The organism is Halomonas sp. A11-A (genome assembly GCF_003182195.1).
Taxonomy (GTDB): domain Bacteria; phylum Pseudomonadota; class Gammaproteobacteria; order Pseudomonadales; family Halomonadaceae; genus Halomonas; species Halomonas alkalicola.
Genome location: NZ_QGTM01000017.1, coordinates 1 through 57,054, shown reverse-complemented (window position 1 = coordinate 57,054; position 57,054 = coordinate 1). Strand labels below are relative to the sequence as shown.

50 protein-coding genes and 1 pseudogene (1 of these 51 only partly in view) are annotated in these 57,054 nt (G+C 66.3%); 41 read left to right on the top strand and 10 right to left on the bottom strand.

Annotated elements, in window-relative coordinates; translation table 11 throughout:
- The 5 genes from glp to DER72_RS11310 form a co-directional block, all read left to right on the top strand.
- Positions 1-172: the 3' end of a gephyrin-like molybdotransferase Glp gene (gene glp / locus DER72_RS11330; RefSeq protein ID WP_110070097.1), read on the top strand. It extends 1,133 nt beyond the left edge of the window; the window shows 172 of its 1,305 coding nt (coding positions 1,134-1,305); its start codon lies beyond the left edge, outside the window; the stop codon is at positions 170-172.
- Between the two features lie 10 nt (positions 173-182).
- Positions 183-1,028 (top strand): cyclic pyranopterin monophosphate synthase MoaC, encoded by an 846-nt coding sequence (moaC, locus tag DER72_RS11325; protein ID WP_110070096.1) that lies wholly within the window; start codon positions 183-185, stop codon positions 1,026-1,028.
- A gap of 18 nt (positions 1,029-1,046) precedes the next feature.
- Complete coding sequence (gene moaE / locus DER72_RS11320) at positions 1,047-1,496, top strand: molybdopterin synthase catalytic subunit MoaE (RefSeq protein WP_110070107.1); 450 nt, start codon at positions 1,047-1,049, stop codon at positions 1,494-1,496.
- Between the two features lie 36 nt (positions 1,497-1,532).
- On the top strand, positions 1,533-2,525 hold the full coding sequence (gene moaA / locus DER72_RS11315) for a GTP 3',8-cyclase MoaA (RefSeq protein ID WP_110070106.1): 993 nt from the start codon (positions 1,533-1,535) through the stop codon (positions 2,523-2,525).
- A 201-nt stretch (positions 2,526-2,726) separates the two neighbouring features.
- Positions 2,727-3,017 (top strand): hypothetical protein, encoded by a 291-nt coding sequence (locus tag DER72_RS11310; protein ID WP_110070095.1) that lies wholly within the window; start codon positions 2,727-2,729, stop codon positions 3,015-3,017.
- A gap of 86 nt (positions 3,018-3,103) precedes the next feature.
- Here the strand turns inward: DER72_RS11310 and DER72_RS11305 are convergent, their stop codons facing one another.
- Entirely contained in the window at positions 3,104-4,729 is a 1,626-nt protein-coding gene (locus DER72_RS11305; RefSeq protein ID WP_110070105.1) for a ribonuclease J, read from the bottom strand.
- Positions 4,730-5,189: 460 nt separating this feature from the next.
- On the opposite strand from DER72_RS11305, the gene purU reads away from it, so the two are divergent.
- Both purU and DER72_RS11295 read left to right on the top strand, forming a co-directional pair.
- Complete coding sequence (purU, locus tag DER72_RS11300) at positions 5,190-6,044, top strand: formyltetrahydrofolate deformylase (RefSeq protein ID WP_110070094.1); 855 nt, start codon at positions 5,190-5,192, stop codon at positions 6,042-6,044.
- A gap of 33 nt (positions 6,045-6,077) precedes the next feature.
- Positions 6,078-6,749 (top strand): energy-coupling factor ABC transporter permease, encoded by a 672-nt coding sequence (locus DER72_RS11295; protein WP_110070093.1) that lies wholly within the window; start codon positions 6,078-6,080, stop codon positions 6,747-6,749.
- Between the two features lie 9 nt (positions 6,750-6,758).
- On the opposite strand, the gene dinB is transcribed toward DER72_RS11295, so the two are convergent.
- Together dinB and lexA are read right to left on the bottom strand one after the other, a co-directional pair.
- Entirely contained in the window at positions 6,759-7,805 is a 1,047-nt protein-coding gene (dinB, locus tag DER72_RS11290; RefSeq protein ID WP_110070092.1) for a DNA polymerase IV, read from the bottom strand.
- Positions 7,806-7,825: 20 nt separating this feature from the next.
- On the bottom strand, positions 7,826-8,473 hold the full coding sequence (gene lexA / locus DER72_RS11285; protein ID WP_110070091.1) for a transcriptional repressor LexA: 648 nt from the start codon (positions 8,471-8,473) through the stop codon (positions 7,826-7,828).
- Between the two features lie 244 nt (positions 8,474-8,717).
- On the opposite strand from lexA, the gene DER72_RS11280 reads away from it, so the two are divergent.
- The 3 genes from DER72_RS11280 to DER72_RS11270 all read left to right on the top strand — a co-directional run bounded on the left by DER72_RS11280 (position 8,718) and on the right by DER72_RS11270 (position 11,159).
- The gene (locus tag DER72_RS11280) at positions 8,718-9,383 is read left to right on the top strand and encodes a TetR/AcrR family transcriptional regulator (RefSeq protein WP_110070090.1); all 666 of its coding nucleotides are present in this window, start codon (positions 8,718-8,720) and stop codon (positions 9,381-9,383) included.
- 144 nt (positions 9,384-9,527) lie between these two features.
- The gene (gene nagZ, locus DER72_RS11275; RefSeq protein WP_110070089.1) at positions 9,528-10,535 is read left to right on the top strand and encodes a beta-N-acetylhexosaminidase; all 1,008 of its coding nucleotides are present in this window, start codon (positions 9,528-9,530) and stop codon (positions 10,533-10,535) included.
- A 45-nt stretch (positions 10,536-10,580) separates the two neighbouring features.
- Positions 10,581-11,159, top strand: a complete 579-nt coding sequence (locus DER72_RS11270; RefSeq protein WP_110070088.1) for a hypoxanthine-guanine phosphoribosyltransferase — start codon at positions 10,581-10,583, stop codon at positions 11,157-11,159.
- 3 nt (positions 11,160-11,162) lie between these two features.
- Here DER72_RS11270 and DER72_RS11265 read toward each other — a convergent pair whose 3' ends face one another.
- From DER72_RS11265 to pilB, 3 genes are read right to left on the bottom strand one after another with little or no spacing between them, the layout of a single operon-like run.
- Positions 11,163-12,017 carry an A24 family peptidase gene (locus DER72_RS11265; protein ID WP_110070087.1) on the bottom strand — a complete coding sequence of 285 codons (855 nt, stop codon included), beginning with the start codon at positions 12,015-12,017 and terminating at the stop codon, positions 11,163-11,165.
- On the bottom strand, positions 12,017-13,252 hold the full coding sequence (locus tag DER72_RS11260) for a type II secretion system F family protein (protein ID WP_110070086.1): 1,236 nt from the start codon (positions 13,250-13,252) through the stop codon (positions 12,017-12,019). Before DER72_RS11260 ends, DER72_RS11265 begins: the two co-directional genes overlap by 1 nt.
- A 52-nt stretch (positions 13,253-13,304) precedes the next feature.
- On the bottom strand, positions 13,305-15,107 hold the full coding sequence (gene pilB, locus DER72_RS11255; RefSeq protein ID WP_110070085.1) for a type IV-A pilus assembly ATPase PilB: 1,803 nt from the start codon (positions 15,105-15,107) through the stop codon (positions 13,305-13,307).
- Between the two features lie 404 nt (positions 15,108-15,511).
- Between pilB and DER72_RS16610 the strand changes: the two genes are divergently transcribed.
- The 4 genes from DER72_RS16610 to DER72_RS11235 all read left to right on the top strand — a co-directional run bounded on the left by DER72_RS16610 (position 15,512) and on the right by DER72_RS11235 (position 18,311).
- The gene (locus DER72_RS16610) at positions 15,512-15,931 is read left to right on the top strand and encodes a prepilin-type N-terminal cleavage/methylation domain-containing protein (protein ID WP_110070084.1); all 420 of its coding nucleotides are present in this window, start codon (positions 15,512-15,514) and stop codon (positions 15,929-15,931) included.
- Between the two features lie 496 nt (positions 15,932-16,427).
- Positions 16,428-17,624 carry an IS4 family transposase gene (locus tag DER72_RS11245; RefSeq protein ID WP_110070083.1) on the top strand — a complete coding sequence of 399 codons (1,197 nt, stop codon included), beginning with the start codon at positions 16,428-16,430 and terminating at the stop codon, positions 17,622-17,624.
- A gap of 215 nt (positions 17,625-17,839) precedes the next feature.
- Positions 17,840-18,061 carry a TraY domain-containing protein gene (locus tag DER72_RS11240; protein WP_110070082.1) on the top strand — a complete coding sequence of 74 codons (222 nt, stop codon included), beginning with the start codon at positions 17,840-17,842 and terminating at the stop codon, positions 18,059-18,061.
- Positions 18,045-18,311 carry a type II toxin-antitoxin system RelE/ParE family toxin gene (locus tag DER72_RS11235; RefSeq protein WP_110070081.1) on the top strand — a complete coding sequence of 89 codons (267 nt, stop codon included), beginning with the start codon at positions 18,045-18,047 and terminating at the stop codon, positions 18,309-18,311. Before DER72_RS11240 ends, DER72_RS11235 begins: the two co-directional genes overlap by 17 nt.
- Positions 18,312-18,368: 57 nt before the next feature.
- On the opposite strand, the gene DER72_RS11230 is transcribed toward DER72_RS11235, so the two are convergent.
- The 4 genes from DER72_RS11230 to DER72_RS16190 all read right to left on the bottom strand — a co-directional run bounded on the left by DER72_RS11230 (position 18,369) and on the right by DER72_RS16190 (position 20,278).
- Complete coding sequence (locus DER72_RS11230) at positions 18,369-19,076, bottom strand: transposase (RefSeq protein ID WP_110070080.1); 708 nt, start codon at positions 19,074-19,076, stop codon at positions 18,369-18,371.
- 138 nt (positions 19,077-19,214) lie between these two features.
- Positions 19,215-19,625, bottom strand: coding sequence for a DUF86 domain-containing protein (locus DER72_RS11225; protein ID WP_110070079.1), 411 nt, complete (start codon positions 19,623-19,625; stop codon positions 19,215-19,217).
- Positions 19,615-20,040 carry a nucleotidyltransferase domain-containing protein gene (locus DER72_RS11220; RefSeq protein WP_110070078.1) on the bottom strand — a complete coding sequence of 142 codons (426 nt, stop codon included), beginning with the start codon at positions 20,038-20,040 and terminating at the stop codon, positions 19,615-19,617. The genes DER72_RS11225 and DER72_RS11220 overlap by 11 nt, the downstream gene beginning before the upstream one ends.
- A 94-nt stretch (positions 20,041-20,134) precedes the next feature.
- On the bottom strand, positions 20,135-20,278 hold the full coding sequence (locus DER72_RS16190) for a hypothetical protein (RefSeq protein ID WP_181395662.1): 144 nt from the start codon (positions 20,276-20,278) through the stop codon (positions 20,135-20,137).
- A 355-nt stretch (positions 20,279-20,633) separates the two neighbouring features.
- On the opposite strand from DER72_RS16190, the gene DER72_RS11215 reads away from it, so the two are divergent.
- The 27 genes and pseudogenes from DER72_RS11215 to DER72_RS11090 all read left to right on the top strand — a co-directional run.
- Positions 20,634-22,076 carry an MBL fold metallo-hydrolase RNA specificity domain-containing protein gene (locus DER72_RS11215; protein ID WP_110070077.1) on the top strand — a complete coding sequence of 481 codons (1,443 nt, stop codon included), beginning with the start codon at positions 20,634-20,636 and terminating at the stop codon, positions 22,074-22,076.
- A gap of 11 nt (positions 22,077-22,087) precedes the next feature.
- A complete protein-coding gene (locus DER72_RS11210) occupies positions 22,088-22,447 on the top strand; it encodes a low molecular weight protein-tyrosine-phosphatase (protein ID WP_181395661.1) in 360 nt (119 codons plus the stop codon).
- A 258-nt stretch (positions 22,448-22,705) separates the two neighbouring features.
- Positions 22,706-22,948: pseudogene (locus DER72_RS11205) on the top strand (Txe/YoeB family addiction module toxin); the annotation flags it as partial.
- A 136-nt stretch (positions 22,949-23,084) separates the two neighbouring features.
- A complete protein-coding gene (locus tag DER72_RS11200; RefSeq protein WP_110070076.1) occupies positions 23,085-25,571 on the top strand; it encodes a Lon protease family protein in 2,487 nt (828 codons plus the stop codon).
- Positions 25,564-26,319 (top strand): universal stress protein, encoded by a 756-nt coding sequence (locus DER72_RS11195; RefSeq protein WP_181395660.1) that lies wholly within the window; start codon positions 25,564-25,566, stop codon positions 26,317-26,319. Before DER72_RS11200 ends, DER72_RS11195 begins: the two co-directional genes overlap by 8 nt.
- Before the next feature lie 443 nt (positions 26,320-26,762).
- Entirely contained in the window at positions 26,763-27,242 is a 480-nt protein-coding gene (locus tag DER72_RS11190; protein WP_110070074.1) for a DUF1289 domain-containing protein, read from the top strand.
- On the top strand, positions 27,233-27,877 hold the full coding sequence (locus DER72_RS11185) for a tRNA-(ms[2]io[6]A)-hydroxylase (RefSeq protein WP_110070073.1): 645 nt from the start codon (positions 27,233-27,235) through the stop codon (positions 27,875-27,877). Before DER72_RS11190 ends, DER72_RS11185 begins: the two co-directional genes overlap by 10 nt.
- A 30-nt stretch (positions 27,878-27,907) precedes the next feature.
- On the top strand, positions 27,908-31,828 hold the full coding sequence (locus DER72_RS11180; protein WP_375153273.1) for an AAA family ATPase: 3,921 nt from the start codon (positions 27,908-27,910) through the stop codon (positions 31,826-31,828).
- Between the two features lie 135 nt (positions 31,829-31,963).
- Entirely contained in the window at positions 31,964-33,745 is a 1,782-nt protein-coding gene (locus tag DER72_RS11175) for a type I secretion system permease/ATPase (protein ID WP_110070071.1), read from the top strand.
- Positions 33,745-35,133, top strand: a complete 1,389-nt coding sequence (locus tag DER72_RS11170) for an HlyD family type I secretion periplasmic adaptor subunit (protein ID WP_110070070.1) — start codon at positions 33,745-33,747, stop codon at positions 35,131-35,133. Before DER72_RS11175 ends, DER72_RS11170 begins: the two co-directional genes overlap by 1 nt.
- Complete coding sequence (locus DER72_RS11165; RefSeq protein WP_309064165.1) at positions 35,133-36,584, top strand: TolC family outer membrane protein; 1,452 nt, start codon at positions 35,133-35,135, stop codon at positions 36,582-36,584. Before DER72_RS11170 ends, DER72_RS11165 begins: the two co-directional genes overlap by 1 nt.
- A 57-nt stretch (positions 36,585-36,641) precedes the next feature.
- Positions 36,642-37,973, top strand: a complete 1,332-nt coding sequence (locus DER72_RS11160; RefSeq protein WP_110070068.1) for an undecaprenyl-phosphate glucose phosphotransferase — start codon at positions 36,642-36,644, stop codon at positions 37,971-37,973.
- A gap of 106 nt (positions 37,974-38,079) precedes the next feature.
- A complete protein-coding gene (locus tag DER72_RS11155) occupies positions 38,080-39,531 on the top strand; it encodes a mannose-1-phosphate guanylyltransferase/mannose-6-phosphate isomerase (RefSeq protein ID WP_110070067.1) in 1,452 nt (483 codons plus the stop codon).
- Positions 39,528-40,706 carry a glycosyltransferase gene (locus tag DER72_RS11150; protein WP_110070066.1) on the top strand — a complete coding sequence of 393 codons (1,179 nt, stop codon included), beginning with the start codon at positions 39,528-39,530 and terminating at the stop codon, positions 40,704-40,706. Before DER72_RS11155 ends, DER72_RS11150 begins: the two co-directional genes overlap by 4 nt.
- A gap of 4 nt (positions 40,707-40,710) precedes the next feature.
- Complete coding sequence (locus tag DER72_RS11145) at positions 40,711-41,883, top strand: glycosyltransferase family 1 protein (RefSeq protein WP_110070065.1); 1,173 nt, start codon at positions 40,711-40,713, stop codon at positions 41,881-41,883.
- 17 nt (positions 41,884-41,900) lie between these two features.
- Complete coding sequence (locus DER72_RS11140) at positions 41,901-42,716, top strand: ABC transporter permease (RefSeq protein WP_258306280.1); 816 nt, start codon at positions 41,901-41,903, stop codon at positions 42,714-42,716.
- A 10-nt stretch (positions 42,717-42,726) separates the two neighbouring features.
- Complete coding sequence (locus DER72_RS11135) at positions 42,727-43,950, top strand: ABC transporter ATP-binding protein (RefSeq protein ID WP_110070064.1); 1,224 nt, start codon at positions 42,727-42,729, stop codon at positions 43,948-43,950.
- Complete coding sequence (locus DER72_RS11130; RefSeq protein ID WP_181395659.1) at positions 43,947-45,374, top strand: bifunctional 2-polyprenyl-6-hydroxyphenol methylase/3-demethylubiquinol 3-O-methyltransferase UbiG; 1,428 nt, start codon at positions 43,947-43,949, stop codon at positions 45,372-45,374. The genes DER72_RS11135 and DER72_RS11130 overlap by 4 nt, the downstream gene beginning before the upstream one ends.
- Positions 45,371-46,411, top strand: a complete 1,041-nt coding sequence (locus DER72_RS11125; protein WP_110070062.1) for a glycosyltransferase family 4 protein — start codon at positions 45,371-45,373, stop codon at positions 46,409-46,411. The genes DER72_RS11130 and DER72_RS11125 overlap by 4 nt, the downstream gene beginning before the upstream one ends.
- Positions 46,408-48,918: a glycosyltransferase gene (locus DER72_RS11120; RefSeq protein WP_110070061.1), complete on the top strand. Its 2,511-nt coding sequence runs from the start codon at positions 46,408-46,410 to the stop codon at positions 48,916-48,918. Before DER72_RS11125 ends, DER72_RS11120 begins: the two co-directional genes overlap by 4 nt.
- Positions 48,919-49,240: 322 nt before the next feature.
- Positions 49,241-51,865, top strand: a complete 2,625-nt coding sequence (locus DER72_RS11115; RefSeq protein WP_110070060.1) for a DUF4214 domain-containing protein — start codon at positions 49,241-49,243, stop codon at positions 51,863-51,865.
- A gap of 110 nt (positions 51,866-51,975) precedes the next feature.
- Positions 51,976-53,643 (top strand): tetratricopeptide repeat protein, encoded by a 1,668-nt coding sequence (locus DER72_RS11110; protein WP_146209055.1) that lies wholly within the window; start codon positions 51,976-51,978, stop codon positions 53,641-53,643.
- On the top strand, positions 53,609-54,388 hold the full coding sequence (locus tag DER72_RS11105) for a serine hydrolase (protein WP_309064166.1): 780 nt from the start codon (positions 53,609-53,611) through the stop codon (positions 54,386-54,388). The genes DER72_RS11110 and DER72_RS11105 overlap by 35 nt, the downstream gene beginning before the upstream one ends.
- Positions 54,389-54,400: 12 nt before the next feature.
- The gene (locus DER72_RS11100; protein WP_110070057.1) at positions 54,401-55,168 is read left to right on the top strand and encodes a SapC family protein; all 768 of its coding nucleotides are present in this window, start codon (positions 54,401-54,403) and stop codon (positions 55,166-55,168) included.
- A 140-nt stretch (positions 55,169-55,308) separates the two neighbouring features.
- Positions 55,309-55,515: a hypothetical protein gene (locus DER72_RS16040; RefSeq protein WP_146209053.1), complete on the top strand. Its 207-nt coding sequence runs from the start codon at positions 55,309-55,311 to the stop codon at positions 55,513-55,515.
- A 42-nt stretch (positions 55,516-55,557) separates the two neighbouring features.
- Complete coding sequence (locus tag DER72_RS11095) at positions 55,558-56,634, top strand: transposase (RefSeq protein ID WP_110070056.1); 1,077 nt, start codon at positions 55,558-55,560, stop codon at positions 56,632-56,634.
- Between the two features lie 83 nt (positions 56,635-56,717).
- On the top strand, positions 56,718-57,054 hold a 337-nt coding region (locus tag DER72_RS11090; protein WP_146209052.1), incomplete at its 3' end, for an Rpn family recombination-promoting nuclease/putative transposase.

Below are 57,054 nucleotides of genomic sequence, written 5' to 3'. Positions count from 1 at the left end.
CTACCGCTGCGACGCCGACGGGCGGCTGCGGGTCGCCGTCACCGGCGCCCAGGGCTCCGGCATCCTCTCCTCCATGGTCCAGGCCAACTGCTTGATCGAGATCGCCGCCGAGCGCGCCGCCGTGGCCGCCGGCGAGGCGGTGACCATCCAACCCCTGTTCCGTTTTCCGTGAGGCATCGACCATGTCACTGACCCATCTCAACGCCCGCGGCGAGGCCCATATGGTCGACGTCGCCGACAAGCCGGAGAGCCGCCGGGAGGCCACCGCCTCCGGCCGTATCCGCATGCTGCCCGAGACCCTGGCGCTGCTCGCCGAGGGCGGCCTGCCCAAGGGCGACGTGCTGGCCACCGCGCGCATCGCCGGCATCCAGGCCGCCAAGCGCACCCACGAGCTGATCCCGCTCTGCCATGCCCTGGCGCTGTCGAAGGTGGCCATCGACTTCACCCTCAACGAGGCCGAGAGCTGCGTGGAGGTCTCCGCCACCTGCCGGCTCAACGGCCGCACCGGGGTAGAGATGGAGGCCCTCACCGCCGTCTCGGTGGCCTGCCTGACCCTCTACGACATGTGCAAGGCGGTGGACAAGGGCATGGAGATCGATGCCATCCGCCTCGACACCAAGACCGGCGGCAAGTCCGGCGACTATCGCCGTGGGCAGGCCCTGGGCGAGGGGGCGGGAGAGGGCGCCGTGGTCACCGGCGCCGAGGGCCCCATCGTCACCGGTGAGGGGCACAGCGGCCAGGTGGCGCTGGGCAGCCGCTGCGATATCGCCGCCCCCTGCATCCGCGTCAAGTGCCTGGCGGAGCTGCGCGAGCGTCTCGGCGTGGGCGAGATTGCCGTGCCGCTCACCGACCTGCCGCGGGCCGATGTCGCCGGCCTCAAGGCGGCCCTCACATCGCTGGATGCGCGCTTTGCAGGCCTCAATGAGGGGCGGGTGCTCTGCGCGGTTAACCAAGTGATGGCCGGCGACGATACCCCCCTCACCGATGAGGACGAGGTGGCCTTCTTCCCCCCCGTCACCGGAGGCTGAACGATGAACCCAGCCCAGATGATTCGTGTGCAGGAGGCTCCCTTCGATGCGGGGGCCGAACAGCACGCGCTGCTTGCCGGGCGCACCGATATCGGAGCGGTGGTCTGCTTCACCGGCCTGGTGCGCGACTTCAATGAACGCCCGCAGGTCACCGCCCTGACCCTCGAGCACTACCCCGGCATGACCGAGGCGGCCCTCGCGGCCATCGTCGACGAGGCGCGGGGCCGCTGGCCGCTGGGCGGGGTGCGGGTGATCCACCGGATTGGACGCCTGGCCCCCGGAGACCCTATCGTGTTGGTGGCGGTGGCCAGCGCCCATCGACGGGCGGCCTTCGAGGCCTGTGATTTCATCATGGACTACCTCAAGACCCGCGCCCCCTTCTGGAAGAAGGAGCACGCCAGCGACGGCGACTACTGGGTCTCGGAGCGTCACTCCGACCACGAGGATGCCGGCCGCTGGACGACCTGATTCGCGCGACACGCACGAGGGACGACAATGACAACGCTGCCCCAGGCACTGATCGACGACTTCGGCAGGCGCGTACGCTACGTGCGCCTCTCGGTCACCGACCGCTGCGATTTTCGCTGCGTCTACTGCATGAGCGAGGAGATGACCTTCCTGCCTCGCGCCCAGGTGCTGACCCTGGAGGAGCTCGCCCTGGTGGCCCGGGCCTTCGTGGAGCTCGGGGTGGAGAAGGTGCGCCTCACCGGCGGCGAGCCCCTGGTGCGGCGCGACATCGACCAGCTGGTCGCGCAGATCGGCACGCTGCCGGGGCTCAGGGACTTCGCCATGACCACCAATGGCGCGAGCCTGCCGAAGCTCGCCGGGCGGCTGCGCGAGGCGGGCCTGACCCGGCTCAATATCAGCCTGGACTCCCTGGACCCCGAGCGCTTCCGGGCCCTGACCCGCACCGGCGACCTCGCCCGGGTTATCGAGGGTATTCGCGCCGCGCGAGAGGCCGGCTTCTCGCGCATCAAGCTCAATGCGGTGATCCTCAAGGGGCGCAACGACGACGAGGTGATCGACCTGGTCGCCTTCGCCCGCGATGAAGGGCTCGATATCAGCTTTATCGAGGAGATGCCCCTGGGCGATGTCTCCGACCATCGCCGCGACGAGACCTACTGCTCCAGCGACGAGGTCCAGGCGCTGATCGAGACCCGCTACCCGCTGACCCCCACCACCGAGAGCAGCCTCGGCCCCTCGCGCTATTTCCGTATGGCCGACAGCGATACCCGGGTGGGCTTCATCTCCCCCCACAGCCACAATTTCTGCGCCACCTGCAACCGCGTTCGGGTCACCGTGGAGGGGCGGCTGCTGCTCTGTCTCGGCAATGAGCACTCGGTGGACCTGCGCCGTGTGCTGCGCGCCCACCCCGGCAATATCGACGCCCTCAAGCGGGCCATCGTGGCGGCCATGCCCCTCAAGCCCGAGCGCCACCACTTCACCACCGACGGCGACGTCCAGGTGGTGCGCTTCATGAACATGACCGGCGGCTGACGCCTCCTGCCTGGCCGCCTTTGCGGCCTTTTTTCGCCGGCCTCTGGCCGACCAGGGCGGGCATTTATTGCCCGCTTTTCTCGATGTGGGCGTGTGGCTTTCCTTGCCAATTCACCCATCATGCATATACTTTTCCTCTACACACACGCACAACATACACGCACAACCCGTCTCGTTTTATTCCGGTTCAGGAGGGGACCCATGTCCAGTGAATCCCTGGAGCGCATCGCTCGCAACAAGAACGTCGCTCGCGCCGCCGCTCGTCAGCTCAGCATGGAGCAGCTGCACAAGCTCTCCGAGGTGATCGTCGAGGTGATCGAGCAGAAGAAGGATGAGGAGCGCCGGCGCCAGGAGGAGGAACTCCAGAAGGAGCGCAAGCGCTCCGAGATCCTCGAGGCCATCAGCGAGGCGGGCCTCTCCGTCGACGACCTGGTGCTCGAGCCGCCGCGTCGCAAGCGTGGCCGTCCGCCGAAGAACGCCACCAAGGCGTGAGTAGGGCCTGACAGCCAGAGGAAAGAAAGCCGCTCAATGAGCGGCTTTCTTTTTCCCTTTCGGCAACTCAGTGCCTGGCGTGTTGACTACCCCAGCTCGTTGGCGGAGGGCGCCTCCACGGCCAGTATCTGCAGGTGAATCTCCGGCAGGCGGCGCAGGTGATCCGCGAACCAGCCCATCAGGCGCGGCTGCAGCGCCAGGCGCAGCTCCGCCAGGGTATCCCCCGCCAGTGTCTCCAGGGTCTCGTCCAGCCAGTCGGTGAAGGCCTCCTCGTCGATGGGGCTGGCCTGGCTGGCGTCCAGCATCAGCCGGCCGATGCGCGTCCAGCCCCCCTCGCCGGTGGCGGCCACCGACAGCGCGAGATAGAGGCTGCCGTGGCGCGGGCCCTGGTTCGGGCCGGCCAGGCCGGGCAGCGGGGCCACGGCGTTCTGGCTGACGATGCAGGGGGGCTGGGGGTGGCGGGAGACCAGGGAGAGCCCCTCGGCGTCCAGGCGGATCAGATCGCCGTTGAGGGGGGTCAGCGGGGCCTGGATACCCAGCGTCTCGGCCAGCTCCCGGTGGGCCTGCTGATGGCGAGGCTCGCCATGCACCGGCAGCAGGTGGCGCGGTTTCACCCAGCCGTAGAAGGTGCGCAGCTCCTCCTGGGCGGGGTGGCCCGAGGCGTGCAGCTCCGGGTGGCTGAATTCGTCGAGCAGGGTCACCCCCAGCCGCTTGAGGCCGCTCTTGAGCCGCTCGATCAGGAGCTCGTTGCCGGGAATCGCCTTGGCCGAGAAGATCACGCTGTCTCCCGTGCCGAGCTCCATGGCGTGGTGGCGGCCGCGGGCCAGGCGGCTGAGCGCCGCCCGGGGCTCGCCCTGGCTGCCGGTGGCGATCACCAGCACCTCGTTGGGGGGCAGGTAGCCGAGGTCCGAGACGGGCACCAGGGGCGGGAAGTCGTCCAGGTAGCCGAGGCCCCGGGCCACCGCCACCATGCGCTCCATGGAGCGCCCCATCAGGCTCACCCGGCGACCGTTGCGCTGGGCGGCGCGGCCGATGGCCAGCACCCGCGCCAGGTTGCTGGCGAAGCAGGAGACTACCACGCGCCCCTCGCAGCGGGCGATGGTGTGCTCGAGTGCCCGTGCTACCTCGCCCTCGCTGCGCGAGTGACCCGGTATGGGGGCATTGGTGGAGTCGCCCACCACCAGGTCCACCGGCGCGATGGCGCGGAAGGCGCTCGCCGACATCGGCCGGCCGATCAGCGGCTCGGGGTCGAGCTTCCAGTCGCCGGTATGCAGCAAGCGGTGCTCGCCGGCGGCCAGCAGCAGGGCGCAGCTCTCGGGGATCGAGTGGGTCAGCGGCAGGTAGCGTAGGGTGAAGGGGCCGGTCTCCAGCGCCTCGCCGGGCTCGATCACCCGGATGGCGTCGGTGGCCAGGCCCCGCTCGATGAACTTCGCCCGCAAGAGACCGGCGGCCAGGGGCGTGGCGTGGATGGGGCAGCCCCACTTCGGCCACAGCCAGGCGGCAGCGCCGATATGGTCCTCGTGGCCGTGGGTGATGATCAGCGCCTGGGGGCGGATGCCGAGGGCGCTAAGGGTATCGAGGTTGGGCACCTGCAGCGGGCTGTCGGGGAGGTCCTGGCGGATCATCATGCCGCAGTCCACCGCGATCCACTCGTCCTCGGGGCCCCTCTCTCCCGTCCCCCGCTCTCCAAACCCATAGAGACTCAGGTTCATGCCGATCTCGCCACAGCCGCCCAGCGGCAGGAAGTGCAGGGGAGGGCGGCGGCGGGGGCGAATCTGGACTCTGGGCTGTGGCATCGGCAGGCGCGGGCTCGGAAAGTGTTACATCACTATACGGGAAGGCCCAGGGCAGCCACAACGACGCGCAGGGCCAGTCAGGGTGGCGATTCTTCGGGGCTGATCCGGCGACGTGTCACTTCGGGGGCGCCATGAACCCTTCCCTGGGGGCTACCTAGACCATCCCTGGTCCACGGACCCCTTGTGACCCGTCCCCGGCGCCCCTCTTGCGCCTCTGACGTTGTCCCTTAATGCGCAATCAGTCGCCCCACGTGTTCCCTTGATGTGCCTCGATGGCGGTTGGATGCCGGAACCTGCTGTTTTCGCTACAATGCCGCACCCCGATTCCAGCCCAAGCCCAAAGCCAAGCCCCCAACGCCAAACCAAGAGGCACGCCATGTCACACTACTACCGCCTGGTGGTCTCCTGCCCCGACCGCGTGGGCATCGTCTCCCGGGTCTCCGGGTTCATCGCCGGCCACGGCGGCTCCATCACCGAGGCGAGCCAGCACTCGGATCTCGAGACCGGGCGCTTCTTCATGCGCTACGAGATCCTGGCCGACTCCATCGGCATGCCCCCCGAGGCGCTGCGCGAGGCCTTCGCCCCCATCGCCGCCGAGTTCGACATGACCTGGGCGCTCACCGACACCCGCAACCGCTCCCGAGTGGTGCTGATGGTCTCGAAGGAGTCCCACTGCCTGGTGGACCTGCTCTACCGCTGGACCGCCGGCGAGCTCGACTGCGACATCGCCGCGGTGATCTCCAACCACGAGACCATGCGCGGCCTGGTGGAGTGGCATGAAATTCCCTACCACCACGTGCCGGTGCAGCCCGATCAGAAGCAGGCCGCCTTCGACGAGGTGGTGCGCCTGGTGGATGACGTGCGCGCCGACTGCGTGGTGCTGGCCCGCTACATGCAGATCCTGCCGCCGTCGATCTGTGAACGCTACGCCGGCCGGGTGATCAATATCCACCACAGCTTCCTGCCCTCCTTCGCCGGCGCCAAGCCCTACCACCAGGCCTACGAGCGCGGCGTGAAGCTGATCGGCGCCACCTGCCACTACGTCACCGAGGAGCTCGATGCCGGCCCCATCATCGAGCAGGACATCCACCGCGTCAGCCACTGCCACACCCCTGGCGACCTGGTGCGCTTCGGCCGCGACGTGGAGAAGGCGGTGCTGGCCCGCGGGCTGCGCTGGCACCTAGAGGATCGCGTGCTGATCCATGGCAACAAGACCATCGTCTTCGCCTGATCGGGCGAGACGCGGGTCGACGAGAGGCGCTCCATGTCCTTCTCCCAAGCGGTGCTCGCCCCCTGGCTGCTGGTGCTCTGCGCGCTGGTGTCGCTCGCGCTCTACGGGCTGGCGCTGGCCCAGCGCCCCTGGCGGGCGCTCTTCGCCGACACCGCCCTGCAGCACCGCTGGCTCGCCGCCAGCGTGGCGGTGCTGCTGATGTGGCAGCTGCGCGCCCAGGCGGTGGAGTGGCTCTCCCTGCACCTGATGTTCACCGCGCTGTTCACTCTGGTCTTCAAGGCCCCGCTGGCGCTGGTCACGATCCTGATCGTCAACCTCGCGGCGGTGGTCACCGGGCGCGTCGACTGGCCGCTGCTCGGCGTCAACCTGCTGGTCACCGGCGTGATGCCGACGCTGGTCACGGTGCTGATCTGGCGCCTGGTAGACCGCCGCCTGCCCGACAACCTGATGGTCTTCCTGTTTGTCTGCGGCTTCTTCGGCGCCGCGCTCTCCACGCTGGCCGCGGGGCTCGTCGCCGTGGGGCTGATGATGCTCGGTGCCGATGACGCCCACGCCCTCTACCAGGCCATGGAGTACGCCCGCTTCCTGCCGCTGTTGATGCCCTCCGAGGCCTTCATCACCGGCATGCTGATGGCGATCCTGCTGGTCTACCACCCGAGCTGGGTCGCCACCTTCAACGACCATCGCTATATCGATACGAAGTAGCGCTCGGCGCTATAGCGCCAGCACCAGCTGGCGCCGCTCGGCCTCCGGCTGCAGGCGGGCGCCGACGCCGAGCAGGCGCACGGGGCGGCGGCGGCGCTCCCAGGCCTGCTCCAGCAGGCCCTGGTAGCTGGTGGGGGAGGGGGCCAGGCCGCGGCTCTCCAGGGTGGTCAGGCCGAAGTCGTCGAAGCGCACCTTCACCATCAGCCCGGCCAGCGGCGGGTGGCCGTGGCGGGCCAGGCGCTCCTCCAGGCGCTCGCAGAGCGGGGCCAGGGCCTCGCGGCAGCTGGTGAGGTCGGGCAGGTCCCGGGCGAAGGTGGTCTCCACGCTGATCGACTTGCGCTCTCGCTCCAGGCGCACCGGACGCTCGTCGATGCCCCGCGCGAGCTCGAAGAGCCGCTTGCCGAACTTGCCGAAGGTCTCCAGCAGACGCTCCAGCGGCACCTGGCGCAGCGCCGCGCAGGTGGTGATGCCCATGGCCTCCAGGCGCGCCTCGGTGGCGGGGCCCACTCCGTGGAGCTTCTTCACCGGCAGGGCGGCAAGGAAGGCCTCCAGGCGCTCCGGGGTGATCACCGTCAGGCCGTCGGGCTTCTCCCAGTCGCTGGCGATCTTGGCCAGGAACTTGTTGGGGGCCACCCCCACCGAGAGGGTGATGCCGGTGCGCGCCAGGCACTCCTGCTTGAGCCAGCGGGCCATCCAGGTGGCGCTGCCGGAGAAGCGCTCCACCGCGCTGACGTCGAGGAAGGCCTCGTCCAGGGAGAGGGGCTCCACCAGGGGGGTAAGCTCGTGGAAGATCGCCTGTATCTGCTGCGACACCTCGCGGTACCTGTCGAAGTTGCCGGGCAGCAGGGTGAGCTGGGGGCAGAGGCGCAGCGCCCGGGCGGTGGGCATCGCCGAGTGGATGCCGAAGGCCCGGGCGGGGTAGTTGCAGGTGGCAATCACCCCGCGCCGTTCGGGGCTGCCGCCGATGGCCAGCGGCACCTCGGCCAAGGCGGGGTTGTCGCGCATCTCCACCGCCGCGAAGAAGCAGTCGCAGTCGGCGTGGAGGATCTTTCTCACGGCACGGGCTCGGGAAATGCCTAGCCCAGCGCCTGGCCGCTGCCGCCGCGAATGACGCCGACGCCGATGCCCTCGATCTCCAGCGCCTGATGGCGCAGGTCCACCTCGATGGGGGCGAACTCGGGATTCTCGGCGCTCAGGGTGACCACGTGGCCGCGGCGGGCGAAGCGCTTCACCGTCACCTCCTCCTCCAGGCGCGCCACCACGATCTGGCCGTCGCGGACCCGCTCGGTGCGGTGCACGGCGAGCAGGTCGCCCTCCAGGATGCCGACATCCTTCATGGAGAGGCCGCGCACCCGCAGCAGGTAGTCCGCCCGGGGCGTGAAGTACTCCGGGGGCAGGGGGCAGTAGCGGTCGATATGTTCGGCGGCTAGTATCGGGCTGCCCGCGGCCACCTCGCCGATGATCGGCAGTCCCTGCGGGGCATCGCCCTCGGTGGCGGGCTCCTGCTCCTGGGCGGGCAGGCGGATGCCCCGGGAGGTGCCGGCGATCATGCGGATGGCGCCCTTCTTCTCGAGGGCGCGCAGGTGCTCCTCGGCGGCGTTGGGCGAGCGGAAGCCCAGGGCCCGGGCGATCTCGGCCCGGGTGGGGGGATAGCCGAGCTCCTGGATGGTCTTGATGATGAAGTCATAGACGTTCTGCTGGCGCTGGGTGAGGGGGCGTGCCATGCGACCTCCGAAGCGGAAAGCGGCGACTGGGTGGATGCGTCAGTGATCAAGTATACAGCATGTTGTTCCATCCAGTAATTCGGATGGTGCGCGCGTCCGGTGCTGTCGATAGAACAGTCGATAGGACAGTCGATAGAACATACTGTTTAAAACGGCTCTGCCCTGGGAGCATTGAGCCAGATCCCGCGGCTGGCGTACAATGCAGCTACGTTTGAAACAGCCGTTTATTACCGGGACTCCTTCGATGGCCCAGACCGACACCGTCACCCGCATCCTCGATACCGCCGAGGTGCTGTTCGCCGAACGCGGCTTTGCCGAGACCTCGCTGCGCACCATCACCAGCAAGGCCAGGGTCAACCTGGCCGCGGTGAACTACCACTTCGGCTCCAAGAAGTCGCTGATCCAGGCGGTGTTCTCCCGCTACCTCGACCCCTTCACCGAGCGCTTCCACCGCGCCCTGGACGAGCTCCAGGCGCGCTACGGCGACGAGGTGATCCCTCTCGAGGAGCTGCTCGAGACCATGGCGCGCAGCGTGCTGGAGGTGCCCGCCGAGCGCAACAGCCTCAAGGTCTTCATGCGCCTTCTGGGGCTTGCCTACAGCCAGGCCCAGGGCCATCTGCGCCGCTACATCCAGGAGGAGTACGGCAGCGTCTTCACCCGCTTCACCGAGCTGGTGCGCCAGGCCACCCCCGAGCTGCCCGACGCCGAACGCTTCTGGCGCCTGCACTTCGTGCTCGGCACCGTGATCTTCACCCTTTCCGGCCTTGACGCCCTGCGCGATATCGCCGAGAAGGATTATGGGGAGCACGTCACCGTGCGCGACCTGATCCGCCGCCTGCGTCCGGTGGTGGTGGCCGCCATGCAGGCCCCGCTGCCGGCGCCCCAGGCAGCCCAGGCAGCCCAGGCCTGAGCGGCCGGCCATCTCGCCGGAGCCGCCCCGAGAGGCTGGCGGCGTTGGCGTATCTGTCACTGCCGCGCGCTTTGCCCTAGAATCTGGCCCCTTTCAGCTCTATCTGCGAAGAATCTCTGTTTGCAACAAGCCAAGGAAGCGAACATGACCCAGCTCGGTCCGGTGATGCTTGACCTGGAAGGCACCTCCCTCACCGCCCAGGAGCGCCGACTGCTGGCGCGCCCCGAGGTGGGCGGGGTGATCCTCTTCGCCCGCAATACCGAATCGGCCGAGCAGGTCTGCAAGCTCTCCCGCGCGATCCGCGCGGTGCGCCCGGAGCTTCTGCTGGCCATCGACCAGGAGGGCGGCCGCGTGCAGCGGCTGCGCCAGGGGGTCACCCGGCTGCCGGCCATGGCGCGCCTGGGGGCGGGCTTTTACGAGCGTCCCGAGGTGACCCGGCGGCTCTGCCAGGACGCCGGCTGGCTGCTGGGCATGGAGATGGCCGCCTGCGGGCTGGACCTCAGCTTCGCCCCGGTGCTCGACGTCGACGACGGCACCTCGTTGGTGATCGGCGACCGCAGCTTCTCCGCCGACCCCGAGGTCGTCGCGGCCCTGGCTGGCGCCTTCGTCGATGGCCTCCACGAGGCCGGCATGGTCGCCGTGGGCAAGCACTTCCCCGGCCACGGCGGCGTGGCGGCGGACTCCCACCATGAGCTGCCCGTGGACCCGCGCCCGCTCGAGGCCCTGCGCGAGCGCGATCTCGTGCCCTTTTCTCGTCTCGCCGGCCGCCTCGACGGCGTGATGCCGGCGCACGTGGTCTACTCCGCCTTCGACCCGCGCCCCGCCGGCTTCTCGCCCGCCTGGCTCGGCATGCTGCGCCAGAGCCTCGGCTTCAAGGGCGTGATCTTCTCCGACGACCTGAGCATGGCCGGCGCCGCCAGCGCCGGCAGCCCCGCCGAGCGGGCGCTGGCCGCCCTGGATGCCGGCTGCGACATGCTGCTGGTCTGCAACGACCGCGTCGCGGCGCTGGAGGTGATCGAGGCCTGCCGCGAGCGCCCGGGGGCCAGCCGCCTCACCCGGCTGCGCTACGCCCGCGCTCGCCCGGCGCTTGCAAGCCTCACCGCGCTCTCCCGCTGGCGCCGAGTCCACGCCCACCTCGAGGCCCTGGCCTGAGTTCAAGTTTCCACTTCCGATACCCTTCGACCACGAGCCACCGAAATGCCCAAACTCGATGCCGATTTTCACCCGTCCCTCGCCGACATGCGCGAGGTGATGGACAACGCCGACTGCCTGATCACCCAGGAGGCCGTGGAGCGCGCCCTGGACCGCATGGCAGCCGAGATCACCCGCGACCTGGGCGAGAAGCTGCCGGTCTTCTACTGCGTGATGAACGGCGGCCTGATCACCACCGGCCACCTGTTGCCGCGCCTCGGCTTCCCGCTGGAGGTGGACTACCTGCACGCCACCCGCTACCGCGGCGGCACCCGCGGCGGCGAGCTGTTCTGGCGAGTCTCCCCGGAGGTGCCCATGGCCGGCCGCCACGTGGTGATCGTCGACGATATCCTCGACGAGGGCGCCACCCTCGCCGCCATCCTCGACTACTGCCGCGAGGCCGGCGCCGCCAGCATCTCCACCGCGGTGCTGGTCGACAAGCGGCACGACCGCAAGGCGGTGCCTGGCCTCAAGGCCGACTACTGCAGCCTCGAGGTCGCCGACCGCTACGTCTTCGGTTTCGGCATGGACTACAAGGGCTACTGGCGCAACGCCCCCGGCATCTTCGCCCCCAAGGGGATGTAGGGGTCAGAGCAGGAAGAACCTTCCATAGGCCGCCATCAGCGGCTCCCCGCCCAGCAGCGCGATCCAGCCGGCCAGCGCCAGGTAGGGGCCGAAGGGCATGGGGGCGCCGCGCAGCCGCGGCACCGCCAGCTGCACCAGGATGCCGATGATGGCGCCGATCCCCGCAGAGAGGATCAGCAGCAGTGGCAGGGCTTGCCAGCCCATCCAGGCGCCCAGCGCCGCCAGCAGCTTGAAGTCGCCGTAGCCCATGCCCTCCTTGCCGGTGATCAGCTTGAACGCCCAGTAGAAGCTCCACAGCACGAGATACCCCGCCATGGCGCCGATCACCGCGCTTTCCAGCATCAGCGGCTGGAACAGCAGCTGGTAGGCGAGCCCCGCCCACAGCAGCGGCAGGGTGAGGATGTCCGGCAGGAGCTGGGTACGCAGGTCGATCACCGCCATGGCGAGCAGTGCCAGGCAGGCCCCCAGCACGAAGAGCCCCTGCCAGCTCGGCCCGAACAGCGCCACCACCGCAAGCGCGAGCGCCCCGCCGGCCAGCTCCACCAGAGGGTACTGGGGGCTGATGGCCGCGTCGCAGTTCGCGCAGCGCCCGCGGCGCTTGAGCCAGCCCACCACGGGCAGGTTGTCGTGCCAGGCGATGGGGGTCTCGCAGCTCGGGCACATCGAGCGCGGCGTGGCCAGGTTGAATTCCGGCTGCGTCTCACTCGGGAGCTCCAGCGCCTCGCGGGCCTCGGCCCGCCAGCCCAGCATCAGCATCACCGGCAGGCGGGTGATCACCACATTGAGGAAGCTGCCCAGGCACAGGCCGATGAAGGCAGCGAGGGGGTAGAGCAGGGAAGGGGGCAGATCCAGCACCATCAAATCACCGACCCCAGTTCGAAGATCGGCAGGTACATCGAGATGACGAGCCCGCCGACGAGCACGCCCAGCACCACGATGATGAAGGGCTCCAACAGGGAGGTGAGGGTGTCGACCATGTTGTCGACCTCCTCCTCGTAGTAGTCCGCCACCCGGTTGAGCATGGCGTCCAGCGAGCCCGCCTCCTCGCCGATGCCGACCATCTGCACCGCCAGCGGCGGGAAGCGCTCGGTCATGCGCATGGCAAAGTTGAGCTGCTGGCCGGTGGCCACGTCCTCGCGAACCTGCACCACCGCGCGCTCGTAGACCTTGTTGCCGGTGGCGCCGGCGGCGGTGTCCAGCGCCTCCACCAGCGGCACCCCGGCGCCGAAGGTGGTGGCGAGGGTGCGCGAGTAGCGCGCCACCGCGGACTTGTCGAGGATCTGGCCGATCACCGGGATCTTCAGCGACCAGGCATGCATGCGATAGGCGAAACTCTCCGACTTCTTCACGCCGGTGCGGATCAGGAAGATCAAGGCGGCCGCGCCCAGCAGCCCCCACCACCAGTACTGCTGGGCGAACTCGGAGAGGGCGATGGTCATGCGGGTCATGGCGGGCAGCTCCGCGCCGAAGCCATGGAACAGGCTCTCGAACTGCGGCACCACCTTGATCAAGAGCAGGGCGGTGACCCCGATGCCCACCGTGATCACCGCCGCGGGGTACCAGAGCGCCTTCTTCACCCGCCCCTTGAGCGACTCCACCTTCTCCTTGTAGGTAGCGACCCGCTCCAGCATGCGATCCAGGGAGCCCGACTGCTCGCCGGCCTCCACCAGGTTGCAGAACAGGCGGTCGAAGTGCTTGGGGTGGCGCTTTAGGGCATCGGAAAACGAGGCCCCGGCGGCCACGTCGTTCATCACCTCCTGCACCAGGGCGCTCATGGCCGGCTTCTTGATGCTCTCTGCCACCACCTGGAAGGTCTGCAGCACCGGCACCCCGGCGCGGATCATGGTGGCCATCTGGCGGGCGAAGAGCATGATATCCCGGGGCTTGATGCGGCCCATGCCGCCGCCGAAGCCGCCCTTGCGCTTGATGCTCTTGACGATGATGTTCTGGCCCTGGAGGATGCGTTCCACCTCCAGCTTCTGGGTGGCGATGATCTCGCCCCCCACCTTGCGCCCGCCTGGCCCCTTGCCGCTCCAGTTCCAGCGATAGAGCTTGATCTCCTTCGCGGGGCTCAATTTCCTTGCTGTGGCCATGGTAGTTTCCCCTTCTTCCCTGTGGTGGTGGTCGGCTCTTGCGGCCGACTCGCTAGTCTTTGGTCACCCGGTTGATCTCGGCCAGGCTGGTGACGCCCTGCATCGCCTTCATCAGGCCGCTTCTGCGCAGGTCCGGGTAGCCCTCCTGGCGGGCCAGGTCGCTGAACTCCATGGAGTTGCCGTTCTTCATGATCAGCTGGCTCATGGCGTGGCTGATCGGCACCACCTCGTAGATGCCCATCCGGCCCTTGAAGCCCTTGGTGCAGTGCTTGCAGCCCACCGGCTCGAAGAAGGTGGCCTGGTGGATCTCTGCCTCCGTGAAGCCCTGGGCGGCCAGTGCCTCGCGGGGAATGTCCGCCGGCTGCTTGCAGTGCTTGCACAGCTTGCGCGCCAGGCGCTGGGCGATGATCAGGCTCACCGAGCTTGCGATATTGAACGGCGCCAGGCCCATGTTGGCCAGGCGGGTGAGGGTCTCGGCGGCGGAGTTGGTATGCACCGTGGAGAGCACCAGGTGGCCGGTCTGGGAGGCCTTCACCGCGATCTCGGCGGTCTCCAGGTCGCGGATCTCGCCCACCATCACCACGTCGGGGTCCTGGCGCAGGAAGGCGCGCAGGGCGCTGGCGAAGTCCAGGCCGATCTTGGGCAGCACGTTGACCTGATTGACCCCGGGCACCTTGATCTCCACCGGGTCCTCGGCGGTGCAGATATTGCGCTCCACCTCGTTGAGCAGGTTGATGCCGGTGTAGAGGGTCACCGTCTTGCCGCTGCCGGTGGGCCCGGTGACGAGTATCATGCCCTGGGGCTGGTTAAGCACCGTCTCGTACATGGTGCGCTGCTCCGGCGTGAAGCCGAGCTGCTCGATGCCGAGCTGGGCCGAGGCGGGGTCGAGGATCCGCAACACCACCTTCTCGCCATACACCGTGGGCAGCGAGTTGACGCGAAAGTCGATGGAGCGGGTCTTGGAGAGCCGGAGCTTGATGGCGCCGTCCTGGGGCAGGCGGCGCTCCGAGATATCGAGCCGCGACATCACCTTGAGGCGTGCGGCGATGCGGGTGCGCATGGCGAAGGGCGGGTGGGCCACGTCGTGCAGCATGCCATCGATGCGAAAGCGCACCCGGTAGCTGGTCTCATAGGGCTCGAAGTGGATGTCGGAGGCGCCGCGGTGGATGGCGTCGAGCAGGATCTTGTTGACGAACTTGATGATCGGCGCGTCTTCCCGGGCCGACTGCACATCGGCCTGGATATCCACCTCGCCGCTGCCATCCTCTTCGCCGGCGAAGCCCAGCTCGCCGATGGCGTCGTCCACCCCCTTGAGCGAATCGAGCATGCTCTTCTCGCTATTGGCGAGATAGCTCTCCAGTACCGGGCCGAGTTGGTCCACCGGGGCCAGGATCCCCTCCGGGGTCAGGCCGGTGGCGAACTGCAGCTCGTCGAGCTGGGCAAGCGTCGAGGGGTAGGGCACCGCCACGGTGAGCCGGTGGCCGCGCTGCACCAGCGGCAGCACCTTGAGCTTGCGCAAGATCTTCTCGGGGAAGGCATCGGCGCGGGGTAATGTCTCGGGGCGGATGGCGTCGAGGTCCATGATCGGCAGGCCATACTCCCAGGCCGCCGAGAGGGTGGCCTGGCGGGCGGAGACCAGCCCGGTGTCGATAACGTGCTCCAGCAGCGAGAGCTCACCCTCGCGAGCTTCTTCTTCTGCGCGCACCGCGGCGGCGGCGCTGATGCGCCCGTCTGCCACCAGCCGCCGCGCCAGGCCGCGCAGTCCCGCGGTGGCATCAAGGCGGGTGCTCTCCAGGGCCGTGCCCTGTGAAGAGCCCGGGAGCGGGGCGCTCGGCGGGGTGCGGTAGTCGTTCATGGGCGCTCGCTTGGCTTGCGTGGGCGGGGCGGCTTCATCTGGCCATTCTAGCCGCCCTCACCCCCGGCCGCCCAGCGTCGTACCACGCGGATTCAACCTTTTGGGGGATGCTTGTCCTACCGCTGACGGAGATTTCCTCGGCGGAGGCGATTTTCCTTGCAAGGTTGCAAAGCGTAACTTAATGTAAGTATAGGGTCGCGCCGGGCAGGGCGAGGCCCGTAGAGAGATGAAACGATTGGAACCGGTAAGCCAATGGTTAGTTATCTCTGGTGGGAGCCCGGTTCACCGGGCGATCAGCGGAGGTCAACGAGGCCAGAACACTTACCACCACAACCCCGCACGGGCGGCAAGAAGAAGGCATAGGCCAGACGGGCCACGGCGGACGCATCAAAAGGGGCAGGACCATGAAGAAGCAAGGGTTTAAAAAATACGTAAAGCGCGGCCAGGGCGGTTTTACCCTGATCGAGCTGATGATCGTGGTGGCGATTGTGGGGATCTTGGCGGCGATTGCGGTTCCGCAATACACTCAATATCGAGTCCGCGCAGAACATGCATCTAATTTATCCGAAATGAGTGCGGCAAAACAGGAGGTAGCAATTAACATTCAGGAAGGGAAGGACGCATGTGATGGCGTCGGGTTCTCATGCAGTGAGGCTGAGTCGTCTTTGACAAATGGCGACGGCGCTTCTCAAGCTGTTCTAACTTGGAATGCCGGTCCAGAATCCATTACTTGGACTGCTAACGAGCCTGGCGATAACGAGCCTGGCGATAACGAGCCTGGCGATAACGAGCCTGGCGATAACGAGCCTGACGAGCCTGACTAATAGGGGACAGACCCCCATTTCCCACCTAGCCCGGATATTGCACCGGAAATGAAAAAAGCGGCTGAAAATCAGAAATAGGGGACAGACCCTCATTTCTCACCTCATAAGGACTAATCGGGGACAGACCCCCATTTCTCACCTAGCCTGAACCACCCAGCGGTCGGCAGAGATGCCGGCCGCTGGTGTTTTCAGTTCCTTTTCAGGTAATCGCAGGTAATCGGGGGCAGACCCTGAGGAATCCCCAGGAAATAATCGGGGGTAATCGGGGACAGACCCCAATTTCCCCAGCATAAAGCAGCGGTCGGCAGAGATGCCGGCCGCTGTTTTTCTCCCCCCGGCTCGGCTAATCGGCGGCTAATCGGTAAGGCTAATCGGGGACAGACCCTGAGGAATCCCCAGGAAATAATTAAGAAAATCAGAATAATATGATTGAAAAGGCCTGCATGGGTCGGCATGTTGTAAGTCGCCAAACACACAACGATGCCGAAGGAGACCCATGCAGGCCCCTCGATTCTTGCATACTCTGCTGACGTCATCACTCACCGTGGTCCACGCCAAACGCCGGCAAGCGCTGCTTGACGTCGTCGGCGCACTGTTGGCCGAGCGTCGTCTCGGTGTGACGGCCTTGGGGCGTGCCTTGCCGGGACCGGCAGCCCCCAAGCATGCCATCAAGCGCGTCGATCGGTTGCTGGGAAATCATCACCTACATCAGGAACGGCCACTGTTCTACTGGCTCGTGGCCACCCTACTGATCGGCCACACCACGCGCCCGCTGATTCTGGTGGACTGGTCGCCGATCGATGACCGTGGACGGCGGTTCCTCCTGCGCGCCGCGGTTCCCTTTGCCGGACGTTCACTGCCGATTTTCGAAAAGGTCCACCACAAGGATGGCTGCCAGCACTGTGAAGCGTACTTGCTCGCAGCCTTGGCCGAGATTCTGCCCGACAATGCGACGCCGATCCTGGTCACCGATGCGGGCTTTCGTAATCCCTGGTTCGAGGCGGTTGAGGCGCGTGGCTGGTACTACGTCGGCCGGGTGCGTAGCCCGGTTCGCTGCCAGCTGCCAGGGCATGAGTGGCAGCCTGTGGTAGACCTGTTTCCACAAGCGACATCGGTACCGCGGGCGCTGGGTTCCGTGCAAATTGCTGAGAGCAATCCATTGACCACCCGCATGGTGCTCTATCATCGGCCGCCAAAGGGGCGCAAACATCGCAATAAGCGGGGTCAGGTCTCCCGCGACGCCCGCAGTCGGGCGATGGCCCAGCGCCAGAAGGAACCTTGGGTGCTGGTCAGCAACCTGCCGGAGCGCTCAACGTTGGCAGACAAGCTGGTCGCTATCTACCGGCAGCGCATGCAGATTGAAGAAGGCTTCCGTGACATCAAGAGCCCCTTGTTTGGACTGGGCTTCGGTATGCACCAGTCTCGCCAGGGCAAGCGCATCGAGATCCTGCTGCTGATCGCGATGCTGGCCAATGTCGTCGTGATGGCTGCCGGCCTGCATGTCCGCAACAGCGGTCAACAGCAACGCTACCAGAGCAACAGTATCCGGCACCGGAGTGTGCTCTCCGCGTGGCGGCTGGGCTTGGAATGGCTGCGGCGTCACCGTGCCAATGCTGCCCCATGGCCCTCATGGGAAATGCTCAAGGCAACCCTTCGTGAGGAGATCAGGAAGCAGGCCTTATGCAGCGACTAGCCGAAGTTCGTGGGGATCCGTCAGGGACAGACCCCCATTTCCCACCTAGCCTGAAGCAGTACCTCCAGCGGTCGGCAGAGATGCCGGCCGCTGGTGTTTTCGGCTAATCGGGGACAGACCCCATTTCCCACCGGCCGCTGGCGATTCCTGCCAGCGCTGGCGATTCCTGCCAGGCTGCGATACATTAATCACATGTATCACAAGAGGCGAGCACCATGCCTATCAGTCTCCGCCTGGATCCTGACATCGAGGCACGCCTGGCCCATCTGGCCCGGGCGACAGGGCGCTCCAAGACGTTTTACCTGCGTAAACTGATCGCCGAGCATCTCGACGAGCTCGAGGACGCCTATCTGGCCGAGCATGCGCTTGAGCAGCTTCGCCAGGGCCGGGATCGCGTCATGACCTCCGAGGAGTTCTGGCGTGACCTGGAAGATTGAGTATCTGGCCTCGGCAGCCAAGAGTTTCAAGAAGATCGATCCACAACAACGCCGGCGCATTCGTGCCTATCTTGAAGAGCGGGTAGTGTCTTTGGATCATCCGCGCCAGCTGGGCAAACCCTTGAGAGGCGAGTTGACGGAGTTCTGGCGCTATCGCGTGGGAGATTACCGCATCATCTGCCAGATTCAGGATGACAGGCTGGTGGTGCTTGTCGTCCGGGCGTCTCATCGCAAGGATGTCTATGAGTGAACCACCCAGCGGCCGGCAGCGATGCCGGCCGCTGGTGTTGTGGGTTCCCTTTTCCTTTTATTCGACATCCTCAGGCGGGCGCCTGGGTTTGCGGCCCGGGGTGCCGCGCACGGTGCGGCGGCCCAGCAACTCGGCGACCTGCTGCTGGAAGCGGGGCGTGCCGAGCACCAGCCCGCTGTGGGTGACCTGGCGGATCTCGTCGACCAGGCCATTCGCCAGGTGGTGGCGAAACAGCTCGCGGTAGGCTCCGTGGCGGTCGGCGGCGCCGGCGCCCAGTTCCATGACCGCCCCATGGGGCGTGACGATGGGATCGACCTGCCCCTGGGCGTTGGCGGCATAGCTCGACCAGCGGTACTCCCCGGGATGCGCCACCATGCCGGCCCGCACCGGGTTGAGCTCGATGTAGGCGTGGCAGGCCAGCAGGTAGCGAGATTCCCCCACCAGGCAGGAGCGGAAGCGCCCCTCGAAGAGTGTGCCGGTGCGCTGATAGCGGCGATTGAAGCGCTGCACATAGACCTGGCCGATGCGCTTCATCATGGCGCTGATCGCCTGCGGATCCACCCGTGGCGTGGCCAGCAGATGCACATGGTTGGTCATCAGCACGTAGGCATGGATGTCGACGCTGCAGGCGCGGCTGACTTCCTCGAGCAGTTGCAGGTAGGCCAGGCAGTCGTCGTGGTCGGCGAAGCAGACGCTGCGGTTGTTGCCCCGCTGGATCAGGTGCAGCGGGGTGCGGGGCAGCAGCAGGCGGGCGCGGCGGGTCATGATAGCCTCGGAATCGACTCGGTCTCCATGTAGCGTCGCGCAATGGCGCCCATCTGGCCGTAAGTGATGCGTGATACGGTGTGTCGTCGATCGATTAAAGAGGGTCTGTCCCCGATTTCTTAGGGGCTGGGCTGCTGGCTATGCCAACTCGATCAGGCGGGAGGCGTAGTCCAGCAGATCGCCGGTGTGTTTCTCGATGATGGCGATCACGATGGGGATCTGCACCGCCTGATAATCGTGGACGGCCACATTGCGAAAGCCTGTCATCTGCTTCATGGACGTGGCGAGTGACGCGTCGATGAGGCCTTCGCGCGCCAGGATATCGAACACTTCCCTTGCGCTCTGGGGCAGGCCCAGACGGTGCAGGCGTATCAGGCGGTTGCCTGCATCGATGCTGGCCTCGCAGGCGCGCTGCAGGTTGAGGATGGCGGCGTCCTGGCGCGTCTGATTTTCCGTGAAGGTGGCCGGGTGCTTGTCATACTCCTCCCGGGCCCTCGCCACGCAGCGCTCGATGCTCGCAGCCTTGTTGAGCAGGACGTCATCGGCCATGAACGCTGCCTCGCTCCTTGATGTCGGCGATCAATGCCCGGCGCTGTATGGCCAGGTCCCAGTATTCACTCTGCACTGTGAGCTCGAACTCGTCGCTGTCGCTGCCGAGATGCCATAGCCGCTCGCCGGTCGTCACGACCTGATGCTGAAGCACGGTAGAGGCCTGGCGCAGGTCGATCAGGTCGATCTCCTTGCCGAGCCTGTCGGCCAGTTCGCCACTCAGCTGCCAGCGCTGCTCGGGCGGCAGCGGTGCGGCCAGCAGGAGAGCCAGGTCCACGTCGCTGTCCCTCGTCGCTTCCCCCGTGGCCTGGCTGCCGAACAGATAGACCGCCTGCAGCGAGGGCAGGGAGGCTGTCAGGTAGGCCGTCACTGAGGCAAGGTCGCGTTGACTGAGTAGGCGTTGGGAGTCAGGCATGTCATGGGCCGCGAAAGGTTCGAGAAGAACAGGGTACAACAGCGCCGCGGCAATTGCCGCGGCGCTGAGATGTTGATGGTCCGCCTGACGTCGATCAGGCGTCGGCCTTGGGCAGCCTGGCGAGCGGGCGGCTCCAGATGGTCAGGAAGCGCTCGGTGTTGACGCTGCGCTGCTCGCTCTCGCGCTTGGTGCGGGGGAGGGGCTGGTCCCAAATGGTGGGGATGCGCTCGGTGGTCATGGGGAAACCTCCTGGGTTTCAGTTTTCGGAAAGTATTTTCACATATCTTATCTTCGACCAAGGTCGCAGGCAAGTATTTGTGAAAAATATTTCTGAAAATTCCGCACCCCCTGAATCGCCCCGCAAAGCGTGGCTACCATCAGTAGCAACAGCGTCGGTGGCAGTGGCATAACCACCCATGACAGCAGCCTCCGTGGCCGCGGGATGACTCCTGGAGCTTGCGGCCACTGGTGGGAGATCGGCTCTGCCGGCGGTTCGACGCTTCGACGAATGGCGGCGAAGCCGCCCGGCGGGGTTGCCGAACGCTGCAGCGGCTATAGTGAAACGACCACTCTCGGCAGGGAGGCCGTGCGCCATGACCGAATTCCCGCAGATCCTTCACCACGGCGGTGCCAGCGGCGTCACCGGCAGCTGCCATCGGCTGCAGATCAGTGATGACCGCGCCCTGCTGGTCGACTGCGGGCTCTTCCAGGGCCAGGACGCGGACCGGCTCGACGGCTTCGAGCAGCTCCAGGTGCGCTTCCCGGTGGAGGACGTGCTGGCGCTGGTGGTGACCCATGTGCATATCGACCATATCGGCCGGCTGCCCTACCTGCTGGCGGCGGGGTGGCGGGGGCCGATCCTCTGTTCGCTGCCCTCACGCCGGCTGCTGCCGCTGGTCATCGAGGATGCGCTGAAGATCGGCTTCACCCGCGACCGGGCGCTGATCGAGCGCTTCCTGGCCGAGGTGGAGGGGCGGCTGGTGGCGCTGGACTACGGCGACTGGCATACCCTGGTCGACGATACCCGCCACCGGGTGCGTGTCAGGCTCAAGCGCGCCGGGCATATCCTCGGCTCCGCCTACGCGGAAGTGGATACCCTCTACCGCGAGAGTGGTGAGCGCCATCGCACCCTCTTCTCCGGCGACCTGGGCGCCCCCCATGCGCCGCTCTTGCCGGCGCCGAAGCCGCCCTGGCGCTGCGACACCCTGGTGCTGGAGAGCACCTACGGCGACCGCGAGCACGAGGATCGCCGCCACCGGCGCGGCCGGCTGAAGGCCGCCATCGACCGGGCGCTGGCCAACGGCGGCACGGTGGTGATCCCCGCCTTTAGCATCGGCCGTACCCAGGAGCTGCTCTACGAGCTGGAGACGCTGATCCACCAGGCGAAAGGCCCGCGCTGGCAGGCGCTGGAGATCATCGTCGATTCGCCCCTGGCGGCGCGCTTCACCGCGGTCTACCGCGAGCTCAAGCCATGGTGGGACGCCGAGGCCCACCGCCGGCTGCGGGCGGGGCGCCACCCGCTCAGCTTCGAGAACCTTTATACCGTTAGCTCGCATGAGGAGCACGAGCGCACCGTCGAGTATCTCGCCGTGAGCCATCGCCCGGCGGTGGTGATCGCCGCCAGCGGCATGGTCAGCGGCGGGCGGGTGGTCAACTACCTCAAGCGGATGCTGGGCGACCCGCGCCACTGCGTGCTCTTCACCGGCTACCAGGGCGCCGGCACCCCGGGGCGCGATATCCAGCGCTACGGGCCCCGCGGCGGCTGGGTGGAACTGGATGGCGAGCGCATCGACATCCGCGCCCGGGTGGAGACGGTCTCCGGCTACTCGGCCCACGCCGATCGCCGCGACCTGCTCAATTTCGTTCGCCGCATGCGCGAACCGCCCCGGCATATCCGCCTGGTGCACGGCGAGGCCGAGGCCCAGCGCGCCCTGCGCGAGACTCTGCTGGCCTGGGCCCGGGAGGCCGGCCATCCCCTGAAGGTGACGCTGGGCAGCGAGTGCCCGGTTGCCGCCCCCGAGGGGGAGAGCGCCTGAGGGAGGGCGGCATGTTCCAGCGCATCCTGGTGGTGTGTGCCGGCAATATCTGCCGCAGCCCGGTGGCGGCGGCGATGCTTCGCGCCCGCCTGCCGGGGCGTGAGGTGAGCTCCGCCGGCCTCGGTGCCCTGGTGGGGCACGGTGTGGAGCCCAGCGCCGCCCGCCTGGCCGAAGCCGAGGGGCTCGTGATGGCGGGGTATCGGGCCCGCCAGCTCACGGCCGAGCTGCTGGCCGAGGCGGACCTGGTGCTGGTGATGAGCGAGGGGCAGCGCCGCGCCGTGGCCGAGCTGGCCCCCGCCGCCCTCGGCAAGACCCTGCTGCTGGGTCACTGGCTGCCCGGGGCCCGGGAGATTCTGGACCCCTACCGCTAGTCCGAGGAGATGTTTTCTTTGGTGCACCAGCGCCTGCGCGATGCCGTGGCCGCCTGGGTGTCGCGGCTATGAGACGAGGCGGAAGCCTGCGCCCGGCTAGCCTGTGAAGTGAGTGGTGCAGTAAGGCCGCCAGCAGCAGGAACCCACCGAAGCGATTCAGGGATGGCTCAATGCCGTGCCTGAGCGCCGTAGGAATCCCCTTCCTTTCCGCCGTTGGCGGCAGCTGCCTAAGCAGCTGAGGGAGGGGAGGACGTCAAGTGGGCGACAACTGCCTGGGAGGACTATCTCTACTGGCAGGGCCGCGATAAGAAGACACTCAAACGCATCAATACCCTGATCAAGGATATCCAGCGCCAGCCCTTCGACGGCCTGGGTGATCCCGAGCCCCTCAGGCATCAGTGGTCGGGTTACTGGTCGTGTCGAATCGACCGCGAGCACCGCCTGGTCTACAAGGTGGCCGACAGCGCCATCGTGATCGTGCAGTGCCGCTACCACTATTGAGCCTACCCCACCCCTCGACTGTCTCCCCTATATGCGCCATCTTTGAAGCAAGCGAGCGAATTGTCAGAAAGCGTACGTGCAGAAAGCGAACCAAGGCAGGCGGGCTGAGATGCCGCAAACGAACAGGGAGAGAGTGATGGTCGAGGCGCTAGCGGTTTCCGAGGTCTACCGGGGCTGCCCGGAGGAGGCCTTTTCCTTCGAGGTGACCAGCGAGCTTCCCACGCTGGACCTGCTGAGCGGCCACGACCGCGCGCGGGAGGCGCTGGACTTCGGCACCGCGATCAGAAGCGATGGCTTCAACCTCTTCGTGCTCGGCCAGCCGGGCCACGGCATGCACAGCCTGGTGGGGCACTTCCTGAAGGAGCGTTCCCGGGACGAGGCGCCGCCGCCGGACTGGGGCTACGTCTACAACTTCGACGCCCCCTCGGTGCCGCGCTACCTGCAGCTGCCGCCGGGGCTGGGCCGCCAGCTGCGCCGCGACATCGAGGCGCTGGTGGACGAGCTGCGCGGGGCCATTCCGGCGGTGTTCGAGAGCGAGGAGTACCAAAACCGGCTGCAGGAGCTGAAGCAGGCCATGGGCGAGCGCCAGCGCGACGCCATCGAGGCGGTGCGCCGCGAATCCCGCGAGCAGGGGGTGCTGCTGCTCTCCACCCCCAACGGCTTCACCTTCGCCCCGGCGGGCGACGGCGACACGATGATGCCGCCGGAGGAGTACGAGAAGCTGCCGAAGGAGGAGCGCGATCGCATCGAGCACACGGTGGAGATCCTGCAGCGCAAGCTGGCCCAGGCGATCAGCCGCATGCCGAAGCTCGCCAAGGAACTGCGCGAGCAGGTCCAGCAGCTCAACGAGGAGGTGCTGCAGACCGCCATCGGCGCGCCCCTGGCGGAACTCGAGGAGCGCTACGCCGACGAGGAGGGGGTGATCGCCCACCTCGCCGCCATCCGCGAGGCGATCGTCCAGCACGTCGACTCCTTTACCGCCGACGGTGCCGATATTCCCCCGGAGGCGGTGTTCAGCCGCTTCCACCTCAACCTGCTGGTAGACAACGCCGACACCGAGGGCGCCCCGGTGATCTACCTGGACCTGCCGGGCCACCAGCATCTGGTGGGGCGCATCGAGCACCACGTGCACAACGGCACCCTGCTCACCGATTTCTCGCTGATCCGCGCCGGGGCCCTGCACCGCGCCAACGGCGGCTACCTGGTGCTGGACGTGCGCGGCGTGCTCTCCCAGCCCGGCGCCTGGGAGACCCTCAAGCGGGTGCTGCGCTCGGGGCAGATCCGCACCGAATCCCTGGAGCAGGCCTACGGCCTGATCAGCACTGTGAGCCTGGAGCCACAGCCGATCCCGCTGGACGTGAAGATCGTGCTGCTGGGCGAGCGGCTGCTCTACTACCTGCTGTGCGAGCACGACCCGGAGTTCCTGGAGCTGTTCAAGGTGCAGGTGGACCTCGAGGACGAGCTGCCGCGCAGCGAGGCCAACCTGGCCCTCTACGCCCATATAGTGGCGACCCTGGCCCGGGAGGCCGCCCTGCGCCCGCTGGACCGCAGCGGGATGGCGGCCACCATCGAGCGCGCCAGCCGGCTGGCCGACGACCAGCAGCGCCTCACCGCCCGCCACCGCGACCTGAGCGACCTGCTCCAGGAGGCCGACCACTGGGCGGCCATGCAGGACGCCACGGTGATCACCCGCGCCCACGTGGAGAAGGCGGTGGCCCAGCAGCTCTACCGCGCCGGGCGCATCCGCGAGCGCAGCCTCGAGCAGATCAACCGCGGCACGGTGATGATCGCCACCGAAGGCCAGGCCGTGGGGCAGGTCAACGGCCTCTCGGTGCTGGCCCTGGGCGACTTCGCCTTCGGCCAGCCGACCCGCATTACTGCAACGGCGCGCCCCGGCACCGGCCAGGTGGTGGATATCGAGCGCGAGGCGCGCCTGGGCGGGCGCATCCACACCAAGGCGGTGATGATCCTGTCGCGCTTCCTGGCCGGGCGCTATGCCCCGGATGCGCCGCTGTCGCTCTCGGCGAGCCTCGCCTTCGAGCAGTCCTACGGCGGCATCGAAGGCGACAGCGCCTCGGTGGCGGAGGTGTGCGTGCTGGTCTCGGCCATCGCCCGGGTACCGCTCGACCAGCGCTTTGCCGTTACCGGCTCCATCAACCAGCACGGCGAGGTGCAGGCGGTGGGCGGGGTCAACGAGAAGATCGAGGGCTTCTTCGACGTCTGCCGCGCCCGGGGCAAACTCAGCGGCCAGGCGGTGATCCTGCCGGCCAGCAACGTCGAGCACCTCATGCTCAAGGCCGAGGTGCGCGAGGCCATGGCGGCGGGGAGCTTTCGTATCTTCGCCGTGCGCCACGTGGACGAGGCGCTGGCGCTGCTCACCGGCGAGGCGCCCGGCGAGCCCGACGAGCGCGGTCGCTTCCCCGAGCAGAGCGTCAACGGCCGGGTGCAGGCGCGCCTGGAGGCCTTCGCCGAGGCGATCAGGGCGGCCCGCGGGGCTGACGAAAAGGACCAGGCAAAGATCGATGAGAAGGCCGGCGACCAGAGGCAGAGAGAGGAGGGCGACGGCGACCATAAAGGGGAGGGCGGCGGCGACTATAAAGGGGAGGGCGACGGCGATGAGTGAGCGCAGCGAGGCGATGCGCGTGGTGGCGCTGCTGGATGACTCCCGTCAGAGCCAGGCGGCGCTGGCTGCCGCGGTGGCCCTGGCCGACCAGGTCAGCGCCGAGCTGGTAGCGCTCTTCATCGAGGACCTCGACCTCTTGAACTGCGCGGCCTTCCCCTTCTCCTGCGAGGTGGGCGCCAGCACCGGCCTCACCCGCCCGCTGCAGAGCGAGGCGCTGGAGGCGAGCCTGGCCCGCCAGCTGCAGCGCATCACCCGGGCCCTGGAGCAGGCGGTGGCGGGGCGCGAGCTGCGCCACCGCCTGCTGGTAAGCCGCGGCCAGGTGGTCGGTGAGGCCCTGGCCGAGGCAGCCCCCGGTGACGTGCTGGTGCTCGGCAAGGCGGGGCTCTCGTCGCGCTGGGGCTGGAGCTCGCGGCTCGGCTCCACCAGCCGCCGCCTAGTGCTGGAGGCCCCCTGCACGGTGATCATCTGGGACGAGCGCCACCCGCCGTCGCCCGGCCCGCTGCGCTACATTCGTGGCGAGGCCCCGACCCTGCCCTGGGGTGAGACCCTGGCCGAGGCCTCGCGCAACCGCCCGCTGTTTCGCGGCCGCGAGGAGCTCGCCCCCATGGCCGCCCCCGAGCTCGAACGCTTCCTCGCCCGCGCCCGCAGCGGCGCTCTGGTGATCAGCCGCCAGACCCTCACCCGGCTTTTCGCGGAGGACCCCGAGGTGCTGGCCCGCATCCCCATCCCGGTGGTGGTGGTGCCATAAGGGGGGAGGCTTGGACGAAAGATCTCCTGCTTGTACCGAGGCTATTGCTACTGGTGGGAGCCACGCTCTGCGGGGCGAAGGCGGAGGCCACAGCAACATCGGGCAACACCACCGGGCGCCTGCGGCGCCATTCGCCGGGCGGAGCCCATCTCCCACCAGTAGCTCCAAGCCCTGGAGGTCAGGTTAACCACCGAGGCTGTAGCGACTGTTGGTTATCCAGCTCCCACCGAGGCTTATTCCCACTGGTGGGCATCCAGCTATCAGCGTGAGGTCGCGACCCCCGGCTTGGCCCGGGAGTCAAGCACCACCAAGGGCTAGGAGCGGGCGGCTGTTTCAAGCACTCATTTCGCGTTACTATCTCGTCCGACTATCAACGCTGCATTCAACGAGAGGGACGACGGTGGGATGGCAGGCCTTGGGAACACGACCGTGAGAGCAAGCGCGTGAGCGCCATCGTGTCGCCCTGCGTGGGGCTCTGTTCCACCACCCTGGGGGATCGCACCTGCCGGGGCTGCCAGCGCAGCGATGCGGAGATCCGCGACTGGTTCGCCCTGGGCGGCGACGAGCGCGCCGCCCGCATGGCCGAACTCGACGCCCTGCGCGAGGCCGTGGCAGGCCGCTACCTGCGCTTGGTGGATGCCGCCGCCCTGGAGGCCCAGCTCAAGCGCCACCGCATCCGCTTCCGGGCGGATCAGCCGGGGCTGTCGCGAGCGGTGGAGCTTCTAAGGGTCGGCCGCGAGCGGATCCAGGAGCTCGCCCGCTATGGCCTGGCGCCGACGGGGCAGGGCGAAGGCCTGCCCGCCGCCGAGCTCCACGCGCGCCTGGCCGCCGAGCTGAACGAGGCCGCCGAGGCCCGCCGCCTTTTCTCTTTAGATGAGCGTTCCGCACTTGACCGTTCCGCCGAGAGCCCTTCATGTCCGTGACCCTGCCCGAGCCCGTCCGCGCCAGCGCCGACGACCTGCTGTCCGCCGAGCTGCTCGACTTCCTGCGCTGCCGCACCCCGGATGCCTGGGTGGCCTGGGCGCTGGAAAACCCCGAGCTCTTGCTGATCGACCACGCCCAGTGCGAGAAGAAGGCGGCCTCCACGGCCATGAGCCTGCTTTACCGCTACGTGGACCAGCCGCTGCTGCTCACCAAGATGAGCCAGCTGGCCCGGGAGGAGCTGCTCCACTTCGAGCAGGTGGTGAATCTGATGGAGAGCCGCGGCATTCCTTACCGGCATATCTCGGCCTCGCGCTACGCCGAGGGGCTGCGCCGCCACGTGCGCCCAGAGGAGCCGGAGCGGCTGGTGGACATCCTGATCATCGGCGCCTTCATCGAGGCGCGCAGCTGCGAGCGCTTTGCGCGGCTGATCCCCCACCTGGACCCCGAGCTTGCCAAGTTCTATCGCACTCTGGTTAAGTCGGAAGGGCGCCACTACGAGGACTACCTGATGCTGGCCCGCCACCTGGCCGCGTCACCCATCGAGCCCCGTATCGCCTTCTTCGCCGATCGCGAAGCCGAGCTGGTGCAGACGCCCGACACGGCGTTCCGTTTTCACAGTGGCGTGCCGGCGTAAGAGCGGCCCCATGCTACGCAGGACGACATGATGCGAGATGCACCCGACGCAACCGATACCCCACAAACGGATCGGCTCGCCCTCTTCGGCCACTTCTCGCTTACCCTCGGCGAGGATGCGCTGACCCAGTTCAGCTACGACAAGGTCAAGGCGCTGCTGGTCTACCTGCTGCTGCACAGCCAGCCGGTGAGCCGCGCCACCCTGGCGGAGCTGCTGTGGCCCGACCAGGGGCTCTCCTCTGGGCGCACCAACCTGCGCCACGCGCTGCACTGCCTGCGCCAGTCGCTGGGGGAGCACGCCGACGAGGTGCTCGCCGTCTCGCGTCAGACCATCGCCTTCCGCCTGCCCGCCCGCTGGCAGTTCGACCTTCACGAGGTGCAGCGCCACCTCGACGGCGAGCGTGACCTACCGACCCTGGCTGCGCTGCTCGACCACTACCAGGGCGATCTTGCCGAGGAGCTGCAGCTCAACAACTGCGGCGACTTCCAGCGCTGGCTGGTGCAGGTGCGCAATGACTGGCGTCAGCGGGTGATCCGCTTTGCCGAATCGGTGCTCGAGCAGCACGACAGCGTGCCCGACCGCCTGCTCATCGACCTGGTCAACCGCTTCTCGGGCTACGGCCCCTTCCACGAGAAGCTAGTGCGCCAGCTCGCTGAGCAGGGCCAACTGGCCGCCGCCCACGAGCAGTACAACGCCTACCTGCAGCTGCTGGCGCTCTCCGGCCAGCAGCCCGAGCCCGCCTTCCTGCAGCTGGCCCGCTACTGGTCCGACGCCCACGCCGACGTGGCCGCCGCCGGCGGGCTCGGCTTCGCCCGCACCCTGGCGCCGGACAGCGCGCCGCTGCGCGAGGAGGAGATCGAGCAGCGCCAGCTCTCGGTGATGGCCATTCGCCTGCGCCTGAAGGGCGACCTCTCCAGCCGCCCGGCCAGCCGCGACTGCCTGATGCTGCAGGTCGAGCTGCTGCGCTGGCTGGAGAAGCAGTGCCACCACTTGGGCGGCTTCTGGCTGCCCGGCGCCACCGGCGGCCTGGGCCTGGCCTGCTTCGGCACCCACGGCCCCGCCCACCAGCTGGCCGAGCTGGTGGCGCTTTTCGAGCACTGCCGGCGCATGCTCCCCGAGGAGAGCCGCCGCCACTGGAGCGGCGAGGGCGAACCGCCCCGGGTGGAGCTCGCTGCCGGCCTCAACAGCGGGCGGGTGATCTACCTGCCGGAACGCGACCTGGTCGACCCGCTGGGCCAGGTCACCCAGGGCTCGCTGGAGCTGATGGCCGCCGCCGAGGGCAGCGAGCTGGTCATCTCCCAGGAGGCGAGCCAGCACATGCCGCCGGCGCTGGACCTGCAGCCGCGCTTGAGCTCGCGGCTGGTAGCCAGCGACGGCCGGGTGCGCCTGCGCGCGCTGGTTCTCGGCGCGAATGAGGGCGGCCGCGAGGCGCTGCCGCCCAGCCTGGTGGGCCGCGAGACGGCGCTGCGCACCCTGCGCGACGCCCTGGCCCGGGCCGGCATCGGCCTGCGCCAGAGCCTGCTGGTGCGCGGCCCCTCCGGCATGGGCAAGTCGGCACTGATGGTCGGCTTCCGCCAGCTAGAGCAGAGCCGCGACGCCGCCATCTGCTGGCAGCCCACCACCCGGCTCTCGGTGCAGGAGCCCTACGGCGTGGCCCGCCAGCTGCTGCGCTGGCGCCTGAACGGCCCGATCTCCCCCGCGGCCCTGGCCGAGCTGCGCGAGGCCCTGGGCCTGGCCGAGCTCGACGAGCCCCGCCAGCAGCTGCTGGAGGAGGCCCTGGGCGCCCGGGAGCCCCGCGAGGTGGCCCTGCTCACCCAGAGCGGCGAGGCGGTGGAGCTGGTGGTCGGGCTGCTGCAGCGGCTGGTGACGGCCTTTGCCGCCGAGCGCACCCTGGTGCTGATGATCGACGACCTGCAGTGGCTCGACGAGCCCAGCTTCAAGCTGCTGGCCGGCCTGCAGGCGCGCCTGCCGATCAACTGCGCCTTCATGCTGGTGGCCAGCCACCACGGCCGCGAGGCGCTGCCGGCGCGGCTGCACTGGGACCAGCAGATCAGCCTGGGCCGGCTCGACGCCATGCAGTCCTCGCGGCTGCTCTCCCAGCTCGCCCGGCGCTACCGCATCCACCTGAGCCCGCGCCTGCGCGGCCAGATCATCGAGCGCTGCGACGGCGTGCCGCTCTACCTGCAGGAGATCTGCCGGCGGGTCGACATGGACCGCCGCGAGGGGCGCAGCGTCCACCTGGACGAGCTGCCCCACGGCCTGCTCGGCCTGCTCGGCAGCCGCATCGACCAGCTCGACGCCGACCGCGAGGTGGCCCACGTCGCCGCGGTGCTGGGCCGGCGCTTCCGCTTCGACTTTCTGGCCGAGTGCAGCGGCTGGGAGAAGCTGCGCCTCGGCCAGGCGCTGGAGCAGATGCGCCGCCTGGAGATCATCGAGCCGGTGGAGGGCGACGACGACGGCCGCGAGTACCAGTTCACCCACCAGCTGCTGCAGGAGGCCGCCTACCTCTCCTGCCCGCGGGACGTGCGCACGGCGATTCACCGCCAGGTGGTCGAGCTGATCGAGGAGCGCTTCCCGATGTGGATTAGCCGCCACCCGGGGGACTTCGCCACCCACCTGCGGCGCAGCGGCCACTACGCCCGGGGTGCGCGCTACTACGAGCTGGCCGCCCGCGAGGCGCTCAAGGTGAGCGCTAACCGCACCGCGCTGAAGATGGCCGATCTCGGCCTGGTCTGCCTGCGCCAGGTGGAGGACCGGATCGAGCGCGAGGTGAGCCTGCTCACCGTGCGCGGCCAGGCCGCCTTCGCCCTGGAGGGCCACGGCTCGCCCACCGCCCACGAGAGCTTCGTGCGCGCCCGCGATCTGCTGCGGCAGGTCAAGGAGCGGGGCGGAGAAGAGGGCGAGACCGCCGACCTGGAGCAGGCCTTCCTGGTCAAGTGGGGCCTGTGGGTGGGGTGCAGCCAGCGCCATGCCCATGCCGACGCCTTCCACCTCGCCTCGAAGCTCGCCGGCCTCGCCGAGCGCATGGAGGACCCGCGCTACCGCCGCCTGGCCGAGTACGCCCGGGCCAGCTGCGAGTACTGGGCCGGGCGCATCCAGCGCGCCTATGATCACCTGGAGGAGATCAACCCCCTCGAATCGCCGATGATGATCGAGTGGCTGCCCTTCTCCGACCATCCCCAGGTGGCCGCCGCCTGCTTCCAGGGCTGGGCGCTCTGCCTGCGCGGCGACTACCGCCGCGCCGAGACCCAGGTGGAGTCCGCCATTCGCCTGGCCGAGAAGATCGGCCACCCCGGCAGCCTGGCCATGGCGCTGATGTACGCCGCCTCTCTCTACCGCCAGCTGGGCCACGTGCATCTCGCCGCTACCCGTGCTGAGCGGGCCTATGAGCTCACCGGCAGCCAGGACCTGCACCTGTGGCAGATGTCCGCCCGCGGCGTGATGGGCTGGCAGCGCGCCCTGGCCGGCGACTGCGAGGGGCTGGCCCAGGTGGAGCAGGCCCAGGAGGAGCTGATCGAGCTCACCGGCCGCGACCCCTACAGCCGCCCCTCGCTGTGGTATGTGGACGCCTGCGTCGCCCTGGGGGAGTTCGGCCGCGCCGAGGACTACCTGGACCAGGCGCTGCTACTCGCCCGGGAGAAGACCACGCTCTTCGTGCCCGAGCTCGCCGTGCACCTGGCCCGAGTGCGCCACCGCCTCGGCCACCCGCGGGAGGAGATCATCGCGCTGATCGAGCTCGCCCAGCAGCAGGCCCGCGAGGACGGCAATCTCCACCAGCAGATCGGCGCTCTGGAGCTCTGGCTTACCGTTATCGATCCCGCCGATGACAAGGCCCGCCAGGAGCTGCGCCGCCTGCTCGCCGAGGTCAACCACTCCGACGCCCCGATCATCGCCCGCTGGAGAAGCTTGCTCGACCGCGCCCTGCCCGCCGCCGCCGGCGCGGTACAGTAAGGCCATTGCTGCCACTGGCCAGTCGGTAACTCTGCGCCCCTATTGCACTAGGGGCGTTTCTGCTACTCTACCGGCCTCGTTTACAGCCCCCCCCCTCGGTTAACTTTTTCTGACATCTCAACGGTGATTCGCCACATGGCAAAGCAACAGGACGCCTCTGACCTTCAGCTTGCGCTCAAGGCATGCCGAAGCTCATTTGTGTCGGTCGGTTTTTTCAGCATGTTTGTCAACCTGCTGATGCTGGTTCCCCCCATGTACATGCTCCAGGTCTATGATCGGGTGCTCAGCACCCAGAGCGTCGATACGCTCATCATGCTGACCCTGGTGGTGATCTTTCTCTTCATGGTGATGGGCGGGCTCGAGCTGGTGCGCTCGCGGATTCTGGTGCGCGTTGGCAACAAGCTCGATAGCAGCATCAATGCGCGCCTCTACAGCGCCATGTTCCGTCGCAGCGTCGTGGCCCAGGGGCAGCAGAGCGCCCAGCCGCTCAACGACCTCACCAGCGTACGCCAGTTTCTGACCGGCAATGGCCTGTTTGCCTTCTTCGATGCCCCCTGGGTGCCGGTCTATCTTTTCGTGCTCTTCCTGTTCCACCCGTGGCTGGGCATCTTTGCTACCGTTGCAGGGATCATTCTGCTTGGCTTGGCCATTGCCAACGAAAAGGCCACCAAGGGCCTGTTGGCCGAGGCGAGCAGCGAACATATACAGGCGCAGAACCTGGCCAACTCGAACCTGCGCAACGCCGAGGTGCTCCACGCCATGGGCATGCTGCCCGGGATCATGGGGCGCTGGGCGCAGAAGCATCATCAGTTCCTTTCCAAGCAGTCTCAAGCCAGCGATCGTGCCGGTGCCCTGACCAACACCTCCAAGGTGCTGCGCATGCTGGCGCAGTCGATGATCCTTGGTCTGGGTGCCTACCTGGTGCTGCGCGGTGACATGACGCCGGGCATGATGATCGCCGGCTCCATCATCATGGGGCGTGCCCTGGCGCCCATCGATCAGATGATCGGCAGCTGGAAGGGCTTCGTTGGCGCCCGAGGTGCCTATGACCGCCTCAACGATCTGCTCAACCAGATTCCTGCCGAGCAGCGGCGCATGTCACTGCCCGCGCCCAAGGGCAATCTGGCCGTCGAGACGGTGGCCGCAGCTCCCCCCGGCGTACGAATGGCCACGATTCGTGGCATCAACTTCGAGGTAGCCAAGGGTGAGCACATTGGCATCATTGGTCCCAGTGCAGCGGGCAAGTCGACGCTGGCGAGAGTGCTACTGGGCATCTGGCCGGCTCAGGTGGGAAGCGTTCGCCTCGACGGCGCCGATGTGGTTCAGTGGAACCGCGACGAGCTTGGCCCCTACATCGGTTACCTGCCCCAGGACATCGAGCTCTTCGACGGCACCATAGGTGAGAACATCGCCCGCTTTGGCGAGGTCAATGCGGAAAAGGTGGTCAAGGCGGCCCAGAAGGCCGGCGTTCATGAAATGATCCTCGAGCTGCCCAACGGCTATGACACCTACATTTCCTCCACGAGCGGCGCGCTCTCCGGCGGCCAGCGCCAGCGCATCGGTCTGGCCCGGGCGTTGTATGGCAACCCCGTTTTCGTCGTGCTCGATGAGCCCAACTCGAACCTGGATGACGCCGGCGAGCGCGCCTTGAGCGAGACCATCGCCACCCTCAAGGCCGAAGGGGTGACGCTGTTCATCATCAGCCACCGTACCAGCGTACTCAAGAGCATGGACAAGCTTCTGGTCATGAAGGAAGGGCAGGTCAGCATGTTTGGCCCGCGAGATCAGGTGCTTGCCCAATTCGCCAAGAAACCCCAGCGCCAGGTCAGTCAGTCGACTAATTCTCGCCTGGCCGCCGTGCGTGGCGGTCGGCCTGAGGGCCCCGTCGGCAGTGGAAACCCCGAGGAGCAGAAGTAATGGCCGATGAATCCAGATCTAGCGGCCGCGATGTGGCGAAGCAAGACGAGATCGATATCACCCCGGGGCCCCAGACCTTGGAAGGCGACTATGCTGAACAGCTGCCCACCAGTGACAAGGGGTACAAGCGCCTCGGCCTGCTGATTCTGCTGGTGGCCTTCGGTGGCTTCGGGTTCTGGGCCGTCACGGCCTCCCTGGCCGTGGCCGTGGTCGCTCCGGGCAACGTCTCCGTGGAATCCTTCAAGCGCAGCGTTCAGCACCTGGAAGGGGGCATCGTGCGCGAGATTCTGGTGGATGATGGTGATCACGTGGAAGCGGGGCAGCCTCTGATCGTTCTGAGTGACACCCAGGTCCGCTCTCAGCTGGAGATCGCCCGCGCCCAATACCTGATCAATCGTGCGATGGAGGTGCGCCTGCTGGCGGAACAGGAGCAGGCCGATGAGCTGGTGTTCTCCCGAGAGCTGATGGAAAGCGACAGCCCTCGCGTGCAGCAGGTTGTAGCGGTGCAGCAAAGTCTGTTTGTGGCTCGTCGAGAGTCGCTGCGCGGAGCACTGGAGTCCCTGGACGAGCAGATCGTTCAGATGCGTGAGCAGATCGAGGGGCTCGAACAGCTGGTCGACGTCAACACTCGCCGTATCGCCTCGCTGCGTGGCGAGGCCGAGGATTTTCGCTCGCTGTTTCGCGAGGGTCTCGGCGATAACCAGCGACTTCGCGAGCTGGAGCGCCAGGTCCTGCAGTTCGAAGGCGAGGTGGCCCAGCATCGCGCCGAGATGTCCCGCCTGCGCTCACAGATCAGCGAGAACCGTCTGCAGCGCGAAGTGCGCCAGCAGGAGTTCCAGTCCGAGGTGGGCGAGCAGCTGCGCCAGGCGCAGTCCCAGATCGCCGAGGCCGAGGAGCGCATCACCTCGCTTAGCGATCAGGTCGAGCGCACCGTCATCGTGGCGCCGGTGTCCGGTAACGTGGTGGATCGCCAGGTGCACAGCGTGGGGGCGGTGATCCGCGCCGGCGACACCGTGATGGATATCGTCCCCTCCACGGACGGCTTTGTGGTGGAGGCGCGGGTGCCCAGCCGCGACATCGACAATATCTTCCGTGGTCAGGCCGCCGAGATCCGCTTCTCCGCGTTCAATCAGCGCCTGACCAACGTGATCGCCGGTGAGGTGATCTATGTCAGCGCCGACAGCTTCGAGGATGAGGCGACCGGCCAGCGCTACTATCGAACGCGACTTCGGGTGACCGAAGAGGGCATGGAGGACATGACCGAACAGATGCAGCTGCTCTCCGGTATGCCGGCCGAGGTGATGATTCGTACCGGCGAACGCACCTTCGCCAGCTACATTGCCCGCCCGATCACCGACATGCTGGCGCGAGCCATTCGGGAGGATTGATGCGCACAGGGATGAAATGGCCGCTCGGCATGGCCGTTGCGTTGGGGCTCTGGGGAGCCAGCAGTCTGGCGCTCTCTCAGCCGAGTGGGGATGTGCCAGCTGGAGAGCAGGCCATGGAGGAACTGGCTGCTCTGGATGCCGTCTCCACACCGAGCTCCTCTTCGCTGCCTTCGTTGCCTCATCTGTTCGAGAGTGCCTTGCGACACGATGCGCGCCTGTCTCAGCAGCGCTATGAGCTTGAGGCGACGGAACAGGAAGTGCCCATGGCGCGCTCGCAGCTGCTCCCCCAGCTCAGTGCCAGTGGTGGCTATCTGTGGCAGGACTCCACCAATATCCAGACAGATCCAGAAGGGTTCGGTCTTGATCAGCCGGCCCAACGGCCGGGTACCTTCGATGAACACCATTGGCGGCTTAACCTCCAGCAGCCGCTGTTCAACCTGGAGCGCTGGCGTGGCATGGGGCGTGCCGACGCCCAGGTGGGAGCGGCCGAACTCGACCTGGCCATTGCCGAACGCGACCTTGCCCTGCAGGTCAGTGAGGCCTATATCAACGCCTACCTGGCCTCACGAACCTTGGGGCTCCTGGAGGCCCAGCAGGAGTCCCTCGAGCTTCAGGTGCGCCAGGCGCAGCGTGCCTTCGACCTGGGAGTGGGGGATCGCATCAACCTCCTCGAGGCGCAGTCCCGTTTCGATCAGGCCATTGCCGATGCCGTCCAGGCCGAGAACGAGCTGGACGACGCCCTGAGCGAGCTCGAGCGCCTCACCGGCGTGCTTCCCGACTTCAGCGGCGGCATCCTGGGCGACCTCGCTGCCGCCGACGTCGACGGCGACTGGCTGGATGAGCGGCCCTGGATCGAATCCATCGGCAATAATCTCGATGTGCTGCGCGCCCTGGCCGAGCGCAATATCGCCGAAAGCGACACCCGAGTGCGGCGCAGCGGCTATTTTCCCGAGATCAATCTCAACCTCAGTTACAGCGACCGCCAGAGCGACGACGATCTGCGTACCAGTGAGGACTATACCGCCAGTGTGGAGCTCAACATGCCGCTCTACCGCGGCGGTTACACCGTCGCCAGCGTGCGTCAGGGCGAGCTGCGAACCCGGGCCAGTCAGGAAGCCGTCGACAACGCCCACAACCTGGCCGCACAGGAGGTGCGCCAGCGCCTGCGGGCCCTGAATGGTAACGTGCGCCGCCTGGAGGCCCTGGCGCGTGCCATCGAATCCAGCGAGCTGTTTCTCGAGGCCGCCGAGCGGGGCGAGCAGCTCGGCCTGCGCGATCTCGTCGATGTGCTCGATGCCCGCGCCACGCTCTATGATCAGCGCATCCAGTATGTCGATGCCCTGGGTCGCTTCCTGATCGATCGCCTTGCCCTGCAGTCCGCCGTGGGTGACCTTGGCAGTCAGGATCTGGGCAACGTCATGCAGCTCCTCAGCAGCATCACGGCGCCCTGATTGGTGAGGTCGGGCATGATTGTCCATGGTTCCTCCAGTGACTGGCTCCGACGTGGAATGCGCTGCTTCGACGCCGGCATCGCGCTGCTGATTGCCTGGCTGGTGTTGGCGTGGTTCCAGGGTATCGACAACGCCGACAGCATCGACTACCTGCTGTTGATTCTGGCCGGCAGCATGATGCTGCCGGCCTGTGGCGAACTGCTTGGCCTCTACCAACCCTGGCGCGGGCGCAGCTTCTTCAGCATGCTGGGTGTGTATGCTCTGGCCTGGATGCTGACGCTCTCCATTCTCAGTCTGCTGCTGGTGGCCACCAAGAGCACCCAGGTCTTTTCCCGTCTGTGGATGGGAACCTCTGCGCTGACCATCCTCGCTGCCGGCTGCGTGCTGCGCGCGCTTCTCTACGGACTTCTGCGTTACCTTCGCTCCAAGGGGCACAACCTCAAACGAGTGCTGCTGCTCGGCCCGGCCGATAACCTGGACAGGGTCGAGCGACATCTGGCCAGCATGCCCTCGGTGGGTTACGTCGTCGTAGGGCGTCTGGAGGAGAGGGCAGAAGGCGACTTCACTCAGGCGGTCACCGAGATGGCAGAGCGTAGCGTCTTTCAGCGCGACTTCGACGAGATCTGGGTCAGCTATCCCCTGGTCGAGGGTGCCAAGGTTCAGTGCATTGCCGGTGCCTTCGTGAGCGTGCCGGTCAGCGTTCGCTATTTTCCGGACCTCTCCGATGTTCGGCTGCTCAACCATCGCACGGCTCAGGTGGCGGGTCTCTACTCCCTGGATCTCAATTACAGCCCTCTGAATGGCCCGCGGCGGCTGCTGAAGGCCCTGGAGGACAGGGCGCTGGGCCTGTTGCTGTTCCTGCTGTTTCTTCCCATCATGCTGGTGGTGGGGCTGCTGGTCAGGTGGAAGATGGGTGGGCCCGTCCTCTTCAAGCAGGAGCGCCACGGCCTGGATGGCAAGCGCTTTCGGATCTACAAGTTCCGCACCATGGCCAACCACTCTCCATCCGGCACGCCTCAGGCCCAGCATGGGGACCCTCGCATCACACCGCTGGGGGCATTCCTGCGCCGCACCAGTCTCGATGAGCTCCCCCAGCTGTTCAATGTGCTGCAGGGGCGCATGTCGCTGGTGGGGCCCAGGCCCCATGCCATGGACCATAACGCCTACTACAATGGCCTGATCGAGCGCTACATGCAGCGCCACCGTGTGAAGCCGGGGATGACAGGCTGGGCGCAGGTCAATGGCCTGCGCGGCATCACCGACAGTGTGGATGTCATGAGAAAGCGGGTCGAATTCGACCTCTACTATATCGACAACTGGTCCCTGGGACTGGATATCAAGATTCTGGCCATGACGCTCACGCGCGGCTTCATCAATCGGCAACCTTGAACCTGCCGGCCAGCCGCCGGGGTGGTATCATGCTGCGCCATGAGTCATGTGCGGTTTTCGCAGGCCGCTTGCAGGGAACTGCTGAATGCGTTGTCAAGGAGGTAGCATGATCCTGCCCGTCATCCTGTCCGGCGGCTCCGGTTCACGCCTGTGGCCGGTCTCCCGGGAGCACTATCCCAAGCAGTTCCTCAAGCTTCATCACCCCGACCTTACCCTGCTCCAGGAGGCGGCGCTTCGCCTGCATGGCATGCCGGATGTCGCCGCGCCCATGGTGGTGTGCAACGAGGAGCACCGCTTTCTGGTCGCAGAACAGCTCCAGTCAGTGGGCGTAGAGCCGCTGAGAATCCTGCTGGAGCCGGTAGGGCGCAACACCGCGCCGGCGCTCGCCCTGGCCGCTCTGGCGGCGGAAGAACTGAGCCCCGACAGCCAGCTGCTGATCATGCCCGCGGATCACGTTATCGAGCGCCCCGAGGCCTTCGTGCGCGCGGTCGAGGCAGGCAGTCAGCTCGTGGCGCAGCGGCGCCTGGTGACCTTCGGTATCACCCCGACCAGCCCCCACACCGGCTATGGCTATATACGGCGGGGCGAGGCGCTCGGTGACGGCCATGAAGTGGCCGCCTTTGTCGAGAAACCGGACCTCGAGCGCGCAACGGCCTACCTGACTAGCGGCGAGTACCTCTGGAACAGCGGGATCTTTCTGCTCGGAGGGGCGCAGGTGCTCGAGGCACTGGGCCAGCACGCGCCGGATATCCTGGACGCCTGTCGGCAGGCGTATGCCGGGCGTCAGGACGATCTCGATTTCCTGCGCGTCGATCCCGACGCCTTCCGCGCGTGCCGCGGCGAGTCAATCGACTATGCGGTGATGGAGCACACGCGTCAGGCTGCCGTGGTGCCGATGGACCCGGGCTGGAGTGACGTGGGCGCCTGGGATTCGATCTACGCTCTCAAGGCCTCCCCATCCGAGGGTGGGAACGCAATCCAGGGCGACGTGCTGCTGCATCAGACGCGCAATAGCCTGGTGCGCAGCGAATCGCGCCTGGTCGCGGCGGTCGGCGTCGAGGACCTGGTAATCGTGGAGACCGATGATGCGGTGCTCGTCGCCCATCGGGACCATGCCCAGGAGACCAAGGCCATCGTCAATGCCCTCAAGGCGAGCGGTCGCAGCGAGTGCCAGTCGCATCAGTGCGTCTATCGCCCCTGGGGCCACTACCGCACCATGGTCCTGGCCGATGGCTTTCAGGTGAAGGAGATCGTGGTCAAGCCCGGCGCCAAGCTCTCTCTGCAGATGCACCATCACCGCGCCGAGCATTGGGTGGTCGTGGAGGGCACCGCACGCGTCACCCAGGGTGAGCGCCAGGGCGAAGCCCAGGCGCTGCGCAGCTTCCTGCTTTCCGAGGACGAATCGACCTACATTCCGCTGGGGACGATGCATCGGCTGGAAAACCCGGGCGTGATTCCTCTTCGGCTGATCGAGGTACAGACGGGCAGCTACCTCGGCGAAGACGACATCGTGCGTTTTGACGACGACTATGGGCGCACTCCAAAGAGCCATTCATGAGTGAGCCAGTGACACCGGAGCTCGCGGCCCTGCGTCGCCGCTACCGTGACCTGCGCGTGGCCATCGTCCACGACTGGCTGGTGGTGGACGGCGGAGCGGAGAAGGTCCTGCGCGCGCTGTTGGCCGCCTTTCCTCAGGCCGAGGTGTTCACCCTGGTAGACCACCTGCCCGACGACAAGCGCGGGTGGTTGGCTGACCACCGGGTGCATACCAGCCTGATTCAGCGGCTGCCGTTCTCACGCCGGTACTATCGCCACTACCTGCCGTTCATGCCCTATGCCATCGAGCAGATGGACCTGCGCGGCTTCGATCTGGTGATCTCCTCGAGCCATGCCGTTGCCAAGGGCATTCCGACGCTGCCGGGACAGTACCATCTCTGCTATTGCCACACCCCGATGCGCTACGCCTGGGACATGAAGGAGGGGTACCTGGCCGATGCGGCCTTTCCGGCGCCGCTGGAATGGTACGTCAGGCGCACTCTCGGACGCTTGCGCCAGTGGGACTACATCACCGCCAGCCAGGTCGACCACTTCGTGGCCAACTCCCACAACGTGGCGAGTCGCATCGCCAAGTTCTATCGGCGTGAGGCCACCGTGTTGCATCCCCCCGTGGACGTGGGGGCCTTTGCCTTCCACCCGGGGCCGCGGAGCGATTACTACCTGGCCGCCTCGCGCCTGGTGCCCTACAAGCGGATCGACCTGATCATCGAGGCCTTCCGGCACTCCCCTGGCCGGCAGCTCAAGGTAGTGGGAGACGGCCCCGAGCGTAAGCGCCTGGAGCGGCTGGCCAAGGGCGCGGATAATATCACCCTGCTGGGGCATCAGCCCCATGACAGGCTCCAGAGCCTGATGCAGAGGGCCCGGGGTTTCGTGTTCGCCGCCGACGAGGATTTCGGCATCATGCCCCTGGAAGCCCAGGCCTGTGGCACCCCGGTGATCGCCTTCGGGCAGGGGGGGGCGCTTGAGACGGTTCGCGGGGAAGAGGATCACAACCCCACCGGGGTGTTCTTTGACGCCCAGCGCCCGGAGAGCCTCACGCAGGCCCTCGAGCGTTTCGAACAGCGCGGCTTCTCGCCCCTGGCCTGCCGGGAGCAGGCCGAGTCCTTTGGCACTCATCTGTTCTGGCAACGCCTGAGCGCCCAGCTGGAGCGGCTCCCGATCCGTCTCTCGAGGTAAACCCATGCATGTCATCATCAACCTGCAGCCGCTGCTGTCGCCGCTGACCGGTATCGGGCACTACACCCGAGAGTTGACGCTGGAGCTGCTGTCGCGCCAGCAGGGCGATGGCTTGATGCTGGAAGGCTTGACCGGCCGGGTGCGTGAGCCGCTGACCGCCGACCACCCCCTGCTTGCCGGGGCGGGAGGAGAGGGCGCGGCCGAGGCGCAGAGCCCCTGGTGGCAGCTGGCCAGGCGCTACCTGCGCAACCCGCTGACGCGGCGGGCCTACCGCTGGCTTTACACCCAGCGGCTGCGCGCCGGCGCAGCGGAGCGCGATGCGCTCTACTGGGAGCCCAACTATATTCTGCTGCCGTGGCGAGGGCGCAGCGTGGTCACCGTGCATGACCTCTCCCATCGCCGCTACCCCCAGTACCATCCCCCTGAGCGCGTGGCGTTTTTCTCCCGCCAGCTGGGTGAGAGCCTGGCGCGGGCTCGGCGCATCAACGTGGTCTCGCAGTTCACCGCCCAGGAGCTCGTGGAGCTCGAGGGCGTGGACCCGGCGCGCATCGATATCGTGCCGCCGGCCGTCTCGTCGCGCTTTCTTGTGCCGCTGCCCCCGGCGGGGCGCGAGGCGCTGGAGGCGCGCTATCGGCTGCCCGAGCGCTATCTGCTCAGCGTTGGCACCCTGGAGCCGCGCAAGAATCTCTCCCGTGTGCTGGAGGCCTACGGCCGGCTGCCGGCTGCCGTCCAGCAGCGCACGCCGCTGCTGCTGGCCGGCATGTCCGGGTGGGGAGAACAGCGCCTGTCTGCCGCCGCCGAGGCCGCGCTGGCTCGCGGCACGATCCGCCGGCTCGGCTATGTGCCCAGCGCCGATCTACCCGGGCTTTACGCGCGGGCGGCCGGGTTTGTCTATGTCTCTCTATACGAGGGCTTCGGCATGCCGGTGGCGGAAGCCATGGCCTCGGGGACGCCAGTCCTCACGGCCAACGTTACGGCGACCCATGAGGTCGCCGGTGGCACGGCACTTGAAGTGGCACCCGACGACGATGACGCCATCCTAGAGGGGCTTCGGGCGCTCATCGACGATGACCATCAAGAACGTATCCTGGCCGCCAGGGCGCGCGCCGAGGCTTTCACCTGGCAGGCCAGTGCCGACCGGCTACTGGCTTCCTTCCGCCAGGCCATGATCGACTGACCAGAAAAAGGAGCACCGTGTACGCCTCTCTCTACCCGCGACTGCGTGCCGTCAAGGCAAGCCTGCCGCTGATCCTCCACATGACTCGCCAGGATCTGGTCGAGCGGCACACCGGCTCGGTGCTGGGTGCCACCTGGACCTTCGTCTCGCCGCTGGTCAATATCCTGGTCTTCGTGCTGGTCTTCTCCAGCATCATGGGTGCCCGGCTGGAAGGCTTCGGCGCCGAGATCGACCGCTTTGCCTACAGCATCTACCTGATCTGCGGCATGCTCGCCTGGATCGCCTTTGCCAACAGCCTGGGGCGCATCACCAACCTGTTTCGCGATCAGTCCCACCTGGTCACCAAGGTCAACGTCTCGCTGCTGGCGCTACCGCTCTCGGTGCTGCTGACCGAGAGCGTGGTCTATGTGATCGGCACGACCTTCTTCATCGGCTTCCTGCTGCTGGTCGATTTTCCGATCAGCGCCTGGTGGCTGCTGGTGCCCGTGGTGTTTGGCCTGCAGAGCCTGTTTGCCTATGCCCTGGGGCTGACCCTAGCCTTGCTTTCCGTTTTCTTGAGAGACATCAAGGAAGTCGTCACCGTGGTGTTACAGCTATGGTTCTGGGTGACGCCGATCGTCTATGTGGTTGAAATCCTGCCGGCGTGGGTGCAACACGGCATGCAGTTCAACCCTTTCTTCGTGCTGGTGGACGCCTATCGCAGCCTGATCATGCGCCAGCAGCTGCCGGACCTGTTGCCGCTCGGCCTGTTCGCGTTAGGCAGCCTGCTGCTGCTGGCGTTGGCGCTGTGGCTCCTGCACCGTACCGAGCGCGATCTGCGCGACTGCCTGTGAGGAGACCCGCATGATCCGTATCCAGGGCCTCAACAAGTCCTTCAAGCTCTTCCATCGCCCCAGCGACCGGCTGCGAGAGGCCATCACCGGGCGGACTCGCCATGACACCTACCACGCCCTCAAGGATATCGGCTTCGAGGTGGCCCCGGGCGAGGTGCTCGGTGTGCTGGGCCGCAACGGGGCCGGCAAGTCCACGTTGCTCAAGCTGCTGACCGGGGTGCTGGTGCCCGACTCGGGGGAGATTCATATCGACGGGCGCATCACCGGGCTGCTCGAGCTGGGAACCGGCTTCAATGCCGATCTGACCGGGATGCAGAACATCACCGCCAACGGCTTGATGCTCGGCATGCGCCGTGAGGAGATCGAGGCTCGCCGCCAGGCCATCGTCGAGTTCTCCGAACTCGGTGGCTACATCGACGAGCCCCTTCGCACCTACTCCTCCGGCATGACCATGCGCCTGGCCTTCTCCATCGCCATCCACGCCGACCCCAGCTGTTTTCTGGTCGATGAGGCGCTTTCGGTCGGTGACGGCTATTTCCAACAGAAGTGTATGAAGCGCATTCGTGAGTTCAAGGAGGGGGGCGGTTCTATCCTGTTTGTCTCCCATGATCTCAATGCCGTCAAGATGCTCTGCGACCGTGCCTTGGTTATCGAAAGCGGGGAGGTAGCCTTCGATGGCGACGCCGGCGATGCGGTCAACCACTACAACCGCATCATGGCCCGTCAGGCTGAAGAAGAAGAGGGTCGCCATCTGGCCCGCCATCAGGGAGCTTATGGCAGCGGTGAGGCCGAAGTCGTGGGCGGACGAATGTCAGGGGAAGATAGCGGCAGCCACACCGTCGCCAGTGGGGAGTGGCTGATGATCGAGCTGGACCTGCTCGCACATCAACCGCTGGGTGACTTGACTCTCGGGGTAATGATTCGCGACCGATTCGGTCAGGATATCTTCGGTACCAACAGCTTCCAGCTTGGCCAGCCGCTACACCTTGAGCCCGGCACGCCTTGCACTGTGCACTTCCGGCTGCGTGCCGATATCGCCCCTGGCAAGTATACAGTCACCGTGGCCCTGCACAGTCGTGAGCATCATTTGGACGACTGCTACTGGTGGTGCGACAGCTACCTGCAGTTCGAGGTGGCCGGTTTCAGGCAACGCCTCTTTTCCGGTGTATGTCGCTTGCCCCTGGAGATGGAATGTCGGCCCACCTTTCCAGCAGACACAGGAGTTGGCTCATGAATCATGCTGATGGCGACCTGGACATCCTGGTGGCTCGCTTGCGAGCGATTGCTCGCCAACACGAAGATGCCGCAGCAGAGGCACCGCCGCCAAGGGCGCACCGGGACAGCTTGTTGAAGCTACTCTCCCGACGTGACCCTGCTGAACAGGGCATAGACAAGCTTGATACGAGCCTGGAGCACCTTTTTGCCGCGCTTTTGAATGATGAGCGATTTCTCGCCCGTGCCTATTGGGTGCTAATGGGTAGAGAGGTAGATGAGGACGGCCTGGCCCACTACCTCGGCGTGCTACCCAAAGCAGGAAGACTTTATGTGTTGGCCGACCTGCTTTGCGCCGATGAAACCAAGCGCAGCCTTGCGAAGCGTCAGCTGAAAGTGCCCAGATGGCGCTGGCTCTCGGTACCGGTTTGGCTGGGGAACCGTCTCGGCGTCGTGGGGCGCCTGGTACGTCCTCCGCTGCGGATCATCTATCGCGGTTTGGCTGTGGCCATGCGGCCGAGGCTAATGGTGATGGGGCGGCTGTCTGTGCTGGAAGCGCGTGCAAGGCAGCTGGATGAGTTGACCGACGTGCTCCTGGAGATGGACCTCGCATTGGAGGAGGCCGGCCAGGATATCGCGGCCCTGGATCGCAGTCGGGCGGCCTTGTTCAGTGCCTTGCAGCACCATCGGCGTGCTGTGGAACGGTTGACCGAAGGCCCGCCGCCCAAGGTGCCGGCCAACAGGGAGGCGTTAGAGCAGCAGCTGTTCGATGCCTATTACCTCGCCTTCGAGGATGCCTGTCGGGGCAGCGAGGCACAGATCCGTGAGCACCTGCTCAACTACGCGCCGCAGCTTGACATGGCCAGCCGCGCAGGCACCCGTGCTCTGGACCTGGGCTGCGGGCGCGGCGAATGGCTGTCTTTGTTGAGCGAGCGAGGCTTCTCGGCCCACGGCGCTGATCTCAACGTGGCCATGGTGGAGCACTGCCAGGAGCGCGGCTTCGAGGTGGCCCATGCGGACCTGCTCGCTGCCTTGAGCGCCCAGCCCGACAATAGCCATGCGCTGGTCAGTGCCTTCCACCTGGCCGAGCACCTGCCGTTCGACGTCCTCTACCGCATGGTCGACGAGGCGCAGCGGGTTCTGGCCCCGGGAGGCGTGCTGATCATCGAGACCCCCAACCCAGAGAACCTGCTGGTAGGCAGCCACACCTTCTACCACGACCCGACCCACCGCAACCCGTTGACTCCCACCGCCATGACCTTCCTGCTCGAGTATCATGGTCTGGGGGAGGTTCAGGTGCGCCGCTTCAACCCTTACCCCGAGAGCGCCAAGGTGCCGGGTGACGACCCGCTCACCGAGCGTGTCAATGGCCACTTGTGCGGGCCGCAGGATTTCGCCGTGGTGGGTGTCAAGGTGGCCCCCGCCGCCGAGGAGGCCACGTCATGAGGCTCCTGGTGAGCGCCACCCTGGTGCCCTTCATGCGTGGCGGCGCCGACTACCACATCGAAGGGCTCACCCGGGCCCTGCGCGACCACGGCCATGAGGTGGAGCTGCTGCGCCTCCCGTTCCGCTTTCAGCCGGAGGCCGATATCCAGGCGCTGATGGAGTACGTGGAGACCCTGGACATGACCGCGCCCAACGGCCTGGCCATCGATCGGGCCATCAGCCTGCAGTTTCCCGCCTGGGGGCTCTCCCACCCCGCGCATACCGTCTGGGTCATGCACCAGCACCGTGCCTGCTATGAGCTCTGGGAGCCACAGAGGGCGAGCGCCGAGCAGGCGAGCCTTCAACACGCCGTGCAGGCCTTCGATGATCGCCACTTGGGCGGAGTGCAGCGGCTATTTGCCAACTCTCGGCGGGTGGCAGAGCGCCTCGAGCAGTTCAACGGCCTGATCGCCGAGCCGCTCTACCATCCGCCCCATGGGGCCGAGCAGTTTCGATGCGACGACGACTGGGGCTACGTTTTTTGTCCCAGCCGCCTGGAGAGCCTCAAGCGTCAGGATCTGCTGATCGAGGCGGCTCGTCATCTGGCCACGCCGGCCAAGGTGATCATTGCCGGTGATGGTGGCCAGCGAGCGCGCTACCAGGCGCTGATCGAACGTCATGGCCTTGAGCACCGCGTTCGCCTGGTGGGCCGCTTCAGCGAGGCCGAGAAGCTGGCCTGGTATGCCAATGCCATGGCGGTGTTCTTCGGGCCCTTCGACGAGGATTACGGGTACATCACCCTGGAGGCGATGCTCGCCGCCAAGCCGGTCATCACCTGCCGGGATAGCGGCGGGCCGCTGGAGTTCGTGCAGCACGACCAGACCGGCTGGGTCGTCGACCCCGACCCGCGCGCCATCGCCGACGCCATCGATCGCGCCTGGCAGGATCGCGCGCGCACCGCCGAAATGGGGCGCGCCGGGCGTGAGGCCTACCAGCGGGCCGGCATCGGCTGGCCGCGGGTCGTCGCGCGCCTGCTGTGCGAGGAGGGCGGGGCATGAAGATTGCCCTGGTAGCGCCCAGCGGCGTGCCCTTCGCCGTGGGCGGCGCCGAAAAGCTCTGGTGGGGCCTGACCCATCACCTCAACCAGCTCAGCGACCACCAGCTGGAGCTGATCAAGTTGCCGAGCCCCGAGCGCAACTTCGCCGAGCTGGTGGCCAGCTATCGGCGCTTCAGCGAGCTCGATCTCGGCCACTTCGACCGGGTCATCTCCACCAAGTACCCGGCCTGGATGGTCGAGCATCCCGACCACCACCTCTACCTGCAGCACACCCTGCGCGGCCTCTACGACACCTACCCCTGGCCGCGGCTCGCCGAGGCCGACCCCTTCTCGCCCGCGGCCTGGCCGGGCGAGCGCGGCCAGCGCGCCATCCGGCTGCTGCGCCATCATCCGCTGCTGGCGCGGCTGCGTCGCCTGCTCGCGGCAACCCCTGAGCGCGCCCAGCTGCCGGAGCTCTTCGCCACGCTGAACGCCATGCTGCATGGCCCTTGGCTGCCGGCGCGGGCCCGTGAAGGGCTGTTTGCCTTCCCCGGGCCCCTGAGCCGCGCGGTGATCCACCACCTCGATGCCATCGCGCTGGCCCCCGGCGCCATCGCGCGCTATAGCGCCATCTCGCGCAACGTGACCCGCCGCGCCCACTATTTTCCCCGCGGCGTGCCGGTCAAGGTGATTCATCACCCCTCGGACCTGCCGCCTATCCCGCCGGCGCCGGAGGGCTCGCCGGCGCCGCGCGATTACCTCTTCACGGTCAGCCGGCTGGACGGCCCCAAGCGGCTCGACCTGCTGCTGCGGGGCTTTCTGGCCGCCGACGTCGACCTCGAGCTGCGTATCGCCGGCACCGGCCCCATGGAGGCCGAGCTCAGGGCGCTGGCCGGTGACGACCCCCGAGTGCGCTTACTGGGCTTCGTGCGCGACAGCGAGGTGATGGCGCACTACCGGGAGGCGCTCGCGGTGCCGTTCCTCCCCTATGACGAGGATTATGGCCTGATCACCGTGGAGGCCATGGGCGCCGGCAAGCCGGTGCTGACCTGCACTGATGCCGGCGGCGTCAACGAGTTCGTCACCCCGGGCGAGACGGGCTGGAGCGTAGCCCCGACGCCAGAGGCCCTGGCCGAGGCGATTCGCGAGCTGGCCGCCGACCGCGCACGCACCCGCGCCATGGGCGAGGCCGCACGCCGCGCGGTGGCCCATGTGACCTGGCCCGATACCGTGCGCGAGCTGCTGGCTCCGGAGGGCGAGGCGAGCGACGACCCCCGCTTTCCCACCGTGCGCGGCCTGGGCGGCGGCGAGCACTGGCTGGTGCTCAACACCTATCCCGTCTATCCGCCCATGGGGGGCGGCCAGAGTCGGATGTTTCATCTCTACCGCCACGTCGCGCGCGAGTTCGGGGTGCGCGTCACCCTGCTGGTGCTGGCCCCGGAGGAGGGCGAGCCCACCCGCCATGAGATCGCCCCGGGGCTCACCGAGCACCGCATTCCCCTGAGCCGCGCCCAGCGGCGCGACCAGCAGGCCCTGCAGGCCGCGCTGGGTGCCCCGGTGGACGACATCGCCGCCATCGATGGCTGGCGCCATAACCCTGCCTTTATCGAGGCCCTCGAGGGGTATGCCGAGAGCGCCACGCTGGGCGTGTGTGCCCACCCCTACCTGGTACACGCCCTGCGCGAGCATCTCAGCGTGCCCTGGTGGTACGAATCCCACAACGTGGAGCTCGATTTGAAGCGGGCGATACTGGCCGATGCCCTGGCCAGTGGACGCCCCGAAGCGGCCGAGGCCCTGGCCAAGGTCGAGGAGGCCGAGCGACTGGCCTGCGTGGAGAGCGCGGAGATCCTCGCCTGTGCCGAGGAGGACCTCGTCGCCTTTCGCAAGCGCTACTCGGTGGCCGGCGCCAAGGGTCGGGTGGTGCCCAACTGCGCTGATCTCTCGCGGCTGCCCTATATCGACATGGCCACGCGCCGCCGCTGGCAGCGCCGCCTGGGCCAGCACCGCCCGGTAGTGCTGTTTCTGGGCAGCTGGCACGGCCCCAACCTGGAGGCGGCGCAGTTTATCTGTCGCCAGGTGGCGCCGGCGCTACCCCAGGTGGCCTTCTACCTGGCCGGTAGCCTGTGCGAGCACCCGGGGCTGCGTGAGCTGCCGGCCAACGTGCGCGCCCTCGGGCGGGTCTCCGAGGCGGAGCTCGCGGTGCTGCTGGCCAGCGTGGACGTGGCGCTCAATCCCATGGCCAGCGGCTCCGGCAGCAACCTCAAGATGCTCGACTACACCGCCAGCGGCGTGCCGGTGCTGACCACCCCCTTCGGCAACCGCGGCCTGGGGTTCGGCGCCGAGGAGCTCTGGCTGGCCGAGCTGGCGCAGCAGGCCGAGGCGCTCTCCGCCCTGCTGGCCACGCCGGATGCCGAGCGCGAGGCACGCACCCGCGCCGCCCGAGCCCGCACCGAGCGCGCCTTCAGCTGGCCGGTGGCCGTCAGGCAGATTGTCGCTTGCCAGCCGTTCGAGGGGGGCCTAATATGCTAGGCGTCATTAGCGAGCGCTGTTCGATAATTTTCGTTGCCATTCGCCGACAGAGGAGTGACATCGGTCATTTCGGTAAGCGAAAGCCGCGAATAGAGGGGGGTATAGGACCATTTTCCTCAGTTGCACAAGTTGACTTGTCGCAACGCTGGCCTATACATTACCTTCTGCAAGCCTGGACCCGGGATCGCATGGAAGGGAACCATTCAGGGAACGCCCGAAATGTCTTCCATGCAGTGGGCAACACGCAAGACCTTGAGCGCTCAAGGTAAGTATGCCGCGGCTTTAGCCCGGCAACCTGCAAAAGCAAGGAGACTATAGTCCCATGGCAACACAAGCTAATCTGGAACTGGCGCAGACTCTGTATGTGGCCTACTACGGCCGTCCGGCTGATGCCGCTGGTCAGGCTTTCTGGGCCGAGCAGATCGAAAACAATGGCGTGGCTGCTGTTGTCAACGCGTTTGGCACCTCCGAGGAATTCGACGCTCGCTTTGGTGACCTCACCAACCAAGAGCTGATCAACAACCTGTATCAGCAAATGTTTGCTCGTGATGCCGAGGAAGAAGGCCTGAACTTCTACCTGGGGCTCCTCGAGAGCGGTGAGAAGAGCCTGGCGCAGATCGCCCTGTCCATCTTTGACGGTGCGCAGAACGAAGACGCCGTAGCGCTGCAGAACAAGGTCGCCGTGGCACAGCTCTTTACCGATCTCGCTGGCGATGCCTACGCGGGCAACGATGCTGCCAATGCCGCTCGCGACTTCCTGCTGACCATCGACGCTGACACCGTTGTCGAAGACGTGGATGTTCAGGCTGCTGTCGACTCCCTGCCTGCAGCACCGGTTGACACTTCAGGGCTCACTGAAGCACTGTCTAACCTTGCTGATGCCAACAAAGCCAAAGCTGATTTCCTGGAAGAGAATGAAGTCACTGAAGGCGAAGTGGCGACTAATCTGACCACTGCCCAAAACGCTCTTGCGGCTCATCGCACTAACGAAGGCTCTGATCGCGTAATCCAGGCTCGTCTGGAAGATGCTCAAGACGCCGTTGCCGCTGCCCGCGCTGAGGTAGATAAGGTTCCGGGTCTGACCGCTGCCGTTGCTACTCTGGAAAATGCTCAATCTGGACTGGAAGACGCTCAGAAGGCACAGGCGGATGCCGCTGCTGTACAGGCAGGCGCCGTAACCACCTTCTCTGGCCGCAACAGCGATGCAGTTGTGGCGGTTGTCAACTACGAAGTTACCCTTGATGGTGTAGTCGTTATCGAAAACGACAACGGCACCTTGAAGGTGACCAAGGAAGGTGAAGCCGAAGGCGTCAACGGTATTGCCGCTATTCTGGAAGCCGTTCAGGCCAAGAAAGCCGCCGATGCCAACGTCGAGAGCGCAGAACAAGCCGTTGCTACCGCCGAGGCTGTTGTCGCTGAGCTCGATCTGACCGAAACCGCTGTGGAAGCCAAAGAGGCGCTGGAAGAGGCTCAGGCAGCACTGCAGGCGCACATCCGTGAGCATGGCTCCGACGAGCAGCTGCAGGCTGACCTGGCTGCTGCCGCCGAGGGCGACATTGATGAGCTGCAGCAGGCCGTTGTTGATGCGCAGGCTGCCCTCGACGCTGCTGAAGCTGACGTGGAAGCGTTCTTCGCCGACGGTAACGGCGCTGAGTTTGCTGATGCGGCCGCGCTGACCGCAGCCCTTGATGCTGCCGCTGCGCTGCAGGTTGAGTACGCCGACGCCGAGACTGCTCTGGCAGACGCCATTACTGCCGCCAATGGCGCTAGCGAATCTACCCTGACCGACGCCGCTGAGGTTGCTACCGAGCTTCAGACTCTCGAAGGCGCCGTGGCTGAGTTCGCCGTCGACGGCACAGACACCGTGCGCGCTGACTACGAAGCCGCGCTGGATGCTTACGACGGCCTCGACGCTAGCACAGGCACCGCACTCGAAGCCGCCTACGCTGCTCTGTACGCCGAACTGAGCGTAGTTACCACTGAACTGCCTGCGTCTGATGCTGATGCTGCAGACATCGATAGCGCTTCAGTTGCCATTTCGGATGCCATTAGCGCTGAACTGACTGCGCGTGAGACTGCACTGAACGACTTCGCGCTTCTGGCTGCTGCTGTCAACACTGCTCAGTCTGACCTCGAAGCTTTGGTCACTGAGCACAGTTACGCCGATGCGGCTGCAGTTCAGGCCGAAGCTGATCGCCTGGGAGCTCTTGAGGAAGAGCTGACTCCGCTCCAAACCGCTGTTACCGAAGCACAAACTGCTCTGAGCGCCGCTGAGGTTGCACTGGCTGATGCGGTAGGCAACGAAGAGGCGGCCCCCATCCATGCGCTGATCGTTGAGCGTGAAGGCCTGAAGACTGCTGTCGAAAGCGCTGAATCTACCTTCGAAAACGAAGCAGCAGCCAACCCCCGCCTGGATGCTCTTGAGGCCGCCAAGCTGATCGAAGAAGCCGCTCAGGACGTCGTCGACACCCGCGAAGAGCTGATCAGTGACGTGGCTGAAGCCCAGCAGCTGGTCGACGCCCTCGCGCAGCTCAACGACGATATCGACGCGGCCGAAGCGGCTCTGGAAGAGCTTGGCTACGAGCTGCCGATCACCGCAGAAGGTTCTGTGTTCGGTACCGCTGGTGATGACATCTTCCTGTTCTCCGGCGAAGACGCCACCATCACTGGCTTCGGTGCGACCGGCGAAGATCTGCTGTACGTCGGCACTGGATACAGCCGTTCTGACCTGGCCAGCGATGTTGACCTGAACGCTACCCGTCAGGGCAGCTCCAGCGAGCTCGAGATCTTCTTCCAGCAGGATGGCAACAACACCCTGCTGTTCATTGAAGAGGTTGAGTTCGCAGGCAGCGCCACCGGCGGTTTCGAAGGTGACACCATCACTCTGGTGGGCGTGAACGCTGAAGACCTGGTGATCAACGCCGAGGGCTTCATCACAATCGCCTAAGGCCTTGTGACCTGAATCAGAGCCAGCCATGCGCTGGTTCTGCCTGACCGACCCTCAGCTACGGCTGGGGGTTTTTAGTATCAGGCTCATCACTGGAGAATGATTCCCTTATGGCTAAGACACACCGCTATTCACCGGCGGCGATACAGCCACGTCCACGACCGCTCCGCACCGGGCTGGCGGCAGAACAAGATGCCGTTCAGCGTGTGGAAGACGCGCGTACGCTTATGGCTCAGGGGCAAGATGCCCGCGCCATGAATCAGCTGACCGCGGCACTCAAGGCCGACCCGCTGTGCATCGAGGCGAACCTGTTGCAGGCGCAATTGCTGATGAAGCATAAAAAGCATGACACCGCTCTGCTGTTGCTGCAGACGGCATTACTGCAACAGCCCGACGACTATGACAGCCTCGTTCGCTATGCACGCTGTCTGTCCGAAGTTGGCAAAACCCGTCTGGCCTTGGCCGCCATGCACCGCTGTGTACAGCTGCGCCCCAACCATGACGCCCCTCGGCGCTATTTGGCTGCTCTTTACGGTACTCTCGGCTTCGAAGAGCATAGCCGCTACTGGGCACAGAAAGCCGTTCGCAGTAAGGCCTTTCACCTTCGCGAAGCCAAGGTCGAGACCAAACTCACCGTGCTAGCTCTGTTTACCCAAGCTAGTGGGTCTCTTGGCATTAATCGTAAGACCTTCGGCATCCAAACCTCGGAGGGACATAATAACCTCACCTCTCTGCTGGATAGCGACCATATCACCGTGATTCGCTTCCACGTTGATACCCTCGATAGCCAGCCCGAACTTCTGCGGATGCTCCCGGCAGCAGACGTGATTTACAACTCTATCACTGATCCCGAGCGCTGCGAGCACGCCCTGCACCTGGCACAGAAGGTTTGCGACCGCCTCAATTTGCCGGTGATCAACGAACCCAACGCCGTGCTCGCCTCCAGTCGGGAAAGCAACTACGCCCGCTTCAAGGACAACCCCAACGTCATCCTGCCCAAGAGCGTCAAGGTCGAGAACACCCAGCAGAACGCCAAGGCCATTGTCGAGCAGGCCATCAAAGACCACGGTTTTGAGCTGCCTATCATCATCCGCCTCGCCGGGTATCAGGGCGGCAAGTTCATGCACAAGGTCGACGACTTGGACAGCCACGACTTTGCCGAGTTGGATGAAAAGCTGAGCCAGCAACCGCAGACCGTCTACGTGGTGCAGTACCATGAGTTCGGCTACCGCGACGAAAACATGCCGGATGACATGCTCTACCTCAAATACCGGGCTTTCCTGATCGGTGGCAAGCTCTATCCCGCCCACCTGCGCGGCGATATCAACCAATACAAGGTTCACATCAATAATCAGATTTTCGACCTTTGCCCTTGGTTGCAAGACTTTGAAGATCATTTCCTTCGTGATCCGGTCGACTATTTCGGTGGCGATAACTGGCGCCACCTGGAGGTTGCTCTCAATGAAATGGGGCTCGATTACACTGGCGTCGACTTCGCTGTGGCCAAGGCGCCCGAGCACCAAGGCAAAATACTGATTTTCGAGGCCAATGCCTCTATGCGGAACTGGCCGACCCTTCGCAACGATACCCCCTATGTCTATGGCGCTTGGCAGAACAACCTGCAGGGCGTGCATCACCACTTCTGTGCTCGCGCGGATATTGAGCCTTGGGCCTTTGTGGTCCCGCAGATCGAAGCACCCACACAGCCGGTGTCTGCCCAGAGCGTAGTTAGCTCAGAAAGGAATAAAACAGGGGGGGGGGATAACCAAAACGAATAAAAATGGCGATGCCGTGATGAAGCCCGCTTCACTGACCAAGGTCATGCTTGCCATAGTCGTACTCGATACCGTGACAGCGCTCGATGAGCAGATTGACGTGATCGAGGGTGACCTGATTGGTGGCAGTGGCAACAACCTGTTGCCCGGCGATACCCTGAGCTGGCGTGATGCCCTGCGCAATATGCTCATGGCGTCGTCCAACGTCACGGCCAACGTGGTCGGTCGTCACTTGGGGGTACGTCTGCTCAACGACGCGCAAGCCACACCCGCGCAGGCGCTTCAACGCGGCGTGCAAGCATTGAACGATAAAGCCGTGGCCCTGGGCATGACGGCTACCCGATTCACCAACCCCTCGGGCCTAGACCATACGGATATGCGGACTACCGCTACCGACATGCTGAAAATGGGCGAGGCGGCATTGAGCTACCCAGAGCTTTTGTCTGCTTGGGGGGCTGCACGCTACACCCTGCGCACCCAGGGCAAGACGCCGCGTGATATGACGATTGCCACAACCGTCAAGCCGCTGCTGGAAGGGCAGCAAGGCGTATTGGGTGGAAAAACCGGCACGCTGCCCGATGGCACGCTGAACTTGATGCTGCATACCCGTACCCAAGAGGGCAATGATCGCCTCACCGTGCTTCTACAGGTGGGTGGCGATCGCTATACCGAAATGCAGCAGGTGCTAGACACCTTGGATGGCAAGCTCAAGGCCCCAACGGTTCCAGCCGACGACACTGTTCACTAACAAGGAGCCTCTATGTCCACACCCCTCGTCCTCAGCCCCAAGGAGTGCCAGGGCAAGACCTGGCACCCGCCCGTCGATCTCGCCTTTGCCACCCACCAGGCGCTGCTGCCCCTGCACGCCGGGGAGCTCGCCAAGGCCGCCGCCACCATGCCCATTGCTCTGGTCAAGGAGGGCCGCGAGTGGCGTCTGGTGGGCGTCTGCGGCCTCGAGACCGGCCATAACCTGTTCATTAAGAAAGGGAAGTGGCTGGGCAACTACCGGCCCGCTTGGCTCTCCACCTGGCCGTTTGCCGTGGTCGCGGTAGGCGAGAAGGGCATCGTGACCTTCGACCGTGACAGCGGCCTGGAGGACCCCCACGGCGCCGGCGAGCCCTTCTTCGATAATGCCGGCCAGATGCGTGAGGCCGTGGCCACCCGCGTCGAGGCGCTCAAGACCCACCACCGCAAGCACCAGGCCACCCACAAGGCGCTCAAGGCGCTGGCCAAGGCCAAGGTCATCACCCCCTGGCCCGAGGCGCTCTCAAGCCAGCTGGGCCTCGCCATCGACGGCCTGCACATGATCGACGAGCGGGCGCTCAGCCAGCTCGACGACGAAGCGTTCCTGGCCCTGCGGAAATCCCAGGCGCTGCCCATCGCCTACGCGCTCAACCTCTCGATTCCCCAAACGCACCTGCTGGCCCGCCTGGCGCGGCTCAATCCCGCCAGCCACGCTGCCCCCGACAACCTGGACGAGCTGTTCGGGGAAGGCGACGACGAGTTTGTGTTCAACTTTGACAGCTGAGCCACATCGATCCCCCTGACCTCGACTGAAGGGAGCCAACGCCCCGGGCAGAAGACAAGCCGCACGCGACCACGCGCCGGGGCCGCCCTGCCGGGGCCGGGGTGTCCCGCTTGTCTTCCGACTGCCTGGCGACTGCCGAGATGACCACCCTATTGACCCCCACCGCGGCTGACCGCATGAGCCGCCTGACCCTCCTGCTGGTGCTGGCCCTGCTGGTGACGACCCCGCTGCGGGTTCACGCGCTGATTGGCGTGCTGCTGCTCTACGCCCTGGCCTACCTGGTCGCCCATCCCGAGGCGCGCGGAAAGAAAGGGACACCCACTTTATTCTTGACGCCCGCCCAGTAGCGGCTACGCTGATGATCACACCCACCAGCGAGGTATCCCGCCATGACGCGACCCCGCGCTGCCCTGGTGTCGCTCGACACCACCCCCTGGTACCACCTGGTCAACCGCTGCGTGCGCCGCGCCTTTTTGTGCGGTACCGATGCCGTAAGCGGCCAGAGCTACGAGCATCGCCGCGGCTGGATCAGTGATCGCCTGCACCAGCTGGCCGGTGTGTTCGCCATCGACGTGGCCGCCTATGCGGTGATGAGCAATCACTACCACCTGGTGGTGCGGGTGGATGCGGCGCGTGCTGCCGCTTGGAGCGACGATGAGGTGCTGCGCCGCTGGACGTCGCTGTTCACCGGCCCCTTGCTGGTGCAGCGCTACCAGGCCGGGGCGGATCAGCTGCCGGCGGAGGTGGCGGCGGTGAAGGAGCTGGCCGCGACCTACCGCGAGCGGCTGACGGATGTTTCCTGGTTCATGCGCGTGCTCAACGAGGCGATCGCCCGCCAGGCCAACGCCGAGGATGGCTGCACGGGGCGCTTCTGGGAGGGGCGCTTCAAGAGCCAGGCGCTATTGGATGAGCAGGCGATCCTCAGCGCCATGGCCTATGTGGATCTCAACCCGATTCGCGCCGGCATGGCGGAAACGCCGGAGAGCTCCGCGCATACCTCGGTGGCCGAGCGCCTGGCCGCGCTTCCGGACGATGCCGAGCAGGGGAGGGCAGCCACTCCCGATGATGGGCCGCACGATGATGCCCCGCAGGCGCCAGCGGAGAGCCAAGCCCCGGCCTGGTGCGAAACCCTGCCACTCCAGCCGCTGATGCCCTTCGATGCCACGGCGCAGCTACCCCACGCCATCCCTTTCGGCTTCGAGGATTACCTCGAGCTGGTCGAGACCACCGGGCGCTGCCAGCGCCCCGACAAGCGCGGGGCCATCGAAGGGCGCGTGCCGAAGCTGCTCGAGCGGCTGAATATCGACCCCGAAGCCTTCATCGCCGCCTCCACCACGCTGCTCAGCCGCTTCGGCAGCGCCGTGGGCACGCCAGAAAGCCTCACCACCCGCTGTGCCGAACGCCAGGCCCGCCACCTGCGCGGGATGCGGATGGCGCGGAAGGTGTTCGAGCGCCGGGCGGCGTGAGGGTGGCGGTAGCAAAGCCGGCTTGCCGGCATCGATGCGGTGAGGCGTGGTAAACTGCCGGCGGACGATTGCAAGGACGCTCCATGGCCAGCCACCACGACCACAGCTACAAGCTGCTCTTCTCCCATCCCGAGATGGTCAAGGACTTGCTGACGGGCTTCGTCAAGGAAGCCTGGGTCAGCCAGCTCGACTTCTCCACCCTGGAGAAAGTCAGCGGCTCCTACGTCACCGACGAGCTGCGTGACCGGGAAGACGACATCATCTGGCGCGTCCGCTGGGGCGACGACTGGCTCTACGTCTATCTGCTATTAGAGTTTCAATCGAACGTCGACCGTTTCATGGCGGTGCGAATCATGAGCTACCTGGGGCTGCTCTACCAGGACCTGATCCGCCAAAAGGCCCTCACGCCCAGCGGCAAGC

Excerpts from the sequence above, each read along its gene's own strand:
- moaC (WP_110070096.1), top strand. The coding sequence starts at position 183 with ATGTCACTGACCCATCTCAACGCCCGCGGCGAGGCCCATATGGTCGAC.
- moaE (WP_110070107.1), top strand. The coding sequence starts at position 1,047 with ATGATTCGTGTGCAGGAGGCTCCCTTCGATGCGGGGGCCGAACAGCAC.
- DER72_RS11310 (WP_110070095.1), top strand. The coding sequence starts at position 2,727 with ATGTCCAGTGAATCCCTGGAGCGCATCGCTCGCAACAAGAACGTCGCT.
- DER72_RS11305 (WP_110070105.1), bottom strand. The coding sequence starts at position 4,729 with ATGAACCTGAGTCTCTATGGGTTTGGAGAGCGGGGGACGGGAGAGAGG.
- purU (WP_110070094.1), top strand. The coding sequence starts at position 5,190 with ATGTCACACTACTACCGCCTGGTGGTCTCCTGCCCCGACCGCGTGGGC.
- DER72_RS11295 (WP_110070093.1), top strand. The coding sequence starts at position 6,078 with ATGTCCTTCTCCCAAGCGGTGCTCGCCCCCTGGCTGCTGGTGCTCTGC.
- lexA (WP_110070091.1), bottom strand. The coding sequence starts at position 8,473 with ATGGCACGCCCCCTCACCCAGCGCCAGCAGAACGTCTATGACTTCATC.
- DER72_RS11280 (WP_110070090.1), top strand. The coding sequence starts at position 8,718 with ATGGCCCAGACCGACACCGTCACCCGCATCCTCGATACCGCCGAGGTG.
- nagZ (WP_110070089.1), top strand. The coding sequence starts at position 9,528 with ATGACCCAGCTCGGTCCGGTGATGCTTGACCTGGAAGGCACCTCCCTC.
- DER72_RS11270 (WP_110070088.1), top strand. The coding sequence starts at position 10,581 with ATGCCCAAACTCGATGCCGATTTTCACCCGTCCCTCGCCGACATGCGC.
- DER72_RS11265 (WP_110070087.1), bottom strand. The coding sequence starts at position 12,017 with ATGGTGCTGGATCTGCCCCCTTCCCTGCTCTACCCCCTCGCTGCCTTC.
- DER72_RS11260 (WP_110070086.1), bottom strand. The coding sequence starts at position 13,252 with ATGGCCACAGCAAGGAAATTGAGCCCCGCGAAGGAGATCAAGCTCTAT.
- pilB (WP_110070085.1), bottom strand. The coding sequence starts at position 15,107 with ATGAACGACTACCGCACCCCGCCGAGCGCCCCGCTCCCGGGCTCTTCA.
- DER72_RS16610 (WP_110070084.1), top strand. The coding sequence starts at position 15,512 with ATGAAGAAGCAAGGGTTTAAAAAATACGTAAAGCGCGGCCAGGGCGGT.
- DER72_RS11245 (WP_110070083.1), top strand. The coding sequence starts at position 16,428 with ATGCAGGCCCCTCGATTCTTGCATACTCTGCTGACGTCATCACTCACC.
- DER72_RS11240 (WP_110070082.1), top strand. The coding sequence starts at position 17,840 with ATGCCTATCAGTCTCCGCCTGGATCCTGACATCGAGGCACGCCTGGCC.
- DER72_RS11230 (WP_110070080.1), bottom strand. The coding sequence starts at position 19,076 with ATGACCCGCCGCGCCCGCCTGCTGCTGCCCCGCACCCCGCTGCACCTG.
- DER72_RS11225 (WP_110070079.1), bottom strand. The coding sequence starts at position 19,625 with ATGGCCGATGACGTCCTGCTCAACAAGGCTGCGAGCATCGAGCGCTGC.
- DER72_RS11220 (WP_110070078.1), bottom strand. The coding sequence starts at position 20,040 with ATGCCTGACTCCCAACGCCTACTCAGTCAACGCGACCTTGCCTCAGTG.
- DER72_RS16190 (WP_181395662.1), bottom strand. The coding sequence starts at position 20,278 with ATGACCACCGAGCGCATCCCCACCATTTGGGACCAGCCCCTCCCCCGC.
- DER72_RS11215 (WP_110070077.1), top strand. The coding sequence starts at position 20,634 with ATGACCGAATTCCCGCAGATCCTTCACCACGGCGGTGCCAGCGGCGTC.
- DER72_RS11210 (WP_181395661.1), top strand. The coding sequence starts at position 22,088 with ATGTTCCAGCGCATCCTGGTGGTGTGTGCCGGCAATATCTGCCGCAGC.
- DER72_RS11200 (WP_110070076.1), top strand. The coding sequence starts at position 23,085 with ATGGTCGAGGCGCTAGCGGTTTCCGAGGTCTACCGGGGCTGCCCGGAG.
- DER72_RS11195 (WP_181395660.1), top strand. The coding sequence starts at position 25,564 with ATGAGTGAGCGCAGCGAGGCGATGCGCGTGGTGGCGCTGCTGGATGAC.
- DER72_RS11185 (WP_110070073.1), top strand. The coding sequence starts at position 27,233 with ATGTCCGTGACCCTGCCCGAGCCCGTCCGCGCCAGCGCCGACGACCTG.
- DER72_RS11180 (WP_375153273.1), top strand. The coding sequence starts at position 27,908 with ATGCGAGATGCACCCGACGCAACCGATACCCCACAAACGGATCGGCTC.
- DER72_RS11175 (WP_110070071.1), top strand. The coding sequence starts at position 31,964 with ATGGCAAAGCAACAGGACGCCTCTGACCTTCAGCTTGCGCTCAAGGCA.
- DER72_RS11170 (WP_110070070.1), top strand. The coding sequence starts at position 33,745 with ATGGCCGATGAATCCAGATCTAGCGGCCGCGATGTGGCGAAGCAAGAC.
- DER72_RS11165 (WP_309064165.1), top strand. The coding sequence starts at position 35,133 with ATGCGCACAGGGATGAAATGGCCGCTCGGCATGGCCGTTGCGTTGGGG.
- DER72_RS11160 (WP_110070068.1), top strand. The coding sequence starts at position 36,642 with ATGCGCTGCTTCGACGCCGGCATCGCGCTGCTGATTGCCTGGCTGGTG.
- DER72_RS11155 (WP_110070067.1), top strand. The coding sequence starts at position 38,080 with ATGATCCTGCCCGTCATCCTGTCCGGCGGCTCCGGTTCACGCCTGTGG.
- DER72_RS11150 (WP_110070066.1), top strand. The coding sequence starts at position 39,528 with ATGAGTGAGCCAGTGACACCGGAGCTCGCGGCCCTGCGTCGCCGCTAC.
- DER72_RS11145 (WP_110070065.1), top strand. The coding sequence starts at position 40,711 with ATGCATGTCATCATCAACCTGCAGCCGCTGCTGTCGCCGCTGACCGGT.
- DER72_RS11135 (WP_110070064.1), top strand. The coding sequence starts at position 42,727 with ATGATCCGTATCCAGGGCCTCAACAAGTCCTTCAAGCTCTTCCATCGC.
- DER72_RS11130 (WP_181395659.1), top strand. The coding sequence starts at position 43,947 with ATGAATCATGCTGATGGCGACCTGGACATCCTGGTGGCTCGCTTGCGA.
- DER72_RS11125 (WP_110070062.1), top strand. The coding sequence starts at position 45,371 with ATGAGGCTCCTGGTGAGCGCCACCCTGGTGCCCTTCATGCGTGGCGGC.
- DER72_RS11120 (WP_110070061.1), top strand. The coding sequence starts at position 46,408 with ATGAAGATTGCCCTGGTAGCGCCCAGCGGCGTGCCCTTCGCCGTGGGC.
- DER72_RS11115 (WP_110070060.1), top strand. The coding sequence starts at position 49,241 with ATGGCAACACAAGCTAATCTGGAACTGGCGCAGACTCTGTATGTGGCC.
- DER72_RS11110 (WP_146209055.1), top strand. The coding sequence starts at position 51,976 with ATGGCTAAGACACACCGCTATTCACCGGCGGCGATACAGCCACGTCCA.
- DER72_RS11100 (WP_110070057.1), top strand. The coding sequence starts at position 54,401 with ATGTCCACACCCCTCGTCCTCAGCCCCAAGGAGTGCCAGGGCAAGACC.
- DER72_RS16040 (WP_146209053.1), top strand. The coding sequence starts at position 55,309 with ATGACCACCCTATTGACCCCCACCGCGGCTGACCGCATGAGCCGCCTG.
- DER72_RS11095 (WP_110070056.1), top strand. The coding sequence starts at position 55,558 with ATGACGCGACCCCGCGCTGCCCTGGTGTCGCTCGACACCACCCCCTGG.